General features: G+C 34.2%; 42 protein-coding genes and 2 pseudogenes. 24 read left to right on the plus strand and 20 right to left on the minus strand.

The annotated features are described in order from the left end of the window. From ACMV0E_RS06665 to ACMV0E_RS06680, 4 genes and pseudogenes are all read right to left on the minus strand, one after another. A pseudogene (locus ACMV0E_RS06665) lies at nucleotides 1-339 on the minus strand (radical SAM protein); the annotation flags it as partial. 14 nt (nucleotides 340-353) lie between these two features. Next, nucleotides 354-1,049 carry a LexA family transcriptional regulator gene (locus tag ACMV0E_RS06670; protein WP_416085607.1) on the minus strand — a complete coding sequence of 232 codons (696 nt, stop codon included), beginning with the start codon at nucleotides 1,047-1,049 and terminating at the stop codon, nucleotides 354-356. A gap of 100 nt (nucleotides 1,050-1,149) precedes the next feature. After that, the gene (locus ACMV0E_RS06675) at nucleotides 1,150-2,274 is read right to left on the minus strand and encodes a M14 family metallopeptidase (protein WP_416085608.1); all 1,125 of its coding nucleotides are present in this window, start codon (nucleotides 2,272-2,274) and stop codon (nucleotides 1,150-1,152) included. A 16-nt stretch (nucleotides 2,275-2,290) separates the two neighbouring features. Next, nucleotides 2,291-3,691, minus strand: a complete 1,401-nt coding sequence (locus ACMV0E_RS06680) for a YfcC family protein (RefSeq protein ID WP_416085609.1) — start codon at nucleotides 3,689-3,691, stop codon at nucleotides 2,291-2,293. Between the two features lie 66 nt (nucleotides 3,692-3,757). Here ACMV0E_RS06680 and ACMV0E_RS06685 point away from each other — a divergent pair, with 66 nt between their 5' ends. Next, nucleotides 3,758-4,246: an adenosine-specific kinase gene (locus ACMV0E_RS06685; protein ID WP_416085610.1), complete on the plus strand. Its 489-nt coding sequence runs from the start codon at nucleotides 3,758-3,760 to the stop codon at nucleotides 4,244-4,246. A gap of 54 nt (nucleotides 4,247-4,300) precedes the next feature. Here the strand turns inward: ACMV0E_RS06685 and ACMV0E_RS06690 are convergent, their stop codons facing one another. Next, on the minus strand, nucleotides 4,301-5,392 hold the full coding sequence (locus ACMV0E_RS06690) for a glycosyltransferase family 2 protein (protein ID WP_416085611.1): 1,092 nt from the start codon (nucleotides 5,390-5,392) through the stop codon (nucleotides 4,301-4,303). Nucleotides 5,393-5,480: 88 nt separating this feature from the next. Between ACMV0E_RS06690 and ACMV0E_RS06695 the strand changes: the two genes are divergently transcribed. The 22 genes from ACMV0E_RS06695 to ACMV0E_RS06800 all read left to right on the plus strand — a co-directional run bounded on the left by ACMV0E_RS06695 (nucleotide 5,481) and on the right by ACMV0E_RS06800 (nucleotide 27,424). Next, on the plus strand, nucleotides 5,481-6,164 hold the full coding sequence (locus tag ACMV0E_RS06695) for a DUF4388 domain-containing protein (RefSeq protein WP_416085612.1): 684 nt from the start codon (nucleotides 5,481-5,483) through the stop codon (nucleotides 6,162-6,164). Between the two features lie 3 nt (nucleotides 6,165-6,167). Further along, nucleotides 6,168-8,162 carry a BglG family transcription antiterminator gene (locus ACMV0E_RS06700; RefSeq protein WP_416085613.1) on the plus strand — a complete coding sequence of 665 codons (1,995 nt, stop codon included), beginning with the start codon at nucleotides 6,168-6,170 and terminating at the stop codon, nucleotides 8,160-8,162. 113 nt (nucleotides 8,163-8,275) lie between these two features. Beyond that, complete coding sequence (locus tag ACMV0E_RS06705; protein WP_416085614.1) at nucleotides 8,276-8,755, plus strand: PTS sugar transporter subunit IIA; 480 nt, start codon at nucleotides 8,276-8,278, stop codon at nucleotides 8,753-8,755. A gap of 8 nt (nucleotides 8,756-8,763) precedes the next feature. After that, entirely contained in the window at nucleotides 8,764-9,060 is a 297-nt protein-coding gene (locus tag ACMV0E_RS06710; protein WP_416085615.1) for a PTS sugar transporter subunit IIB, read from the plus strand. 75 nt (nucleotides 9,061-9,135) lie between these two features. Next, nucleotides 9,136-10,488: a PTS ascorbate transporter subunit IIC gene (gene ulaA, locus ACMV0E_RS06715; protein WP_416085616.1), complete on the plus strand. Its 1,353-nt coding sequence runs from the start codon at nucleotides 9,136-9,138 to the stop codon at nucleotides 10,486-10,488. An 86-nt stretch (nucleotides 10,489-10,574) separates the two neighbouring features. Continuing rightward, nucleotides 10,575-11,705 carry a Gfo/Idh/MocA family protein gene (locus tag ACMV0E_RS06720; protein WP_416085617.1) on the plus strand — a complete coding sequence of 377 codons (1,131 nt, stop codon included), beginning with the start codon at nucleotides 10,575-10,577 and terminating at the stop codon, nucleotides 11,703-11,705. A gap of 25 nt (nucleotides 11,706-11,730) precedes the next feature. Then, nucleotides 11,731-12,000, plus strand: coding sequence for an HPr family phosphocarrier protein (locus tag ACMV0E_RS06725; protein WP_416085618.1), 270 nt, complete (start codon nucleotides 11,731-11,733; stop codon nucleotides 11,998-12,000). After that, nucleotides 11,997-13,616 (plus strand): phosphoenolpyruvate--protein phosphotransferase, encoded by a 1,620-nt coding sequence (gene ptsP / locus ACMV0E_RS06730; protein WP_416085619.1) that lies wholly within the window; start codon nucleotides 11,997-11,999, stop codon nucleotides 13,614-13,616. Before ACMV0E_RS06725 ends, ptsP begins: the two co-directional genes overlap by 4 nt. Nucleotides 13,617-13,696: 80 nt before the next feature. Beyond that, nucleotides 13,697-14,683, plus strand: a complete 987-nt coding sequence (locus ACMV0E_RS06735) for a ketopantoate reductase family protein (protein WP_416085620.1) — start codon at nucleotides 13,697-13,699, stop codon at nucleotides 14,681-14,683. After that, nucleotides 14,667-15,290, plus strand: a complete 624-nt coding sequence (locus tag ACMV0E_RS06740) for a glycerol-3-phosphate acyltransferase (protein WP_416085621.1) — start codon at nucleotides 14,667-14,669, stop codon at nucleotides 15,288-15,290. Before ACMV0E_RS06735 ends, ACMV0E_RS06740 begins: the two co-directional genes overlap by 17 nt. A gap of 111 nt (nucleotides 15,291-15,401) precedes the next feature. Further along, complete coding sequence (locus tag ACMV0E_RS06745) at nucleotides 15,402-16,544, plus strand: ABC transporter substrate-binding protein (protein WP_416085622.1); 1,143 nt, start codon at nucleotides 15,402-15,404, stop codon at nucleotides 16,542-16,544. A 1-nt stretch (nucleotide 16,545) separates the two neighbouring features. Beyond that, nucleotides 16,546-17,442 (plus strand): ABC transporter permease, encoded by an 897-nt coding sequence (locus tag ACMV0E_RS06750; RefSeq protein ID WP_416085623.1) that lies wholly within the window; start codon nucleotides 16,546-16,548, stop codon nucleotides 17,440-17,442. Continuing rightward, on the plus strand, nucleotides 17,439-18,224 hold the full coding sequence (locus tag ACMV0E_RS06755; protein WP_416085624.1) for an ABC transporter permease: 786 nt from the start codon (nucleotides 17,439-17,441) through the stop codon (nucleotides 18,222-18,224). The genes ACMV0E_RS06750 and ACMV0E_RS06755 overlap by 4 nt, the downstream gene beginning before the upstream one ends. An 11-nt stretch (nucleotides 18,225-18,235) precedes the next feature. Next, nucleotides 18,236-19,303, plus strand: a complete 1,068-nt coding sequence (locus ACMV0E_RS06760; RefSeq protein ID WP_416085625.1) for an ABC transporter ATP-binding protein — start codon at nucleotides 18,236-18,238, stop codon at nucleotides 19,301-19,303. Nucleotides 19,304-19,311: 8 nt separating this feature from the next. Beyond that, entirely contained in the window at nucleotides 19,312-20,826 is a 1,515-nt protein-coding gene (gene glpK / locus ACMV0E_RS06765; protein ID WP_416085626.1) for a glycerol kinase GlpK, read from the plus strand. A 15-nt stretch (nucleotides 20,827-20,841) separates the two neighbouring features. Then, entirely contained in the window at nucleotides 20,842-22,332 is a 1,491-nt protein-coding gene (locus ACMV0E_RS06770) for an NAD(P)/FAD-dependent oxidoreductase (RefSeq protein ID WP_416085627.1), read from the plus strand. Beyond that, nucleotides 22,322-23,596, plus strand: a complete 1,275-nt coding sequence (locus tag ACMV0E_RS06775) for an NAD(P)/FAD-dependent oxidoreductase (protein ID WP_416085628.1) — start codon at nucleotides 22,322-22,324, stop codon at nucleotides 23,594-23,596. The genes ACMV0E_RS06770 and ACMV0E_RS06775 overlap by 11 nt, the downstream gene beginning before the upstream one ends. Before the next feature lies 1 nt (nucleotide 23,597). Continuing rightward, entirely contained in the window at nucleotides 23,598-23,966 is a 369-nt protein-coding gene (locus ACMV0E_RS06780) for a DUF1667 domain-containing protein (RefSeq protein ID WP_416085629.1), read from the plus strand. Between the two features lie 413 nt (nucleotides 23,967-24,379). After that, nucleotides 24,380-25,396 carry an ABC transporter ATP-binding protein gene (locus ACMV0E_RS06785; RefSeq protein ID WP_416085630.1) on the plus strand — a complete coding sequence of 339 codons (1,017 nt, stop codon included), beginning with the start codon at nucleotides 24,380-24,382 and terminating at the stop codon, nucleotides 25,394-25,396. After that, nucleotides 25,389-26,180, plus strand: coding sequence for an ABC transporter permease (locus ACMV0E_RS06790; protein WP_416085631.1), 792 nt, complete (start codon nucleotides 25,389-25,391; stop codon nucleotides 26,178-26,180). Before ACMV0E_RS06785 ends, ACMV0E_RS06790 begins: the two co-directional genes overlap by 8 nt. 1 nt (nucleotide 26,181) lies before the next feature. Beyond that, the gene (locus ACMV0E_RS06795; protein ID WP_416085632.1) at nucleotides 26,182-26,958 is read left to right on the plus strand and encodes an ABC transporter permease; all 777 of its coding nucleotides are present in this window, start codon (nucleotides 26,182-26,184) and stop codon (nucleotides 26,956-26,958) included. Nucleotides 26,959-26,971: 13 nt separating this feature from the next. After that, nucleotides 26,972-27,424: an Ntn hydrolase family protein gene (locus ACMV0E_RS06800; protein ID WP_416085633.1), complete on the plus strand. Its 453-nt coding sequence runs from the start codon at nucleotides 26,972-26,974 to the stop codon at nucleotides 27,422-27,424. Nucleotides 27,425-27,487: 63 nt separating this feature from the next. On the opposite strand, the gene ACMV0E_RS06805 is transcribed toward ACMV0E_RS06800, so the two are convergent. The 14 genes and pseudogenes from ACMV0E_RS06805 to ACMV0E_RS06870 form a co-directional block, all read right to left on the minus strand. Continuing rightward, nucleotides 27,488-28,369, minus strand: coding sequence for a nuclease-related domain-containing protein (locus ACMV0E_RS06805; protein WP_416085634.1), 882 nt, complete (start codon nucleotides 28,367-28,369; stop codon nucleotides 27,488-27,490). Continuing rightward, a complete protein-coding gene (locus tag ACMV0E_RS06810; protein ID WP_416085635.1) occupies nucleotides 28,369-31,821 on the minus strand; it encodes an Eco57I restriction-modification methylase domain-containing protein in 3,453 nt (1,150 codons plus the stop codon). Before ACMV0E_RS06810 ends, ACMV0E_RS06805 begins: the two co-directional genes overlap by 1 nt. Beyond that, complete coding sequence (locus tag ACMV0E_RS06815) at nucleotides 31,799-35,152, minus strand: helicase-related protein (RefSeq protein ID WP_416085636.1); 3,354 nt, start codon at nucleotides 35,150-35,152, stop codon at nucleotides 31,799-31,801. The genes ACMV0E_RS06810 and ACMV0E_RS06815 overlap by 23 nt, the downstream gene beginning before the upstream one ends. A 175-nt stretch (nucleotides 35,153-35,327) precedes the next feature. Further along, on the minus strand, nucleotides 35,328-35,786 hold the full coding sequence (locus ACMV0E_RS06820) for an alpha/beta hydrolase (RefSeq protein ID WP_416085637.1): 459 nt from the start codon (nucleotides 35,784-35,786) through the stop codon (nucleotides 35,328-35,330). 56 nt (nucleotides 35,787-35,842) lie between these two features. Then, nucleotides 35,843-36,115 (minus strand): hypothetical protein, encoded by a 273-nt coding sequence (locus tag ACMV0E_RS06825; protein WP_416085638.1) that lies wholly within the window; start codon nucleotides 36,113-36,115, stop codon nucleotides 35,843-35,845. A gap of 58 nt (nucleotides 36,116-36,173) precedes the next feature. Further along, nucleotides 36,174-36,392 carry a type I restriction enzyme HsdR N-terminal domain-containing protein gene (locus tag ACMV0E_RS06830; RefSeq protein ID WP_416085639.1) on the minus strand — a complete coding sequence of 73 codons (219 nt, stop codon included), beginning with the start codon at nucleotides 36,390-36,392 and terminating at the stop codon, nucleotides 36,174-36,176. 208 nt (nucleotides 36,393-36,600) lie between these two features. Next, nucleotides 36,601-36,696 (minus strand): annotated as a pseudogene (locus tag ACMV0E_RS06835) (modification methylase); the annotation flags it as partial. Between the two features lie 9 nt (nucleotides 36,697-36,705). After that, nucleotides 36,706-37,029 carry a DUF4352 domain-containing protein gene (locus ACMV0E_RS06840; protein ID WP_416085640.1) on the minus strand — a complete coding sequence of 108 codons (324 nt, stop codon included), beginning with the start codon at nucleotides 37,027-37,029 and terminating at the stop codon, nucleotides 36,706-36,708. A 386-nt stretch (nucleotides 37,030-37,415) separates the two neighbouring features. Continuing rightward, nucleotides 37,416-38,798: a stalk domain-containing protein gene (locus tag ACMV0E_RS06845; protein ID WP_416085641.1), complete on the minus strand. Its 1,383-nt coding sequence runs from the start codon at nucleotides 38,796-38,798 to the stop codon at nucleotides 37,416-37,418. 58 nt (nucleotides 38,799-38,856) lie between these two features. Next, entirely contained in the window at nucleotides 38,857-39,063 is a 207-nt protein-coding gene (locus tag ACMV0E_RS06850; RefSeq protein WP_416085642.1) for a hypothetical protein, read from the minus strand. A 408-nt stretch (nucleotides 39,064-39,471) separates the two neighbouring features. Then, nucleotides 39,472-39,594: a hypothetical protein gene (locus tag ACMV0E_RS06855; RefSeq protein ID WP_416085643.1), complete on the minus strand. Its 123-nt coding sequence runs from the start codon at nucleotides 39,592-39,594 to the stop codon at nucleotides 39,472-39,474. 1,006 nt (nucleotides 39,595-40,600) lie between these two features. Next, nucleotides 40,601-40,855: a hypothetical protein gene (locus ACMV0E_RS06860; protein WP_416085644.1), complete on the minus strand. Its 255-nt coding sequence runs from the start codon at nucleotides 40,853-40,855 to the stop codon at nucleotides 40,601-40,603. Between the two features lie 163 nt (nucleotides 40,856-41,018). Continuing rightward, a complete protein-coding gene (locus tag ACMV0E_RS06865; protein WP_416085645.1) occupies nucleotides 41,019-41,321 on the minus strand; it encodes a hypothetical protein in 303 nt (100 codons plus the stop codon). Nucleotides 41,322-42,128: 807 nt separating this feature from the next. After that, on the minus strand, nucleotides 42,129-42,506 hold the full coding sequence (locus ACMV0E_RS06870) for a hypothetical protein (protein WP_416085646.1): 378 nt from the start codon (nucleotides 42,504-42,506) through the stop codon (nucleotides 42,129-42,131). Between the two features lie 368 nt (nucleotides 42,507-42,874). Here ACMV0E_RS06870 and ACMV0E_RS06875 point away from each other — a divergent pair, with 368 nt between their 5' ends. After that, nucleotides 42,875-43,066 carry a hypothetical protein gene (locus ACMV0E_RS06875; protein ID WP_416085647.1) on the plus strand — a complete coding sequence of 64 codons (192 nt, stop codon included), beginning with the start codon at nucleotides 42,875-42,877 and terminating at the stop codon, nucleotides 43,064-43,066. Between the two features lie 64 nt (nucleotides 43,067-43,130). Here ACMV0E_RS06875 and ACMV0E_RS06880 read toward each other — a convergent pair whose 3' ends face one another. Next, nucleotides 43,131-43,310: a hypothetical protein gene (locus ACMV0E_RS06880; RefSeq protein WP_416085648.1), complete on the minus strand. Its 180-nt coding sequence runs from the start codon at nucleotides 43,308-43,310 to the stop codon at nucleotides 43,131-43,133. Nucleotides 43,311-43,460: the final 150 nt, after the last annotated feature.

Raw genomic sequence — 43,460 nt, forward strand, 5'->3', positions numbered from 1 at the left:
ATTGAAACCCTCTTTCTTTGTTGTTTCTCTTTGGATTGGTACACCCCACCAAGCAGCATTTACAATAAAGTTAACTGCAAGCTTTTTTGCAACTTCAGGATTTGTATCCTTTAACAGGTTAATCAAAAGCTGTGCACCAGGTCTATTATTATCAACTAGGGTTTTAACTCCTTTTAGTTGATCCTTGAAAACTGGTGGGAGGTTAAATGTATTTGATGCATTGTAAAGAATCTCAACGACTTTTTTGACATTTCTTTCGGGGTCCTTTTCAAGATAACCAATAGCCCATTCAACCGTCTTAGTAAGGGCAACTCTTTTGAGCGCTTGCCCAACAGACATATTTTTCACCTCCTTTATAATAAAGCACTTACAAGCTTTAAAATTCTATCCTGAAAGGAAGGTGAGACTTGAGATGTGCTATCCCTGAATTTTTTTACGATTTCTTCTAACTTTTTAAACTCGCCTTGATCAAGCTTTATTTTCTCGGAATCTATATTTTTTTCAAAAAGTCCATAGATTGATTCAACAAGGAACATAAGCGCAGCAGGTGCATAGGTATTTGAATTGAGAATTGCCTTTACATTCACCATTTCTTTAAGTTCTACGTTAAAAACTTTTGTAAGAATTACTGTTAAGGCAAGTGTATAAAGTAATACAATAAGTGAGTTTTGCTCACTTATTGTATGTTCGTAAACAAAATTTATTGCTGAATCTACACTTAATTTTTCAATTTTTTTCTGCGTTTCAATAAACCATTTTCCCATTGTAGAGATAGGGAAAAAGAGGTTTGCACTATCAACTCTTTCTATTGCACCACTTGTTGGTTCATAGAGAATTTCAGATCTTCCAGGTCCACCTACGGGTCTATACTTTATGGAAAGAAAGCCCTTCTTATAGAGTTCTTGTAAAATATCATATGAAGTCCATCTACTTACACCCAATTTTGAAGCTATATCCTTGTAAGAAACAGGAAGACCAGTCTCTTTGTATAGTTTTACAACTGCCTCAAGAAATTGCAATTGCCTTCTTGTAATTTTTGCACTTATCATATTAATGCCTCTTTCAATGCCAATTTACAGTAATTTTTTGGTTTTTCTTGTTATATTATATACCTAAAATTTTATTTGTCAAGCTGAATAATTCTTTAAATCAAAGATTTTTGTTTGAAATAAGTCCTTCTTTCTTTAGTATGCCCAAAATTGCCCTTTTAAATTGAGAATACATTTTTTTAACTGACTCTTCACTTGTGGGACAAAATGCCTCTAAATACAATTTTTTTACATATTGTTTAATCTTATCATTTTTGCTTCCATAAAATCTCAATCTGTTATTGATTATTGCTCTAAAAAGTGCTTCTATTTCGTTTAATATGGAATCTCCGAGGATGCCAAATTCAAAACTGGCAGAATAAAGTTTTGTATCTCTGAATTTTTCATTTCTTAAAGTGTAAAGATAATCTATCATGTCTCCGCTCATTGAATAAAATTCACTATTTTCGCTTTTTACAACGGGGGAATAGTTGATTTCTTTCTCAAATGTTTTTGAATCTTCAACAAATAGATGTGAATTAACAACAGACATCGTATCTTTGGGTCCATAACCTGTATGAATGTCGATATGAACAACCTGTTTTGATATCTTAAACGCATTTTCAAAAAGTTTTATCATCAGTAGTGTCTCTTTTTCATAGTCTTTCCCTCCATAGTAAAGTCCATTGGGACTTTCGTATTGTCCTATGAGGAGTGTATTTTTTACAAGTTTTGTCTTACCCTGTATGAGAATCTTTAAGACATCTTTGTAATACTTGATTCTTTCTACTACCAAATTTTCAACGCTTCCACTTTTTTCAAAAACGTCCCGCAAACTTAAATATGCTGTGTTCTTGAAAATATTATCCCATGAATTAAGGAAATTCCTATTGAGATCTACATTATTTTTATTCGTTCTTTCAAGGTACTTCATTCCAAATGGATTTATTGGGTGAACAAGTATAATTGATGTGTCCTCCAAATTGAGCATAGGCAAAATTTCTTGAATAAATACTTCCATTATAAATGAGCCAAAGATTCCCTCAACACCATGTTCTCCAATAGTAAAAATTAGAGTTTTGGGTTTGTCTTTGAATATTCTTATTATATCAATAAATAGATTGTCATTTTCATCAATAGGAATTGATTCAATTGCTACGTCTGAAAATTTTCTTTTAAATTCTTCAAAATGAGCTCTAAATCGTTTTTTAGCACTTTCATAATCAAAAATGATTTTTTCCTTCATTTATTCCTCCAAATTTTTAAAATGGACCGTAATGTATTTTAATTGCAAACATGAGGAATAGCATTGAAACTAAAAAAATTATTGCCTGTATTTTTATTGTCCATCTTATCCACTTAGGATATGGCATATCCACGAGGCTAAGACCAATAATTAACACTGCATTTGTAGGATAAAGAAGGTTTGAAAAACCGTCGCCAAAGCAAAAAGCGGTTACTGCAACCTGTCTTGTAAGTCCTACAAGGTCTGAAAGAGGTGCAAGTATAGGTATTACAAGAAATGCCTTAGCAGATGCCGATCCGATGAAAAAGTTTAGAATAAGGGTTGTGATATACATAACGATACCTGCAACATATTGATTAGTTTTTAAAATGTATGTCTGTGCAAAATAGAGTATTGTATCAATAACGTTTCCCTGTTCGATGATATGTTTAACGCTTACAGCCATAAGGATTAATATGATTGATGGTGCAACATTTAAAATTCCTTCAAAAAATGTTTTGAATGTATCCTTTATGGTGAGTCCCGCAAATATTCCTGAGCCAAAACCCGCAATCAAGAATATGAGGGTTATTAGAGGAAGAGATATTTGCGATAACGTTCCATTAAATGGTGTAATTATAACCACAGCAAGCATAAGCACAAGTGACAACGCAAAGAAACGGATTGCACGTAACTCTTTTGGATTCGAAGCGTATTCTTCTATTAGATTGACTCTTGTATCCTTATTCTCAATTGATTTTGCATGACTTATTACAAAAAGTGTTGTTATAAAATAAGTTAAAATAAAAAATACAATTCTTAGATATGCGCCCGAAAATAGTGGAAGACCTGCAAGTCTTTGTGCAACACCTATGCTAAATGGATTTGAAATTGCAGCACTAAAACCAAAGCCAACTGCAAGTAAACTCATTCCAAGGCCCGTAAGGTCATCAAAACCCATAGAAATTGCAAGTGAAACAACAAGTGGTACCAATGGTATCATCTCTTCAAATAGTCCAAGTATTGCCCCAAGTGACATAAAGATGAAAATTACAATTGCAATAAGGAGATACTTCCTTCTCTCAAATCTTTTTGTAATTGAGAGAATTATTGCCTTAACGATATTTGCCTTGGATAATACTGAAAAACTTCCCGAAACAAATAAGATGAAAATTATTATAGTTACCACAAGAGGTGCGTCCTTTGAGAAAAGCACTTCTATGGGTGCTGTGAAGAGTTTATATATGGGTAAATAAATTTTGGGAACAAATGTAAACGAATTCGGGTTAATTGTTTCAATGCCATTTGTTATAACCCTTTTGTATGAGCCTGATGGAATTAAATAAGTAATAATAAGAGCAACAACCATAAGGACAAAAAGAATTATAAGCGTGTTTATAAATGCCTTTTTGCTAATTTTAAGCGTTTTTTCTTCCAAGATTTCCTCCTTTTACAAATTAATTTTTTAAATTATAATGTAAAAAGATGAAAGGAGGTAATAATTATGGGAGTTGAAATTAAAGTTATACCAATAGAAAAGCCAGAGGATATGAATTGCATTCTTGGTCAGTCACACTTCATTAAAACAGTTGAGGATTTGAGTGAAGCAATTGTGGGAAGTGTCCCAGGTGTGAAATTTGGATTAGCCTTTAATGAGGCTTCAGGTGTGGCACTTGTACGATTTGCAGGGAATGATCCCGAACTTGTTGAGCTTGCAAAGAAAAATGCCTATGAGGTTGGGGCAGGGCACTTCTTCATTATTTTTATAAAAGGTGCATTTCCGATAAATGTGCTTAATGCGATAAAGAATGTCCAGGAGGTTTGCAATATATACGCAGCCTCAGCAAATCCTATGCAAGTTATTGTTGCAGAAACAGATCTTGGAAGGGCAGTTTTAGGAGTTGTTGATGGTGTAAAACCAAAAGGGTTTGAAAGCGAAGAGCATGTAAAAGAAAGAAAAGAACTTTTAAGGAAATTTGGATATAAATTCTAAAATACAAGTCTAAATTTTGAAGATTATTTTAAAATAAAAGGCTCCTTATGGAGCCTAAATATTTACTTTGAATACATGTGGCGTTCTTATCCATTCGGTCTTGTTATAGGTAAACATTGCGGTAAGTATTGCAGCAAGATTTGTCATATTAAAGAAGAATATGAGGAATATATCGTACCATTTTACATCTTTTAACTCCCTCTCATTTAGAGGAAGCAAGAAAAAAAGTGTATGTAGAACAAACACGACTACAGGTATTGAAATATAAAGTGGATTTGGTAGTGAGAGAAGAAAACTCAAAATCCCTGTTCCTGAAAAAACAATCAATGGAATAGTGTAAAGATTTTTTGCAATTCCGTTTACTTTAAATACTGTATAGAAATATCCTCTATACCAGCGTAGTCTCTGCCTAAAAGAAGCGATAAAATTAACAGGTTTTTCGTCAAAGACTGTTGCATCTTCTACGAATGTTACCTTTAACGGAAGTTTTACCGTATATTCGAAATCTTCAAGAACAGAATTGCAGTTAAATTTGTGCTTGTTAAAAACCCATCCGTATGCTCCCCAACCGTAGCCTGAAATGATAGAAGAAAGCCCAAGAAGGGTAAGCGCCTTTTGTATCCTAAGATATATTGCATCCATAAATATATACATGCGTGGGATAATTCCTTCTACATTGAGGTTGTAGAGGTTTGTTTGAATCACAGGATAAGACTCAACGTATGGTTTTATGTGTTCTATGTATTTTTCTTCAACTACGTTATCTGCATCAAAAATCATATAGAATGCATCTTCTCCATATTTTTGAACGATTTGAGGGATTGCATATGCAAGAGAACGCCCTTTTGATCTAAAATTTACAAACATGGCTTCAGCTCCCAGGCCCTTTGCAATTATAGGTGTATCATCGGTGCATTTGTCAAGGATTACAACTACTTTATCAAAGCCTGCTTTCTTAACAGAAAGAATTGAGTTTGCAATAACATTTTCTTCATTATGAGCAGGAATTATAGCGATAAATTTATCAACAGAATATTTTCTTCTTATGGGAACTTTTTTGGACGATTTTCCCAAAAGAATCAAGAATAAAACAACCCCAACAAATAAATATCCAAAAATACCAAAATAAAATTTTATATGTTCCATCACTTAATATTTTATATTTTTTGGAAATTTTTGCAAGAAAGTATCTTAGATAAATTTGTAGCATTGAAGAATTTTAATATAATAAAATATGCTTAAAGGAACCTTATGGAAAGATATGCGTCTTTCCCAGATTTTGGAACTCATATATGAAAATAAGTATTCGGGATTTTTGTACATTGGAAGCAAAGAAGAAAATCATATCCTTTTAAAGGAAGGGCGCATTGTTTATGCCGAGTATAACGACTACCACGATATGGATGCACTTGAAGAAATCGCAATAACTTCGGAAACGTTTGATTTTGTAAAGCATGAACAAGTTTATTTTAAATCAGATTTTGAAAAAGAAACTGAAAAGGCAATTGAAATTGTAAAGGATGTTGAGAAGGAATTTCCTAAATTAGCATATCTTCTAAACGAATTTGTTAATTTTACTGATGGGAGTGAAAATATATCTCTTAATAAAGAAGATTTAAAATTTCTTTCGGTACTTGAATTTAAACCAACAAGCGTAAGAAGGATTATAGATAAATTGCATTTGCCATCAATTGTTGTTTTAAAAAGTATTAATGAGCTTATTGACAAGTCTGTTTTATATTCCTATGAAATAAAAAATCCAAGAGTATATGAGTATCTTATTGATAACTATCCTGATTTGGCAAATCTTTTTGAACAGGCTAGAGGCGATTTAAGAACTTTTGAGAATCTTTTAAAAAAGGATTACCGCGAGATTGCACCAAGCGTACTAAGAGAGATAAGAGAGATCTCAAAGTAAGAGATGGTAAAAATCAAAGGAAGGATTTTAAAGGCGCTCCTATATCTTCTTGAATATGATTATCCAGTTTCTTTGAAGAAAGTGTCAGAGGATACATGTATTAACATTAATACTTTAAGAAAAGATATGCAATCAATTTCTGATTTTTTAAAGAACTATGAGCTCAGCATTGTTGCTCGGCCTAATGTTGGCATAAAGATTGAGGGAAGCAATGAAAAGAAAAAGATTCTAAAGGAAGAATTAAGAATCACAGAAGATGTCTTTAATAATACCGAAAATAAAATCTGGCTTGCTTCTTATCTACTTCTTGCAAGCAAGAGAACTCCCACAATTGAAGAACTCTCCGATATTTTGGACAAATCAAGACCTACTATCAATGCATACATTAAAAAAATAAGAGAATGGCTTAAAGATTTTAATATCATTCTCATTGGTGAACCAGGAAGAGGTTATATAATAAAAGGAGAAGAGTATGATATACGAAGTGCTATAAAATCATCTATCAAAAATATCCTTTCTTATAATTTTGATAACATTGCGATAAAATTCTCAAGCCATAATGATTCCCAGGCTTTCGGACAGAATATCTTTGGTGTTAGAATTTTAAAAACATCGTATTTTCCTACGATTAAAAAGTTCGTTGAGGGTGTACTTAGTGATCTAAAAGTAGTTATTAACCCTCAAGATATGTTTAGCTTTGCACTCGATATTTACATAACTTTAGAGCGTATTTTAAGGGGTTTTCGCATTGTTTGTGAGGATGAAACATCAAAAACAATTGAAAATACGAAAGAATATGGCGCAATTAGTCGGAATTTAAAAATCCTTGAAAATAATTTAAAAATTGAATTAGATAACTCAGAAATCATTTTCTTAACTAAAAAATTTCTTTCAATCAGAGCAGAATCTTTTGAAAATATTCCTTCTGAATCAATACCAGAGATATACCTAAAAAAGGTTGGAGAAATAATTGATTTTGCAGAAAGTTCTCTTGGCTTCGTCATAGAAAGAGATCCTGAACTGATGAAGATGTTTGCAATGCATCTAAAGGGAGCTGTGGAAAAAATCAAATTAGGGGTTAACATTGAAAATCCTCTTCTTAGAACAATAAAAAGGGAATATACTTTTGCCTTTGGTATTGCAAAAAAGGTTAGCGAAAATCTTTTTCGAAGTTTTCGGGTTGCAATTCCTGAAGAGGAAATAGGATACATTGCAACTTATATAATGGCATTGCTTGAATCTGCAAAGTTGCCTCGTAAGATAAAAACCATTGTCATTTGTCCAATGGGTATAGCAACTTCAAAGATACTTTACTATAGACTAATTCAGGAATTCCCTAATCTTGATATTGTAGAAACTTTTTCCTTTAAGGAAACCCTAGATAACAAAATTCCTTCCGATGTTGATCTTATAATATCTACAACTCACATTAATTTTAATTTATCAAATATTCCTACGATTGTAGTATCTCCTTTACTTATGAGGGAAGATGTAAAAATAATAAGGGAAAGGATAAAAGAAATTACAAAATCAAAAATATCAGATTCCCGTGACAATTTGAATGACAAGTTTGTTGTATATATAAAAGACTCTTTTAAAAATAAGGAAGAACTGGTAAAAACAATCGGCAAGGAACTTATAGATAAAGGCTATGTAAAAAATGGCTTCGTTGAAGCTGTTTTAGAAAGAGAAAAGAAATTTCCAACAGGCATTGAAAGCCCTATCCCTTTTGCCATTCCGCATGCAGAAAGTGAGTATACGCTTAAGAGTGTAATTGTTATAGTGTTGTTAAAAAAGCCTCTTCTTTTTAATCTTACAAGTGACAAAAATAAATCTGTTCCAGTCTCTATTGTGGTATTACCTGCCATATCAAACAAAGAAGAAGATGGCAAAATGTTGTACAAGGTAATAGAAAAACTCAATAAACCAGACATAGCCAAAGAGATTTTAGAGTCAAACCAATTAGATAAAATCCTGAGATTGTTAACTTCAGACTAAGTATTGTTAAGATAAGTTAATAATTTATCATAATTATTGACCACATTGCTATAAAAGTTTTGTTGACAATAATTAATAAATACCTTAGATTTATAAGAAAGGAGATTATGCAAATGAGTGAAACATTTAAAAATAATAAAAAGAGTAATTTATTATCTAAAGTGATTTCCAAGGACTGTATATTGTTAGATGTAGAGGTAAGCGATGCAGAGGAGGCTCTTAATTTAGGTTGTGAAATGTTGGTAAAAAATGGTGCTGTAACTAGAGAGTACTGTAAACTTATAATAGATTCCTTTCATAAAAATGGTCCTTATTTTGTTATAGCACCTCATTTTGCACTATCACATGCAAGAAACGAGGGAAATTGTGTGAATAGACTTGCCATTAGTTTTTTAAGATTATCTAAGCCTGTTTACTTTGGGCATCCTGACAATGACCCAGTAAATTTAATAATCACTCTTGCAACACCCGATGACAGGAGTCACATTGGCACAATGGCTGAATTGAGTGAGATACTTATGAACGAAAAGAATTGGGATATTTTAGCACGAGGGACTTTGGAGGACGTTCTAAATTTATTAACTAATAATTAGGAGGAATTATGGAAGATAAAGCTAAAAAAAAGCTAAAGATACTTGCAGTTTGTGGGATGGGTTTAGGCTCTGGACTAGTTTTAAAAATGACTTTAGAAAAAGCAATCAAAGAGATGGGAGTTAATGCTTCTGTAGAAGTATCTGATGTTGCTTCTGCTACTTCTATGGATGTTGATCTCGTTATTACATCGTTTGAATTTGCAAAGTCATTTACACAAAAAGGAATAAAAGTTATAACAATCAAGAACTATACTGATGTTAATGAGATGAAAGAAAAACTGCAAGATATTCTTAAGGAAAATTAGAAATTTAGAAAGGAGGTGATAAAGGGGCTGATCCATTCGAAAAGTACGCAAAAATTTTAAATAAGGAGGTGTTGTATGTCAGTTATAAAATTTATTGTAGATGAGATTTTAAGTAAGCCAGCATTGCTTGTTGGTTTGATGGCTCTTATTGGTTTGATTGCTTTGAAAAAATCCTTTAGTGAAGTCCTAACAGGAACACTAAAAACCATTATTGGATTTCTTATTTTGATTGCAGGTGCTACGCTTGTTATAGGAACTTTGTCTCCTTTAGGTGATCTTATTCAGCAGGTTTTCCACTTACATGGTGTAGTTCCAACGAATGAGGCGATAGTTGCTCTTGCATTGCAGTCTTTCGGAAAACAGGTAGCAGCTATTATGGCTTTGGGATTTTTATTTAACCTGGTATTTGCCTGGATTACACCAGCAAAATATGTGTTTCTTACCGGTCACCATCTGCTTTATCTTGCGACAGTGTTAGCCGTGGTTATAGGAACAGCCGGAATAAAAGGTGCTAACCAAATAATTATTGGGGCAATAATGTTGGGTACAGTGGCGACAGCTATGCCTGCACTTGTTCATCCTTTTACAAAGAGAGTTACAAATGACGCAGGTTTTGCGCTAGGCCACCTGAATACTTTGGGATATATTATGTCTGCTCTTGTTGGAAAATGGTTAGGTAAAGGAAGTAAATCCACAGAAGAAATAGAACTTTCAGAGAAATGGAACTTTCTAAAGGAACCCATTGTTACGACAAGCATCGTTATGATTATTATTTATGTTGCTTTGGCTATTTTGGCTGGACCAACTGTTCTTTCTAAATATTCAAATGGTGGAAATTACATAATGTATGCACTAATGGAAGGACTTACATTTGGTGCTTCTATTGCTATTATTATTTATGGCGTAAGAATGATACTTGGTGAGATTGTGCCGGCGTTCCAAGGGATTGCTTTAAAAATAATTCCTAATGCCATACCTGCATTAGACTGCCCTACAGTGTTTCCTTTTGCGCCCACTGCAGTAATCGTGGGATTCCTTTCAAGCGTAGTTGGAGGGATAGTTGGAATGTTCCTTATGGGTCCTTTTGGTCTTGCCTTAATTATTCCTGGAATGATTCCTCATTTCTTTGATGGTGGAACCGCAGGCGTTTATGGGAATGCAACAGGTGGTAGAAGAGGTGCAATTCTTGGCGCTTTTGTAAATGGTATACTTATAACTGTATTGCCGGCGCTACTATTAGCATATATGGGAACCTTAGGGCTTGCAAATACCACTTTCGGAGATACTGACTTTTGTTGGTCAGGTATTGTCGGTGGGTTAATTTCAAGAATGGGCATTGTGGGGGCTTATATTGGAACTATCATTTTTGCTGTAGTATTATTAGGACTTGCAAGCTATGTAACGATTAAATTAAACCAGAGCAAATAGGATTACCTTAAGGGATAGGGAGAGAAATTTCTCTCCCTATATTTTTTGTATTCTTTATATAAACAGAATAAGAACTTTACAAATAAATGAAAAACATAAACTATGCATTAATTGGTCTTGGTGCGATTGCAAAAAATCATCTAATTGCAATAAAAAGTCTCCCTATAATTTATAGGAATTCTACCTTTACGGTTAATTTAAAGACTCTTTACACTACTCACAGGGAGCAAAAAGAGTCTTTAGGTAAACTTATAGGTTTTGAGAATGTAGTAGATGATCTTGAATATATCTTAAGAGATCCTGATATTGATGTTGTAGATATTTGTACTCCTAACTATTTGCATTTTGAAGAAGCCTTAGAAAGCATAAACCATGGGAAAAATGTTTATTGTGAAAAGCCTTTAACTATTAATTCAATTCAAGCAAAGGAGTTAGTAGATTTAGCTCAAGGAACTTCTTTGAAAAATCAGGTTGCACTTGTCTATAGGTTTATGAGAGCGGTTTCTGAAGCGCGTGCGATAATTAAGAGTGGGATTATTGGTGAGGTTAATTCCTTTCACTTTGAGATGCTTCATTCAGGATACCTGAATCCTTTAAGACCTATCTCTTGGAGGTTAGAGAAGAATAAGAGTGGCGGTGGTGCCATAGTAGATTTGGGGATTCATCTTGTTGATCTTGTAAGATTCCTCATTGGGGAGATTGTAAGAGTAAGTGCATTTGCAGGAACAACTGTTAAAAGAAGAAAATTGGAAGATTCTTCTCAAGAGATAAATGTAGATGTAGATGATTGGGGCTATATAATGGTTGAAACGGAGTATGGCGCTAAGGGAGTAGTTGAAGTTTCAAGAGTTGCTGTTGGAAATGACAGAGCGGATTTTGTTATTTATTGTAGTGGAGGTGCAATTAAGATAAATTCAGAAAATTCTAACGAGTCTGAAGTTTTTGACAAAAATGGAAAAAGAATTTATTTAGATGAAAAGATTCTTAAGGAAGAACCTTTCTTTAACGAGGTTAAAAATATATATCCAGATTCTAAACTTTCTATGGGGAAAATGGTTGATTTGCATTATACTGGTCTTGTTTGGTTTTTTAAGAGTTTAATTGATGGTTTTGTGCCTTTGGGAACTCCTACATTTGAAGAGGCATACAAAGATCAAATAGTAATAGAAAGTATTTATAAATCAATAGAGAATAATGGAGACTTTGTTAATATATGAAAAATTGTTTCTTCGAGGTAATGCTATGTTAACGAAAACCTTTACTGTCAAAAACAAAGTTGGGTTACATGCAAGACCTGCCGCAGTTTTGGTACAAACTGCAAGTAAGTTTAAAAGTGACATAAAAATCGAAAAAGATGGGAAAGTTGTTTCTGCAAAAAGTATTCTTGGAGTTCTATCACTTGGAGCTGAAAAAGGCAGTACAATTACTGTTACCGTTGATGGAGTTGATGAGGAAGAGGCCTTAAAAACAATAGAAGAATTGGTAAATAATAATTTTGGAGATGCGGAATGAAGCACTTAAAAGGAATTCCTGTTTCTAAAGGTATTTCATTGGGTTTTGCAGTAGTATACCTGAAAAGAAAAATTGAAGTTAATAACAGCAAAGATAGTGTTCCAATTGAAGAAAAAAAGAAGATTTTAGAAAAAGCCCTTGAAAAGACAAAAGAAGAAATTCAATTAACATATGAAAACCTTAAAAAATCAAATCCGAAGGAAGCAGAAATATTTGAAGCGCATCTTTTAGTTCTTGAAGACCCAACACTTCAAGAGAAAATTAATAAATATCTTGAATCTCAATATAACCTTCCTTATGCTGTTAAATCTGCTTTTGAGGAATTCATAGAAGCGCTCCAGAATCTTCAAAGCGAATATATGAAGGAAAGAGCACAAGACCTATACGACATATTAGATTCCCTTCTCCGTAATATACTTAATGTCCCTAAAGTTGATTTATCGAATCTTCCACCTCAGTCAATTGTTGTTGCTGAGGATTTAACTCCTTCTGACACTGCATCACTTGATAGGAAAAATGTTTTAGGTTTTATAACAGAAAGGGGAGGGCCAACATCACACACGGCAATTCTTGCTGAGGCGGTGGGGATTCCTGCTGTTGTTGGTGTCGAAGAACTTTTTGAAAGCATTCATGATGGTGATGAACTCATAATCGATGGAACAAATGGAGATGTATTTGTAAATCCTACGGAAGAAACTAAAAAGCAGTATACGAATCTTAAGAAAGAAAAAGAGGAAGAGGAAAAATTGCTAAAGGAAAAGGCTAAAGAGTTTGCCTACACAAAAGGTGGCAAAAGGATTGAGGTTGCTGCAAATATTGGTTCTCTCAAGGATGTTGATAAGGCTCTCGAGATGGGGGCAGAAGGTGTAGGGCTCTACAGGACTGAATTCTTATTCCTGGATAGAGACACTCCCCCTACAGAGGAAGAGCAGTTTGAAGCATACAAAATTGTTGCAGAGCGCTTTAAACCGCATCCTGTAATTATTCGAACACTCGATATTGGTGGGGATAAGCAAATACCATATTTAAACCTCGAAAAAGAGCTAAATCCATTCTTGGGGGTTAGAGCAATAAGATTATGTCTCAAAGAAAAAGATCTCTTTAAGACTCAACTAAGGGCAATACTTAGAGCAAGCGCGTTCGGTAATGTTCTCATTATGTATCCAATGATTGCAATTAAAGACGAGATAATTGAGGCAAACAAAGTTCTTAATGAAGTTAAAGAGGATCTTAGAAGAGAAAATATTCCATTTAATGAAAATATAAAAGTAGGAATAATGGTTGAAATTCCCTCTGCTGCACTCAATGCGGAAGAGCTTGTAGATTATGTTGATTTCTTTAGCATTGGAACAAATGATTTAACTCAATATATTTATGCTTCAGATAGAACTAACGAAAATCTTTCATATCTCTATAGACCTCTCGATAGTCCAATACTAAAGCTCATTAAATTTACCGTTGATGCATCTCATATGAAAGGAAAATGGACAGGAGTCTGTGGCGAGCTTGCAGGCGATCCTGAAGCAATACCAATACTTGTTAATTTGGGTGTTGATGAATTGAGTATGAGTCCATCAAAAATTCCTGAAGCAAAAAGAATCATACGATCAATATAAATTCTATCTTTTCTTAAGCCTCCTTTTGAGTCCCCTTAGGGGCTTTTTAATTTATCTTAATTTTACCTATAATGTATCTGATGAGAAATATTTTGGTTGTAGGCGCAGGTGGGCGCACGGGGACTCTTTTTGCAGAAGAGTTAAAAAGGGCAAGTCAAGTTTATGGTGTTGCAGGAAGGACGACGCTACCTTTAGTTAAAAGTGGCAAAGTTTTTGTTGAAATTAACGGTAATATAACGAAGTTTGAAGTTAATCTTCTTGGGTCAGACGAAATTTCTAAAATTAAAGAATTTGAAGCAGTAATTCTTACAACCAAAAATCCTGTTTCACCAATTTTAAAGGAGTATCTTCCCAAAATATCTGATCTAAAGTACCTTATATTATCTCAGAACGGATTTAATGCAGGAGAGGATGCCTTAGAAACTGTTAAAGAGATTTACGGATCCGTGCCTACATCTTTAAGGATCATTCGTCTTGTTTTGTTCAATGCGGTAAAAGAAAGTAGAGATTTGGGTTCAGTTATCATTTCATACAGGCGTCCTGTTAGAATTGCATTTGGGGTTTTTTATGGAATTGATGATACAACAGAATTAGAAGATGTTTTTAATACCATCGGTATTGAGTTTACAAAAGTTTCCGAGGACAACGTAAAAAATATGGAGTTTTCAAAGTTGTTTACAAATCTAATAGGAATTCCGTCTTATTCAATGGGCTTCGACCTATATGAGGGCTTGCGTAATAAAGATTCATTTATTGAAGAGATGCTTGCCTTAAAGGAATATATTCAGGTTGTCAAGAAAAGTGGACACAGGTTTTTAAATTTTCCTCACTATCCTGTTCAATTTTTTGCAAGCATAGTTGAATACACACCGATATTTCTAATGCTCCCATTTCGAAATTTTATCTCAAACCTTGTTTTAAAATTACGGGGGACAAAAGAGAAGGGAAATATTGATGAGATTGATTACTATACAGGAGCAGTGGTGAAGTTAGCAAGGGAGCTTAAAATTAAAACCCCTGTAAACGAAAGGGTTTTAAGGAGGATAAAAAATGAGCGAACACCTTAAATTTATTTTGCTTTCAATCTTTGCATATCTTCTGGGTTCGGTTCCTTTTGGCTATATCGTTGGAAAAATTAATAGAGTAGATGTGCTTCAAATTGGCTCTCATTCTGCATCTTCAACAAATGTATCAAGAGCCTTGGGGTGGCGCTGGGCAACAATTTCGGCTGTTCTTGATTTTTCAAAGGGGCTTCTTCCTTCATATCTTGCAAGAATCTCTCTTTCAAACCAATGGTTTGTTGTAATTGTTTCACTACTTCCAATGGTGGGGCAGGTTTTCCCAATATTTCTGCGTTTTAGAGGTGGCAAAGGAGCTTCAACCTATTATGGTGCAATATCTGGACTTATTGGGCTTCATTATTTTATTCTATTTTTCCCTGCACTTCCAATACTTCTTCTTATAACTCGTAGAATGAGCCTTACAAATATCATTTTCTCTTGGCTTTTAACGATTGCTGTATTCCTTTTTTCAACGGTTATAAAACCCAATGCCTTTCCAATAAGTTATGCAATTTTTGCACTCATTGGTGCTATTTTTATGCTTATTGCGATGCGTGAAAATATAGATAGATTAATAAAAAATAAGGAGCCTGAAACACCTCTAAAGTGGTAGGTATTTAGAGGTTTTTGAAATTTTGTAAATTTTGCCATTATGCTGCTATTTTTAATGATTTTTTGTGTTAGAATAATCTGGGAGTAAAAACTTTAAGAAAGGAAAGTAGGTATGAAAAAGACATTTACGTCAAAATTTATCGTCACGTTGCTCCTTGTTGTATTTGTGGGTTCTTCTTTATTTACTGGTTGTGCAAAGAAAACAACGACGGAGCAAACATCGACTGGCAATGCTTATCTTGACAATCTCATCAAAGCAGCACAGAAGGAGGGAGAGCTTACAGTTATTGCGCTTCCACATGACTGGGCAAATTACGGAGAGATTATCTCTACGTTCTCTCAAAAGTATGGAATAAAGGTTAACGAACTTGATCCTAATGCAGGCTCTGGCGATGAAATCGAAGCAATAAAGGCAAACAAAGGTAGCACTGGACCTCAAGCTCCTGATGTAATAGATGTAGGTTTGGCGTGGGGGCCAACTGCAAAAGAACAGGGACTTATTCAGCCTTATAAAGTTCAAACCTGGGACACAATTCCAAACGATGTAAAAGATCCCGATGGCTATTGGTATGGTGATTATTACGGAGTTTTGGCATTTGAGGTAAATTCAAGCGTCATTAAGAATATTCCACAAGACTGGTCAGATCTTTTAAAACCTGAATATAAAGGGAAAGTTGCATTGGGTGGAGATCCAAGAACCTCTGCAATGGCAGCAATGGCAGTTGCTGCAGCAGCAATTGCAAATGGTGGTTCGTTTGATAATGTAATGCCTGGGCTTCAATATTTTGCTCAACTTAATAAGCTTGGCAATTTTGTACCTGTTATTGCAAAGCCCGGAACAATCGCAAGTGGGGAAACTCCAATTGCAATGATGTGGGATTATCTTGCGCTTACCGATAGAGATAACTTTAACGGCAACCCTGAAATATCTGTTGTAATTCCAAAGAGTTCTGTTGTTGCAGGTGTTTATGTTCAGGCAATAAGTGCCTATGCGCCTCATCCAAATGCAGCAAAACTCTGGATGGAGTTTCTATACTCTGATGAGGGACAACTTCTTTATTTGAAAGGATATGTCCATCCGATTAGATATAACGATCTTGCAAAGAGAAATGTCATTCCAGAAGATCTTGCAAAGAAACTTCCTCCAGCTGAACTCTATGCAAAAGCAATTTTCCCAACAATTGATCAAATCTCCAAGGCAAAAAAAGATATTGTTGATAATTGGGATAAAGTAGTAAACGTTAACGTAAAGTAAAATGGCGGCAGAAACGAATGTTAGGGAGGGCGGGGGAAATCCCCGTCCCACTTTTTCAATTTTAAGTACAGTACTTTTTCTTTTTCCTTTTATTATTTTTGTTGTTGCATTTTTAATACTTCCAACAATTTCTATATTTGTCTCAGCGTTTCAGGATCCTTCGGGCAAATTCACTCTACAAAACATTAAAGATCTATTCACGCCATACATAATGAATGCTTATCTTTTGAGCATAAAAGTAAGTCTTTTTACAGCAGTTTTTGGGGCACTTGTTGGTTTCATGCTTGCTTATGCATCAACTTTTGGGAATCTGCCTTTATGGGTCAAGTCCTATCTGAACACCTTTAGTGGTGTTGCTTCAAATTTTGCTGGTGTACCACTTGCATTTGCTTTTATATCAACGCTTGGAAGAGTTGGTCTTATAACTGCTTTAATCCAGCAGATCTTTCATATAAACATCTATGAACATGGTTTTAATTTGTATAGTTTTTGGGGATTGTGTCTTACCTACCTATACTTTCAGATACCTCTGATGGTGCTTCTTATGACACCCGCACTTGAGGGAATGAAGAAAGAATGGATTGAAGGTGCGGAAAATTTAGGTGCAACAAATACACAATACTGGCTCCATATTGGCCTTCCAATTCTTTTTCCAACGATTTTAGCAAATACAGTTCTTCTTTTTGGAAATGCCTTTGGTGCTTATGCAACCGCTTACGCATTAACGGGAGGATTTTTGAATATAGTGCCTATTATTATTGGTGCAGAAATCCGAGGAGATATCTTGCATAATGTTGGTCTTGGCTATGCACTTGCATTAGGTATGATTGTTATTATGGGTATAACAATTTTAAGCTACAACTATTTGCAGAGTAAGACTGCAAGGTGGTTAAAATGAAGAAGAGTAGATTTTGGGCGTGGTTTTGGATATTTTTAGGTGCGTTTTATTTTCTTCTTCCACTTTTTTCAACATTTTTATTCTCCTTAAAGATGAAGAAAGGGGTTCTAAGTTTTGCAGCGTATCAGTCTGTATTAAAAGATCCTCAATTTTATAAAACATTTACCTTTTCACTTGAAATGTCTATATTTACGATTATAGTTGGCCTTTTAATAATTGTACCAGCTGCGTTCTGGGTGAGGTTAAGACTGAAACATCTTCGTCCTGTTATGGAACTTATAACACAGCTTCCTTTTGTTGTGCCACCCATTGTTCTTGTTTTTGGTTTAATAAGACTTTATAGTAAGCCTCCAATACAACTTACAAGAACCCCGCTTCTTCTTATTATGGGTTATGTAGTTTTATCACTTCCGTATATTTACCGTTCTGTTGATAATGGGCTTATGGCAATGGATGTGGAGCGTCTAACTGAAGCTGCCGAAAGCCTTGGTGCGGGGTGGATTACAATACTTTTCAAGGTGATATTACCGAATCTTAGAAGTTCGCTAATTAGCGGCACATTCTTAACTTTTGCTATTGTAATTGGTGAACTTACAATGGCTTCTATGCTTGCTTGGCCTGCTTTTGGTCCTTATATGGCGCTTTTAGGACAGAATAGAGCATACGAACCTGCGGCACTTGCTATTATATCGTTTGCACTTACCTGGGGAGCGTTGGGTGTGATTCAGTGGGTTAATAGGACTTCTATCGTTAAGCAAGAGCAAGTTGGTGGGATACATTAATGGAGGCGAATATGGGATTTGTAGAACTTATTAACGTCAAAAAATATTTTGGAAAAGAAAATACTGTTCCTGCAGTTATGGATTTTAATTTAAGCGTTGAAAAAGGTGAATTTGTTTCCCTTCTTGGGCCATCTGGCTGTGGAAAAACAACAACACTTAGAATGATTGCAGGTTTTGAAACGCCGACAGAAGGTAAAATTCTCATAGATGGAGTTGATGTAACATATCTTCCTCCAAACAAAAGAAATGTAGGTATGGTTTTCCAATCATATGCGCTTTTCCCCAATATGACGGTTTTTGAAAATATCGCCTTTGGGCTTAGGGTAAAGAAAAAAAGCGAAAGTGAGATAAAAAAGCGTGTTCTCGAAATGCTTAACCTAATACACATGCAAGAATTTGCAATGCGTTACCCACATCAACTTTCTGGTGGGCAACAACAGAGAGTTGCCCTTGCAAGGGCACTTGCCATTTATCCTGAAGTGCTTTTATTAGATGAACCTCTTTCTGCACTTGATGCAAAAATTAGAGTTGAATTGCGAAGCGAAATTCGTGCAATACAACAAAAACTCAACATTACAACAATTTATGTCACACATGATCAAGAAGAAGCGCTTACAATGTCGGATAGGGTTGTTGTTATGAATAAAGGAATGATTGAACAAGTTGGCACGCCCCAGGAGATATACAATAGTCCTAAGACACATTTTGTTGCATCATTTGTGGGCACTCTTAATTTTATTAATACCCAAATTGTTGATAGACAAAAAGGTGTTCTTGAAGTGTTTGGGCAGAAATTTGATATAGGGTATCCCCTTTCAGAATTTGCACGCAACAAAGTGACTGTTGCAATCCGTCCAGAACGTCTAAAAATAGTTCCCGATGAAACTATAACAGATTCGTTTGAGGGAGTTGTTTCAAAAATTATCTTTATGGGCGCAATTGTTAGAATTCAAGTTAAGTTAGGAGATTCAATTGTTTCATGTGATACTTTCAATAACCCGAAGTTGGAACTTCCAAATATTGGGGATAAAATAAAGATATATTTCTCAAAAGAGGATGTGCTCGTTTTAAGTGTGTGAGGTGATGTATGGAAAAGAGATTTGTAGGAGCAATTGATCAGGGCACAACAAGTACTCGTTTTATAATTTTTGATAGATTTGGAAATCCTATTGGAGCAAGTCAGAAAGAACACAAACAAATTTTTCCCAAGCCTGGTTGGGTTGAGCATGATCCTATTGAGATTTGGGAAAATACAAAGTATGTCATTCGTGACGCAATAGAACGTGCAGGTATATCTCCCTGTGAGATTGCGTCAATTGGAATAACAAATCAAAGAGAAACAACGATAGTCTGGGACAAAAATACCGGAAAGCCTTTTTACAACGCAATTGTATGGCAAGATACACGTACAAAAGATGATGTTGAAATACTCATAAAGAATGGCCTTAATGATTGGTTCAAATCAAAAACGGGACTTCCAATCTCAACTTATTTTTCTTTGTTGAAGTTGAAGTGGGTTCTTGATAATGTGGATAGCGTAAAGTTAGAGGCAAGCAAAGGCAACGCACTTTTTGGTACAATTGATACATATCTTATCTGGCTTCTTACAGGTGGGCCGAATGGTGGAAAGCATATAACCGATGTAACAAATGCTTCACGAACAATGCTTTTAAATATCGGAAATCTTGAATGGGACAAAGAAATTTTAAACTCTTTTGACATCCCTTTGAGTATGCTTCCTGAAATTCGTCCGTCATCTGATCCAAATCTTTATGGTTTTACAAAACTTGATTTCTTAGATTGTGAAATTCCAATTGGTGGTACACTTGGAGATCAACAGGCTGCGCTTGTTGGGCAAACATGTTTTGATGTAGGTGAAGCAAAGAATACATATGGAACTGGATGTTTTCTACTTTTAAATACTGGGAATCATATTGTTCGGAGTTCAAGTGGCCTTATTACAACTGTTGCATATAAGTTTGGTGATAACCCTCAAAACTATGCACTTGAAGGTTCCATTGCAATTACAGGTGCACTTGTTCAGTGGCTTAGAGATAATCTTAAAATTATAAATAAGTCAAGTGAAATTGAAGAGCTTGCAAAAAGTGTCCCTGATAACGGAGGTGTCTATTTTGTGCCTGCGTTTTCCGGTCTTTTTGCACCGTATTGGCGAACCGATGCAAGAGGTGTTATAGTAGGCTTAACAAGATATGCAAACCGCGGACACATTGCACGCGCTGCCCTTGAAGCAACGGCTTATCAGACAAAGGATGTAATAAATGCGATGGAACAGGATTCAAACATAAAACTTGAAGTATTAAAAGTTGATGGTGGAATGGTGGTAGATGAACTTCTCATGCAATTTCAGGCTGATATTCTTGGTGTACCAGTCATAAGACCAAAGGTAATTGAGACAACTGCACTTGGCGCTTCTTATGCAGCAGGTCTTGCCGTAAAATTCTTTACCTCAGTTGAAGAGCTAAAGAAAAACTGGGCAGTCGACAAGAAATGGACTCCAAAGATGGACGAAAGCGAAAGGTTTAGATTATATAAAAACTGGCTTAGGGCTGTAGAAAAATCATTCCACCTTGCAGAAGATTAGATCATAGGAGGTATCATGGAAAAGTTTGATGTCGTTATTATTGGTGCAGGTGTCGTTGGAGCTATGATTGCAAGGGAACTTTCAAAGTATGAGCTCTCGGTTGCTGTCATTGAAAAAGAATCCGATGTATGTATGGGCACAACTGCTGCGAATACTGCGATAATCCATGCAGGATATGACCCAATTCCAGGAACTTTAAAAGCAGAGCTTAATGTGAAAGGAAATAAACTTTGGGATGAACTTGCTTTTGAACTTGGCATTCCCCTTAAAAGAACTGGTGATTATGTTGTTGCGGTTGGACCCGAAGAGCTTAAAGAAGTAGAGAAACTCTTCGAAAGAGGAAAGAAAAATGGTGTAGTGGGGATTGAGATGTTAGGTAGAGATGAGGTTTTGTCAAGACTCCCCTACATTAATAAGGATGTAAGTGGTGCAATGTTTGCTTATACCGGTGGCATTACAGATCCTTTCCAGGCTACTTTTGCACCTATGGAAAATGCTGTTATGAACGGAGTTAAGCTTTATCTTGATACGGCTTTTGAAGACTTTATTTTTGAAGGTAATCGAATAATTGGGATAAAAACAAATAGAGGTGAATTCTTATCTTCTTGGGTAATTAATGCAGCTGGATTGTATTCGGATTTTATCATGCATAAGGCAAATCTTCACCCTGAATTTAAGATTACACCAAGAAAAGGTGAATATTATGTTTTTGATAGAAATGAGTTTGCAATATCCGAGGTGCTTTTTCCGACCCCAACAGAATTGACGAAAGGCATTATGGTGACAACTACAATACATGGAAACACAATTATAGGTCCAAATGCTCATGAAGTTCCCGATAAGGAAGACACATCAAATACAGCTGAGGGGCTTGAAGAGGTCTTTAGAGGTGCGTCAAAACTTGTGCCAGAAATTGTGAATAATTTAAGGCATGTCATAGCAATTTTTGCTGGGCTTCGTCCAACTGGCAATGCAAGAACTCCAAATCCAAATGTTGATTATCATCATGATTATCTTATAGAAGCAAATCCTAATATGGGTATCCTCAACCTCGCAGGGATTGAATCGCCTGGTCTTGTATCATCTCCTGCTATTGCAAAAATGGTTGTAGAGCTTTTAAAAGATTCAGGGCTTGAATTAAAGGAAAAGAAGGACTTTAATCCTATAAGAAAACCAAGGCCTCGTTTTAGGGATTTGAGTAATGAGGAAAGAGCAAAACTTGTCAGTAAAAATCCTGCATATGGTAGAATTATTTGCCGCTGTGAATACGTAACCGAAGGTGAAATTCTTGAAGAAATTCATGCACCAATTCCCGCAAGGACTTATGACGCAATAAAGCGAAGGACATGGCTTGGCACAGGTAGGTGCCAAGGTGCATTTGATACACCAAGAGTTGTTGAAATACTTTCGAAAGAGCTTGGCGTTTCTCCGATTGAAGTGACGAAAAAAGGTGACAGTTCTTATTTCCTTCTAAGAAAAACTAAGGAGGTAGAAGATGAAAGATAGGTATGATGTTGTTGTTATTGGTTCTGGTCCTGGTGGACTTGCGGCGGCAATTTCTGCAAAGAAAGAAGGTGCAGAATCAGTTCTTATAGTCGATAGGGATAAAGAGCCCGGTGGGATCCTTAATCAATGCATTCATAATGGTTTTGGTGTTGAGATATTTAAAGAGGATCTGCCAGGTCCATCTTATGCGGAAAGATTTATAACTGAAGCAGAATCAATTGGTGTTGAATTTATGCTTGATTCTATGGTTTTGGAAATAACTCCATTGAAGAAAATTTATGTTACAAGCAAATGGTTTGGCTTTAAAGAAATTGAAGCAACATCACTTATCCTTGCAATGGGTGCAAGAGAAAGAACTCGTGCTCAAATTAGAACACCTGGTTTTAGGCCTGCAGGAGTTTATACTGCAGGTACAGCCCAGCGTTTTGTAAATATCGAGGGTTTTATGCCTGGAAAAAGATTTGTTATTTTAGGATCAGGAGACATTGGAATGATTATGGCACGAAGACTTACACTTGAAGGAGCAAAGGTAGAGCGAGTTCTCGAAATAATGCCATTTCTTACTGGACTTACTCGAAACTACGTGCAGTGTCTTCAAGATTTCAATATACCGCTTCAACTAAGTCACACTGTAAATCGAATTTTAGGTAAAAACAGAGTTGAAGCAATTGAGTCAGTTCAAGTCGATGAACATTTTAATCCTATAAAAGGGACAGAAGAAATAATACCTGCAGATACTTTGCTTTTATCTGTAGGGCTTATTCCAGAGAATGAGCTCTCTAAAAAACTCGGTGTTAAGATAGATCCTTTGATTCAAGGACCTTTTGTTGATGAGGAAATGCAAACTTCAATCCCTGGTGTTTTTGCTGCAGGGAATGTCGTTCAAATTTTTGACCTTGTTGACTGGGTCACTGATGCAGGTTATACTGCAGGCAAAGGGGCTGCAAGATATGTAAGAGAAGTAAAAGAAAAAGGAGAATTTGTAAGGCTTGTTCCCGGTAATAATATCCACCATATTGTGCCTCAATTTCTTAAACGTGATGCGCTTGAAAAAGGCCCCGTTAAACTTATGATGAGAGTTAATAAACCAATTGAAGAAAAAGTTTGGGTTGAGGTAAGCGATGGTTCGAATCTCATTACAAAGAAGCTTGAGCGATACGTACGCCCCGGCGAGATGGTAACGCTCACTATCCCTCAAAAGGCTTATGATGAAGTAAGAAAAGCAAAAGAACTTATTGTAAGTGTTGAAAGATTTGGAGGCTAATATGGAGATAAGAAAATTTACCTGTCTTGGATGTCCTGTTGGGTGTTTGCTTACTGTTTATGTTGAGAATGGTGAAGTTGTAAAAGTTGAGGGAAATCAGTGCAATATTGGGATTGATTTTGCAAAACAAGAAGTAAAAGATCCAAGAAGAAAGGTAGCAACCACAGTTAAGATTAAGAATGGTGTTCATCCATTACTTCCTGTCTATACTGATGCTCCATTTCCAAAGGGTCTTATATTTCAACTTATGGATGAGTTAAGAAAAATAGAAGTTGAAGCGCCTATAAAGATGAACGATATAATTCTTGAAAATGCTCTTGGAACAGGCGTTAACATAAGGGCAAGCAGGAGTATTAAGAGAAAAGAATAAAATTTAAATCAAAAGTTTTCTTAACCTAAATTGAGCGATTTTTTATCACTCTAAAAAAACTCTCCATACGCTCTTCACTTTAATTTCGATATGCGATAATACTTACAGCTCAACTGAACTTATAATCGGTGATGCAAAACATGGTTTTTACTTGGGGAAGATAAAACAGATTCTTGAAAAGTACATTGAAATTTCAAATAACTACTGCTTTAATTGTTGGCTTTGTAGAATTTGTCCTGCCTGCTACATAACCGCGCTAAATCCTAATGGGATAATGGATGAACAAACTAAATTAAAAAAATGCAAGGTGATTAAGAAATTTTATGAAAGAGCATTTATGTTTATAATAAAATTGACCGAAGAGGAAAAGATTCATATCTTTGATTCATTAAAATTGCAAAACGGAGAAAAAGATGTATAAATATGTGATTGAAGTAAATAATCTCAAGAAAGTCTATAGAAGGCAGGTTAAAGAAGCAGGTTTAGTTGCAAGCATAAAAAGCATTTTTAAACCGAAGTATGAAGAGGTTGAGGCTCTAAGAGGTATTTCTTTCAATGTCCAAAGTGGCGAAATTGTTGGTTATATTGGCCCAAATGGTGCAGGAAAAACAACAACTTTAAAAATACTTGCAGGTGTTCTTTTTCCAACAGATGGTGAAGTTAGAGTTCTCGATGAAAATCCCTATAAAAGAACAAAACAATTTCTGAATAAAATTAGTTTTATCATGGCTTCTAGGGGCTTCCTTGAGGAAGTTGCATGGGACATTCCTGTCTCTGATGGTTTTTACTTTGTTAAGGAGATTTACAATATACCTTTTGACGAATATAGAAAACGAGTTAATACTCTTGTCTCAATGATGAACATTGAAGCGATTTTAAATACTCCTGTGAGGAACCTCTCTCATGGTCAGAGAAAAAAGGCTGAGTTAGTTGCAAATTTACTTTGGGAGCCTCGTTTGATTCTACTTGATGAACCTACTCTTGGACTTGATATTTTTTCTCAAAATGAGCTACACAATTTCCTAAGGAACTATGTAAAGGATCATAGTGCAACAATTATTCTGACAAGCCATTCTATGAAAGATATAGAGAGATGTGCAACAAGGGTAATAATGATTGATAAGGGGATTAAACTTTACGATGGGAACATAGAGGGACTTAAAAAGAGAATCTGTAATCGTAAATATATAAAAGTGTGCATAGAAGATGAGTTTGATAATAAATTAGATAAGCAAATACAACAAATAGATGGTGTAAGTATTATTTCAAAAGAAGAAAATTGCTTAACAATTAGTGTTGAAGAAACCATTGCGAAGGACATAGCAAAGAGGATCTTAAACCAATTTGCTGTCACCGATATTACAATTACTGAACCAACTCTCGAAGATTTGGTTTTCGAAATTTACAGTAAGGAGAATAACAATGTTTAGGGTATATTTAGAAGGAGCAGAGTGTGAAATCAAAAGAAGCATTCAATACAAAGTAAATGCGCTATTTTATCTATCTGTAGTGCTCATTCCACCGTTAGCACTTTTTTTTCTTTGGAAAAGCATACTTTCAAATGGTGGTAATATAGGAAGTTATGACCTTTCCGCAATGGTAACATACTTTATTGTTACACAATTCTTTGTTATGAACACACCGTATTCTGCTTGGATTGAAATTGGAGAAAGTATTAAGGATGGAACTTTTAGTCTTTGGCTTACAAAACCAATTAATCATTATCTTCTTTATCTGTTTAGGCTCATTGGTGCATGGGTTTTACAATGGATTTTTGGGATCTTGGGTGTTATAGCTATTTCTTTCATACTAAAAGGTTATGTTGTTATTCAAAAAGAAACATGGAGATATATTATGAGTGTACTGTTCTGGTTTGGAGGAATTGTAATTGGCTTTAGTTATGGTTATATCCTTAACCTGTTGAGTTTCTGGTTTGAAAGGAGTACATATGTGATTTACTTCTCTGAGGGAATTGTTGCTCTGGTTTCAGGTATGTTAATTCCACTTGATCTATTACCTGTAAAGAGGGTTTGGCTCTTCCTGCCATTTCGCTTCTGCGGTTATATTCCAGCACAAATATTTTTAGGAAAACTAACAATTAAAGAAATTAGTTTCGAATTTTTTTCAATGATTCTTTGGGTATTTGTATTTATCATCTTATCTGATTTTATTTTTAAAAGAGGATGTAAAAAGTTTGTAGCATCGGGGGGATAATATGCTGAAATTCCTGCGGGCGCTTTTTAAATTACGACTTAAATTAGATTTAGCATTCAGAATAGATATAGTTTTTAATTTTCTTAATCAATTAGTTTATTTTATAGGAGTATTGCTTCTTTTCAAGGCAATCTATCTAAACGTGAATTCAATCGGAGGATGGGATATAGGAGATATGTATATCTTGCTTGGAACCTATTTTATTCTTACTGAATTGTACAGTACGACATTCAGAGGCGGTCTTTTAAATCTGCCAGAAACTGTTAAGGAAGGAAACCTTGAGGTTTACCTTTTAAAACCTGTAAATACAATCATATTTCTTTTGTTACAAAAAGTGAATGTTGGGAGAATTTGGAGGATTCTTCCTGGATTGATATTGTTAACTTATGGACTAAAGATAGATTCAATTCATATTGGTCTAAATCTATTGCTTTATACAATTTCGTTTGTTTTTTCGCTTTTGATTTATACTCTTCAAGCTTTTTGCGTTAGTCTACTTTCCTTTTGGTTTTACGAGGTAAATAACCTATTCTACATTTACGATGATCTAATAGAATTTGCAAAGTATCCTGACTCCGTTTATTCAGGCTTTATTAGAAAGATTTTTCTTTCTGTGATACCAGTAATTGTATTTTCAAGTTTTCCTGCAAGAATTCTTACTGGCTCCTTAGACTTAAAAGAAAGCTTTGTATTTCAAATTATTTTGTTACTTGTGTTTCTTCTTACTTCATTAATTCTTTGGGAAACCGGGCTTAAGAAATATCAAGGAAGAGGATAAGTTTTAGAAAATTATGTCATTAATAGTATCAATTAAAGTTGACAAAAACATCATCATAGCAGCAGACACAAGAGTCCATTTTCCAAAAACTGGTTATTATTCAGACAATGCAAAAAAGATTTTTATCTTTGAAGGGAAAATTGCTATAGGTTGGATTGGAGATCAAGATTTTTCGCTTAAAACTATAGAAAACGTACTTTCCAACGAATTTTTTACAATGTTAGGAACAGACCTGAGAGATATATTATATCTCTCAAACTTGAAACCTTTCATAGATAATTCTGATAAGGCAATAAAATCATTAATATTTGTTTTCAAAGAAACTTCTAAGCACTTTGTAAATGTAAGTCCTGAAATTAATGTCTATGTACTATCCAAAAATGGTACTGTTTCATTGTCCGAAAAAGTTATTAAGAGTTTAGAAGTAGAAGTCTTTAAAACATCTCTCGTCAATAAAACTTCTTAATTCCCGACATCCACAACCTATATAACTATGTCGTCTCTGGAATATCCTATACTTACTGAAGCGTTATTTATTTTCTAAATAGAAGAAGAAAATTTTATTATTAGACTTATCCTGATAAACATTACTTACCTTGTAGGTCTTTGCGTATTCCTCAGCAATTTGTAAAGCTTCGTTTCTTGTTCCTTCAACCTTAACATACTTTTTACCTTGCTTAGTCATGCCTTCTTCAAATTTAATTTGGCTTTTTTCTTCATAGGGCTTTGCTGTAGACAGTTTTTCAACTATGGACTCAACAAGCTCTTGAGAAAGTTGTGCCCTTGGCTTATCTAAAATAAAATTAATAAATCCCAAAGCTCCCGAAACAACAGGAATTGAAGAATAATCAGCCTTAATCCAATCAACCTGTTTTAACACAATTACTGGATATATGATATCTTTTACTTGCTCATAAATTTCTTTTGCGTTATTTTCAAGCCACAACTTGAACAAATTAAAATGTCTTTTATGTTGTGCTGTTGGATTGCTAACTCTTTCCCATTTCCTGCCTTGCTTCATCTTCCACTCTTTATCACTTGCAAGAAAAGAGCCACTCCAAGTTTTTACCTCGATTAGGAAAATGCCTCTTAGATTAACCACGATACTATCTAATTGTATAAACTCATCTTTTGCCACTTCAAATACATAATCTGGAAGTACAAAAGAATCAGATTTGAGAAGAAGCCACATTTGATTTTTTAACTCATTTTCCCCACTAGAACCTATTGATTCGTTATGATACTGTTTTCTGTCGAACTTATCTACGGCAGTGTTACTGAAAAGCCTAGCAAAAAATCCGCTGTCATCGTTTTCTTGTACTTGTTGCCGCTCCCTTGCTATTTTTAGTTTTATCTTCTCATAGAACTTTTCTTTTATCTTTTCGTCCTGTTGGATTACTTTTGCAAACATCAGTTACCTCCTTCAATGATTTTTATCTCTTCGTCAGTTAAACCATAGAGTTGATAAACCAGCTGGTCAATTTGGCGCTCAAGATCAGATATATCAGCATCGGGGTTTTGTTGTTTTGCTTGAAGAATCTTGTCGACAAGAGATTCAATTTGAGGAACAATATTTTTGTTTTGGGAGGTGGCAAGGGGAATGGGAAATCTTCCTATGAATGTCCCTTTTATTTCTCCTTCTATTCCACCGCCCATATAAAACTTGTAAAAAGCGAATTTGAATAATTTTGAATTGAAAATACCTAAAAGAAATTTACTGTATTTTTCAGTAGTTATAAAATGCGTAGTTGCTTCACAATAAAAACCTTCGGGGACTAAGGTAAACTTAGGTTGTTGAGTTACCCTTTGCCACACAATCTTTTCCTTTTCAAACTCGGGATAGTAATCTGAAGCCCATCTTTGTAAAGCATACCATTCATATCTAACTCCTGTTTCATCTTTATTTCTATTAGACAACTGCTCTTTATAATTTAGTAGGTAGTTATAAAGTGTAGGAAATTGTTTTTTAAATTCATCCTCTGCTTTCTGCGAAGCACCTGATATTGTTTTGTCCTCATGAAGCGGAAAATGCCAGGGAATATATATCACCCACAACCCAGCCCACTTATAATAATACTTTCCAATGTCTCTCCCCCTTAAAACTGGTTTTATTATCTCTTCCGTTCTTTTTCTCTCTTCATCTGTTTTGCAATTTGCCAAAATCTCATTTCTTGTTTTAGTGTCAATTATAAACGCTTCATTAAAACCTGTTTTTATTCCATAATAAATTTTTACATCCCAATCTTTTAGCGGTTTGCCAATACTTTCTATTTTCTTTTTAAGGGCTAATACTTTATCATCTGCCAAAGTCCAAGCAGAATCCGATAAATCTTCCTGGCTCATCACAGACGCATTTCTATTAAAATAACCATACAAATCTTTCCCGTCAAAATCATCTGAAACATTCAAATAGAAAAACTCGTTAACATTAGCAGAAGGCTTCTTTTCAAAAACTACAATGTTTGTATCAACTGTAGCTTCAAAGACTTTATACCCACCAAAATCAATTATCTCTTTCAATATCGTTTTTTCTTTCAAGAATTTCCTGAGTTTTTCTCCATACTTTGCTCTCATCCACTTGTTAGACGAGATAAATGTGAGGATACCGCCATCTTTAAGCAAATCATAACCTTTTTCATAGAAGTAGGTGTAAAGGTCAGATGTAGAATTAAAGACAAAGTATCCTTGTTTTGCAAGGTTCTCTTTTTGGTCTTTGATTTTTTCCTGCCTTACATACGGCGGATTTGCAATGACAATGTCAAAGCCATCTTTTGCGCTTGGAAAGAAATATTTCACATTGAAGAATTTGACGGGTTTATCTAAAAAAATATTCTTGTAACTGTCCCATAGTTTCATTTGATAGCTCAAATCATTAATAATTTTATCCTGTGGGGGTGTTGTCTTCCGCATTCTCCCGTCCAACGATTTTCCCCGATACTGTATCTCTTCACGTTTTTCGCTGACTTTTTTGTCTATTAACTTTTCTATTTTACCTCTTAAATCCTCCTTTTTCTTGCGGTCAGAGGCATAAAAATAATTATTGGTAAGCTCTTTGAGGTCATCAAAATATGTATCCTTGATAAGCTTTGTTTCATCTGTTTCGTTTATCTTCTCGGCTTTCTCCACATCAATGAGTGAGTCTGCAATGACAAACTTGAAATCAAGGTTTGGTAAGGGCTCTACTCCCGAGTTATGTTTTGATTTATCCACTTTTATATCAACTACAAGGGTTAGAAAAGACCTTAGCCTTGATATTTCTATTGCGATGGGCTGGATGTCGATGCCGAAGATTGAATCTCTTAGAATGCCAAGCTTCCTCAAATAGTTTTCCTCTTCGCGCTCTTCTGACCATTTTTCTTTTGTCTTTTCTCTCAATGTAGGATCATCTATCTTTGAGAGTTTCTTCTCAAGCCAAAGTTTATTGTCTGGGTCAACTTTCCTTAAAACGAGAAGCAGCTTTTGCAGCAAACCCATCGGGAATGCTCCAGAACCACAAGCAGGGTCAATCACTTTGAGCTCATCAATTGCATCGATGATTTGCAATTTGTCATCATCTGTTAAATCTATTTCCTCGCTCTGATACGACAAAAGGTTGTCAATGATTTTTTCTTGAAGCTTTGTCTTGTTAAGAAAGTAATACTTTAGGCTTTTGGTTACCATATAGTCCACAATAACTCTCGGCGTGTAATAACTGCCTGTGAGCTTCCTTGCGGTTTCTTGAGTCTCTTCGTTAATTTCTGCAAGAAGGTTCTCAAAAATTCGCCCAAGCATTTCTGGGTCTATTGAAATTTCTAAATCCACAGGAGTGCTTTCATCTACGGTAAAGTTGTACCTGTCGAGGATTTTAAAGAGATCTTTGAACCATTTATCGTCTATTTTTACGGAAAAATTAATCCTTTTGCTAAAATCATTTTGCTTTGAATCGTAAAAATCTTCGTCTAAGCGTGACTCAAAAAGACCGCCATTGAGAAAAGGAATATCTTTGAATAGAGAGTTTTGCTTGAAAATTGTTTCTCTATCTTCAATCCTTTTGTTTAGGACTTCAAAGAATAATGGTTCAAGAACGCTATGGTAATAACTATTAGAAGTTCTTAATTCAATAGGAAGCATTTCTTTATAATTATCTACCGCTTTTGCAGAAAGAACAGAGTCACTTATCAGATCTTTCTTTTTGAGAAACCATAAGAATATGAGCCTACTTAATAATTTGATGGCAAAGATTCGTTCAACCTTAGGATCCTGCGTGGGCAATTTGAGGATTTTAGAATGCTCTTCCTCTTTATTTCCTCGTTTGACCTTACCACCTATAAGCTCATAAAATTTGTTTGCAATTTCCACGAAAAAGTCTTTGGTAACCTTTTCTACGCTGAATGCATTTACTAAATCCTCTAATGTGTTTTGTTTTCCTATTATGCTTCCAAGTTGGGTGCTTGCAGTGTGAATGTTTTCTTGTCCCACAACATAATAATATCTTTTCGCTTCGGAGATTTCTTTATCAACGCCCTTTTCGCTAAGCTTATATGAAACAGTCACAAGAGCAATCTTCCATTTTGCCTCGTTTGGCGTGTGGTAGGCAACAATTGCGGCTTCTACTACTTGCTTTTGCAAATATTGAGCAACAAGATTCCTCTGAAAAGTAGGGGAAGATTCAACATTGCTTTTGAGCTCTACATCAAGCGCAAAAACACTTTTCCCGTTCATTTTGCTTTTGCCAAGGAAGCTAAAAGAGGAAACCTTCTCTTTTTGAGAATCATTTAACTCTATTGTACCTGTTTGTTCCTCAAAGTTTGGAAGTATTTCTTTTACAAGATACAGAAAATTTGCGCGTGAGTAAGAATTCTTAAGATAAGCTTCGAGATTCATCAAGTCCCTCCTTGAATACGCTTGAGAGTATAACCTTTTTATCTGGTTTTTCTTTAAACTGTCTCATTGAAGAATAAACATATTCATCACGAATCAGTTCTAAAAGTATTTTCACTTTCTGGGTTGGCTCAATTACATTTTGCAGTTTTTTGTTAGCAAGTTTTACTATATACTGAGAAATCGCACCTGCCTGAAGCGCATCTTTCAAAGTATTTAAATATTCAACATGCGTTGCACAGCTTAAATCGTTAATAAGTGCATTCACAATTGGAAGCAGTTTTTTTGTTGATTGTGGCAAACGTCTATTTATGTCAGATTCAATTGCCATTTGAAGGTCTTGTTCAAACTGCTCATTGTTCTTCCTAAACATATCATAGAAAAAATCAGGGATACGGTTTGCAGGTTCAGTTGGCTTAGCTTTAATCATATTGAAAGCGTCAATCGGAGCAAGCTCAATTGTTTGAGCCTCACCTGTCAAATAAAATTTGGGCAAGTTGCCATATTTAAAGAATGTTATTACTTTATTTTCCTTTGCAAGCCTTGTTGCTCGCGCTTTGATGGGTATATGCTTAATTTTCTCGAAGAGCTCACGATTTTTATCCCTTATACTTCTTATTTCTTGTAAATACTTAAGTTCCGGGTCGATTTCAGCTTCTTCATAAGTTGATATTTTGTTCATCAAGTCAAATATTCCAGTAGTGTTGGATGTGTCAAACTCGGTGAGGTATTTTGAATCTGCGCCAAGCGTATTTATGAACATCTCAATCTTTCGAGTGGCTGCGGCTTTAAGGAAGATTTTGTTTTCTGTTTTCTGCGTGGGAAAGAAGTTGTAAATATAAATCTTTCCTTTGGAGCCTACACGGTTTATTCTACCAAACCTCTGGATTATCCTTGTCGGATTCCATGGTATGTCATAATTAACTATTGCCGTTGCCTTATCAAGGTTGAGGCCCTGCGAAAAAACATCAGTTGAAATTAATATCCTGAACTTATCTTCTTGCTTTGGATTCCTTGGGTCGAAATTCCTAACGGCTACTTCAAACTCTGCTTTTGATGACTTGCTTGAGATTGCAATGAAAGTACCTTTTAGCTTTGGGTCTTTTTCAAATTGCTCTTTGAGATAGTAAAGTGTATCTTCAAATTCAGTAAAGATAATTAATTTTTGCTTTCCAAGAATTTCGTCACCTAAGAGAAGCTCTCTCATCTTGTCAATTTTTGGGTCAACTGTTACTTTGTCCCAACGAGCCTTTAGGTCTTTAATGATATTTATGTCATTCTGAAGATCTTTTTTAAATTTTTGTTCAAAATATTCGGAAGGGATCCAGAAAACTGCCTCGTCTCTTTCAACTTCTGTAATCTTTTGTTCCAACTCATCAAGATCCATCCTGGCTAAGTTTCCAATGATATTTTTACCTCTTGAAAAAGGAACTTTACCCTTTTCATAAAGCGATAACAACATTTCATAACTTTTAAGCATATTTGCAAGGGTTTTTCTAAATGCTTCAAAGGAGCTATCAAGCCTTTTCAGAAAGAGTGTCCTCATAAGACCTGTGAGAAGTGCTTCAGACATTTTCTCAAAATCCAAATCTTTTGTATCTATAAATTTGTTTTCCCATAAATAGTCAACGCCATCTGTTTTAAGATAGGATGTAAGTTTATACCTTGCATAAGTAAGAGTTTTATCATTTCCCTTTGTACTTTTAGATTCGATTGCCTTTACACTGTCTTCAAAAAGGTTGTCTGTCTTCTTATCGAGCTCATAAAACAAAGGCTCAGGGTCGGATACTTCAGGGAATGTAAGCCCCTGCTTCTCTATATCATCATGGTAAAAATCGAGAATATCCTTCCGAGTTCTACGCACCATTAGATGTTTAATTACTTTGTTCTTGATATCATTCGATATATCTTTTACCAATGATTTTATTGAATCAACGCTTAATGCACTATCCTTTTGTTTGAATTTAAGTTCCTTATATTCCTTTGTTATATCGCTAAAAAAATTATAAAGGTTCTTAAGGTCAGGAATCGTGCTATTAAATTTGTTTTCAAATAAATAAAGTTCGCTTGCTATATCTTGTGGTTCATTGTTCAAAGGCGTTGCAGTTATAAGCACCACCTTTTTGCCCGCACAAAGCTCATGCAGCACTGCATAACTCTCAGTATCCTCATTTCTGAATGTGTGTGCCTCATCAATAAAAATTAGTTTATACTTTGAAAATCTATCGAAGTCTATTTTATCAAATTTAAGCATTCCTGAAGATATTATTTTTGGAAATACCCCAAAGCTTTCCATTACATTTTGCCAATAATCCATTAAAAGCGGAGGGCATACCACGATAGGCCTCTCTGCCAACTTCTTTGCAAGAAGGCTTGCAATATATGTTTTGCCAAGACCTACAACATCGCTAATAAAAACTCCCCCATGTTCTTTTAATATTTTTTCAGCCTGTAAAACCGCTTCTACTTGATATCTAAATTGCTTGTACTCCTTTGGAAAATCAATTGTTGCAAGGTCGTAATCAATAACATCCTTAAAATATTCGTAAAGCGTTTTGAGATAAATTTCATAAGGAGTGAAATCATCTTTAATATAAGTCTCGTTCTTGATGGTTTTTATAAAATCGCTTGTAAGGGGAATGCTTTCTTTCCATAGTTCTTCGAACTTGCCTTCAGCGAACTCTACGTCAGGTTTATCCTTGAGCTCGACATTGAACTCAAGGTTTTCAGCAAGCCCTGCGGCAGAGAAATTGCTTGAGCCAGTTATTACTTTGCCATAATCCTCTGAGCCTTCTTTTTTAATCATAATATATATTTTTGCATGAAGTTTTCTGTCAGGGTAGCCTCTTATTTCGAGTTTTCCTTTTTCGAGGTATTCCAAAAATTTGTATATACCTTCTTCTATTTCTTTCTCGGTTTCTGAATTTTCAAATTCACTTGTTATAAGTTTTTTGATTTCCTTCTTGATTTCAACATCTGTTAATGTGCCTGAAGCTGATGAATATGTGAATTCATCTGTTCCCATACCTACGATTATCCTTATCTTTTCGACACCTTCAAGAGACCGCCATAATTTGTAAAAACCCGTAACAAAAAAATAGCCAACGATTACATCAAATTGCCTGGTATTGTTTGAAAGGATCGCTTTAAACCTATCAAATGTTGTGACTCCATCTCGGTTTGTAAAAAAATGTGTATCAGTTCCTTTCACCTTTTCCTCCTTATTTTCGTGCTCTAACTTTATTTTATAACTTGCAACAGAATTTGCAAGAATTGGCATTAAATCATTAAAGAATCTATTAAAAATATAGACATTAAGATAAACAATATTCACAAAGCTATTGAGAACGGGTTCAATCAGAACCTGTTTGGAGAACGATTAGAAGAATTGAAGATAAAAAAGAGGATTTATTAAATGAGCTTAGGGGCTTGAAGAACGAAGAGGCAGAAACAAAGAAAAAAGCTATAACAAAATGTGCTAAGAACCTTTTAAGTATTCCAGCGCTTCATCAAGATTTTACTCCCTTTCTTGCACTGCTTTCAAGCAACGGAATGTAAAAAGAAAAGTCATCTACAAGGGGGATTACCAGAATGAATTTTCTAAAATTTAAAGAAGTGCCTCCGAGCACGAGGTCAATTAAGCCAAAGCTTGCTCCTTGGGAAGCACCTGCAATGATAATCTCTTCTTCAACCAGACTGTGTTTTTCTTTTATCTCCATGATGTGGCCTAATACTTCCTTTTTCCATTTTTCCCAGTCATACCAGCAGTATCTTTTTGTACCAAAAAGTTGAGATGATTGAGGAACCAGGAGAATATAGCCTCTCTTTAACACATGCTTCCAATGAGTGCTGAACTCCTCTGTATTGCCTCCTTTCCAGTGAAGCGCAACAAAAAGAGGATATCTCTTTTTGTTATCAAAATTATCCGGATGAAATACAAGCTTTTCTGGTTTTGGACTTTTTTGCATTTCTTCATATATTTGAGAAAACTTTTCCAATAACTCTCTGAACTCTTTGCGCTCCCTTATCGATTCAAAGTCTTTTTCCTTCTCAAGTTGCTTTGGCGACCAAAAATTCCCTCATTGAGTGAACTTTTTAGAATCTCAATAGCTTTATCCCCGTTGTGCAGGACAGAGTTAAGGTAAGCAAGCCAGTAAGAAGTATCTGAAAACCTGTCTATAAATTTTGCGTGGGCTTCTTCCGCAATCTCCAGTGCTTTGCTGTAATTACCTTCACGGTAAAGATTGAAGACTTTCTTGCGGAATCCTTCAAAATCCTCACTTTCCACTACAATCAACTTTCTTTAAATTAATAGCTTACATCCTTGCCAGTATTATATGAAAAATCTTCCCAGTTCAATACACATTTGGATTGTCCAAACCATAACAAAACGTAAATTTTGAAACCTTTTTTAATGTAAGACCTTCTGCCCTTTTCTTTTCTCTGCCGAAACTTACTGATTCTTCAGCCTTTATCTTTTCAATTGGATATCCATAATTATCTGTGAGCTCAAATAAGAAAAGCTGTCTAACTATCTCTTCTGGCCTTCTTTGGCTTTTATTTTCATCGAACAATAACTTTTCTTTTCCACCTGCACCGTGGCTTTTGATATACCACTCGCCTTGCGATTTTTCATATACATCTAATTTAGGTAAGTGTAAACTTAGAAGAGGAATTTCAGTCTCAGCACTGGGAATTATTTTATTAATGATATTGTTTTTATTCTATCATTCATCTTTTTATCTCCTTAATGAAATTATATTCCGATTTTTAAATCCTTCAATGAAATGGAGAGTCAAGATAGATAAGGTCAACAGTTTTATCTTCAATCTTTTCCCTTAAAACTTCAAGGTTATCGCCGAAATAAAGTGTGTTCACTCGTGTCTCCTATTTTAGCACAAATTGGAGAGTTTTATTGTTGAAGTTTTCGTCGTACTCTCCTGTATTGTAAATAAGCATAAATGGAGTATCTAAAACTGTCTTTGGGACTTTAAAGAATATCCAATCTTCACGCTCTTTTCCGGGAACAAGATTTGCATCTTCAAATACCTTATGTTTAGCAATAGGCGGGAAATCGCAACTGTAGGTATAGCCTGTGTAGTCTTTTAGAGAAAATTCAACTTCAAACGCCCACTTAAAATGCTTACCGTTGTTCTTTACCTTAACCAGCACTCCTATAATTGTTTCACCTTCTTGAGGTTTTTTTGCCATTCATTGGTGACTTTTAAGTTTTTTTCAAACTTTTCGACTGTAATCACATACATATCACTGTATTTATCAGTAAAAGTTTTACTAACAGGAAACACATCTTGACTCTCGGGAGAGACAACGCTTGCTTCACGCACATTTGTTTGGGGTGGATTCTGTGTATTGTTGGATAGCTTTTAAACCAGTAGATTCTGCTTTCCCTGCTCAACTAATCGCTTAAGCAAGTAATTCTGACTAGTGTTTTAGTAGCCAGTAAGAATGAAAATTCCGATTAAAAAATAGTAAAAACAACTTTTTCATTTTTCAATCCTCCCTCTCTTATTACTCATTGTATTATTTCTCTGATTGTGAAAAAAATGAGTGTCAGTATGGTGCGTTTTCCTCATATATCACGGGTATTTATAAGTATCAATCAAATTGCCACTATTGTCATACAGATAAGCAGTATCTCCATCATTATTCCATATGGCAGAACTTGATCCCCAATAGAGAGAGCTTGAGTTTGGTGTTCCACTTCCCGAATAAACTTTGACGGTCTCCCCGTTATTAAGCACAAAATCTGGAAATATGAATTTATGGTGCGCTTTGTCTTCTAATGTGAATCCTTTTAAGTTCACTGAAGTTGAGCCTGTATTTTTTATTTCCACCCATTCTCCGTTAGGATTTTTGTTGTCGTCATTACCTGCCGTTGTGTAGTGTATACTCGCTATTTTTACACTTACTGCAGCTGCTTGCTCTTCTTTTGGATACTTTATCGTTATCGTTTTTGTGGTGGCATTCCAATCAACTGAACAGCCGAGAGATTCTGCAACGAATCTCAAAGGAAGCATTGTTCTGCCGTTTATGATTTCAGGGACAACTTTGGAGTTGGTTGGATCAATAGGCTTAGTTATTCCATTTACAGTTGCAGTATTCTTTCCAATCCAGAGCTCTATGGTGTTTGAGGAAAGTGTTATGGTTACTTTTCGAGCTACTCCATCCCAACTGACTGTACCACCAAGTGCTTCAATGATTGCTCTTATTGGTAATAGGGTTCTCCCGTTTTTAATAACAGGGGGTGAGTCTAAGGTGTTTGAAATACCATTTACTGTAAATGAAATATTACCTATTTGTAATTGAATAATAACAACCCTTTTATTAACGAGTGAATTAACATATAAAGATCCATTTAAATAAAGATATAGAGAATTATTATATATTTTTATTTTTGCCCAACTTTCATTAAAATCTAAATTTCCTGAAGGGTATTTAATCCAATTTCTTCCTTCGTCTTGGGAATAAAATATTCCTTTTTCGAAATCACAAAAATATATAGTTCTCTTTATTGAATCAAAAACAAACCCTGCATAATAAGAAATTTTAGAGAAATCAAAATTTGTATTTACAAAATGTGTATTTATTCTTTGCCAGCTTAAACCATCACTTGATTCATAAAGATTCTTATCTATACCCAATGCCAATAATTTATTTTCTATCCTATCAGGCATGCAATAAGGCTGTGCTTTGCTAGGCATAAAACGAGGTATTTTTTTAAAAGTTTGGCCCTCATCAAAACTAACTAATAAATCTGTGTTATTTACACTAATAAATAATAGACTTTCGGAATATCTAATCGTTCCTTTTGGGAAAAAAGCCAAATCTATTACTCCCAAATAATAAGGATAGTCTTCCCCTATCCCCTTTCTTACTGAAGCACTTAAATTTTCCCAAGTTTTACCACCATCAATACTTTTATATAAGCATCTATTTTCACTGTTTCTTCCTGCCCTCAATCCAACAAAAAAATATTACCAGCTGTCCAAAAAGAATCGATTGAGGTTTCTTTAAATTCTACAATTTTGTCGAATTGAGAAAAATCCGTATTTTCCATATAGATCTACCACCACTTCCACTTCCGTTAAAATACCAGATTCCATTAATACAAAACACTTTGGTACTCAACATATTTTCCCATGGTTGTATTTCCAACCATAAATCATTCCAAGTAATTCCACCATCAAGAGAATACTTGTCAGGTCCCAAAAAACTAGTAACCATTATGTGATTAGAATTCAATGGGTCTATCTCAAAATCAGTAAACATGACAAGACTAGGATAACCGATTCTTTGCCAATCATTATTGGCTTTAATCTCAACTATCCCTCCTGCTTCTAATATAAAGACTACAAGAATCAGGATAGTCAATACCATCGTTACAAATCTTTTAATTTTAATCACCTCCCTTTCTTCCCTCTCTATGATTTTTATTTCTAATCTTTTCTAACTATATATAAACCTTCTAATTTTTAAATTAGAAGGATATTTTTCTATTTTTCAAGGTACTGTACTTATTTTAACTACTTCTAGTTAAGCATAAAAAAATTGCTTTGTCAAGTAAATATTTAATACAGGTAAATTACTAACTCATTGGCTATTTTAGGATTTAAAGCAGTAGTAATGAGTTGTTTAATTTCTTCTGGTTTTACCTATCTCTAATACTTTCCTCCTAATCATTAATTCTTCGTCTTTCTCATTTAGCACTACTCTTAAATTAATAAATGTTTTTGATTCTTTTTCTTTATTTAACATAATTTAAAGCATAATTTAAAAAAGAGGTGTTTATTATCACCTCTTTAATATTTCGCTGTAATCGCTAATGCTTCTTCTAAAGATATGAGCCCCTCTAAAACGTCTTAAGGTATGAGGGGAGGCGGGCACTAATTTATTTTCTTCTTTTGAGGGATAAAATTGTTTTCTTATCGCTTCGGATTTTTGTGCCAATTTTTTTAAATGTTTGGTAATTTTAAACTCTAAATTCATAATACTTTTAACCTGCAACTCAAAAGTTTGAATTATGGACTATAGAATCTAGAATATAGAATATAAAATAGGGAATAAATTTTGAATTCTTAAATCTTAAATTTTATACTCAATACTTCATTTAAAATTTAGTCTTTAAAATTTAAAGAATAATAGCATAAAACTTATTACTTGTCATTATATTTTGATTTAGTATTAGAAAAATTAATTAAATCAATTAATTAGAATTTAAATAAAGTAAGCTTAATATTTTTGTAGTTTCTTTATGATTAGGGTTTCTTTCAGCATTTATCTTTTAATTAATCCCTTTAGAAAAGCTCCTAAATTAGGAATAATCTCACGCCAGATAGGAAGATTAATAGCTTTTACAGCTTTCAAAGAAAAATCATCAGTAGCAGTTTCACCATTTTTACCAGTGCATGTTAATTTGAAGGAATGAGTACCAGGGGGTAGTAATTTTAAATAATTAAGTATAACTAGATTGAGAAGTAGAAATTGAATAGGTTTTAGGAGGATTACCCCAATTATCATCACTAGTAACAATACATGTAGTACAAGAATCATTAACTGAGAAGTATCCATATAAGCAAGTATTAACAAAAACTAATAAAGGATTTTGATCGGAGTTATCTTTATTATTAATCTCAAATTCATAAATCTGACAAGGTAAAGAAGGAAGAGTATTTCCAACATTAATTGTTACAGCATTACTTTTAAGAGTGATAGTAGAATTAACTTGTACTTCAGTATAAATATTATAAACTCCTGGCTTAAGCTATTGATATTGTAACTGATAACTTGTATTAGATTGGGCATAAACTGGTAAACACAAATATTTTGAAATTAATAAAATTAAATTAATATTTTCTAAAGTTTTAAAAGGCATTTCTCCTTCAGGAGGCCACTCTTCTCTATTTTGTATTATACATTGTTTTAATTGCGGCATTGCCCCAGTAATTACAACTTCCGGTGGTGTTATGACCATGCAAACGCCATCTCTTACTGAATAATCTTCTATATGCCAATTCATTATGGGGCTATTAAAGCCAACTCTACCCCCTGTTAAAGTAGAAGTAAAAATAACTGGCTCTTCTATATTGACCTAAGTTTTATCTGCTTCTAATAATAATTTAGCAGAGTTAGTATCATTACAATGTGACTCACAATAAGATTTTGTTTGATCAAAAGGTATACTACCAAAAGAATCGTCCTAAGGAAAGTTTAACACATTTGCCATTAACACATCCAAAACTACAATTTCCCCCATTACTATATCCATATCCACAACAAAACTGAGATAAACCTACTGATTTCGGATCACAACCGGCAAAAAACCTCGAAGGATTAGATACATAATCCGCACAACTCGTCGTTAAACACCCATATTCACCTAGCCCATGACCCCTAAAACCATGTTCAGTCTCTTCTGGTAATACAACACACCCTGAAACAAGACATAGTGGCATACAAACCTTTTGGCACGTCTCTAAACTCATGCCTCCATAACTTTGAATTTCACAAGTATAAGTATTGAAATTACATGCGTATTTATTATTTGTATTACCACAATCACTATTACTACTACAATGAAGCTTTGCTTGTATCATCACTATAATGAGTAGTATCACAAGTAGAACCACTACAGCGATGAACACATTTTTTATCATAAGTGTTAGTAGTATAAGAACCAGAAGCACTTTCTATACAACCCTTATTAGAATCACAGGTGTATTTTTTAGATGAAACACAATTACTATCACTAATACAACCTTGTTGGCCTTCTTTTGGAGCCCCAACTACATTTGCAATTAGAACAATGATTGCATTCACTACTTAAAGTGCCTGTTTCCTTGCTACAAGTATTTATCCCTTTGCCACCTACCTTTATACATCTTCCATCAGAAGAACATCCTAAATGAAAACAATCAGAATCTTGTGTGCATTGACAGGTAGTGCAATCATATTTTGCCGTCACGGCATCTGATTGATTTATTTGTTTGCACTCGTAATTATCGCAAATAGTAATACAGCACACCCCATCGGCCAATCAGCTTTTTGGTAAAATCCACATCTGGAAATATTTAAACTCTGGCAGAAATCATCAAGAATTAAAGCTTTAACAAAATTTGAAAAGAAAAAATTAGTTATTAGAACAGTAAAAAATATGATTAGAAAAAATGAAAATTTTGAATAAGAATGTCGCATAAATTTAAATTATTTGTATATAATTTATTATATTAAAAATTAAAAAGCAAAAAATTTCATAAAAAAAGGGTAATTCTACCCCCCCATTAATACAAAAATTAATAAAAAACAATAATGTAACGCACTTCTAATGACGGATTTAAATAAGCATGAACCTTGTCTCCTTCCTTTAACTCTTCTATACTACCTTTTTGCACGGTGTATGTTTGCACTGTACCTGTAGAGCTCTTCATAAACCATTTTTCCACTTTAACATCTTTACATAATTTCAATTTCAAAGTGATACTAGCAGAATCTGTAGATTTAATAGTAATACTGTTACTGTCCTTGCTTTGAAGAATCCCATCAGCGCTAACTACTATTACTTTATTAGAGATCACCTGTTTTACAGTATTATAACGAGTGTAAAATAAAAATGAAATTGCCACTAAAACAACAATTACTAATACTAACAACACATTACTCAACTTTTTCATTTCTTTCACCTCCTTTCGTTTTTGTATATTATTTTATAATATATTTTTCCTTGACATATTTTCAATGTACCAATATAGTTATACTCTTTTAATCTTTATTTGTCAAGGGAAATAAATGTTAGACGTATTTTTTTATTTTATTGTTAAAGTTGTGTTATAAATAGGAATTAAGCTATTAGGATTAGTTAATAGTAAAGAAGTACTTCTGATTTAAAGAAAGATTAGGTAAAGTACTAATAATACCAAGATTTTTTAATTGACTTATATCGGGATAATCGGCGCAAGCATTTATTTGGGTGTTATTTTTATTAGTGATATAAAAATTATTGGGGAAAATATAAAAATTAGTTAGAGATAGGGGCCCATAGTTGAGACAAACTTTTAAAGGAGAATTTAAAGATGGTAAATCTTTCTTTTTTAAAGAAGGAAGGTATTTGGAAGTAAATACTTTAGTGGCATCTAAAATAGTAATAATAGTTTTATTAGATTTTAAACAAGAAGTTATTTCATTTGAAGAGATGAGTTGCACTTCGTTACTATTTATTTCACAAAAGATTTGAGGAGGAACAAAACTTACTTTTTTGCCTTCAAAATTAGTAATTTCTTGTGGTTGATTAATATATCTTAAACATTCTTGGTACCATAATTCTTGTTGAGAAATTGGAGGATAATAGTTGTAGTTGTTGTAGTTAAAGTAGGTTTTCTTAATAAAAATTGATTTTTATGAAAATATACTACAATAATTATAGCAATAACAATGATTATTGCGCTTAATACAATTATTTTATTTCTTGTTTGAGACATATAATTAAATATTAATTTTTAATTTTATAATTTTTAAATAATTTCTTAATTTTTAAACAATGAATTTCTACCTATTTCAACTGTATTTCTATATATTTCTATGTATCTTTTTTATTATACCTCTTTTTTCTTTGTCAAGCAAATAAATAA

Origin of the sequence: Caldisericum insulae (assembly GCF_047785965.1) — a bacterium.
GTDB lineage: Bacteria > Caldisericota > Caldisericia > Caldisericales > Caldisericaceae > Caldisericum > Caldisericum exile_A.

What these genes read in the sequence shown, in the direction of transcription:
- ptsP (WP_416085619.1), top strand. Translation starts at nt 11,997, where the DNA reads ATGAAGCACTTAAAAGGAATTCCTGTTTCTAAAGGTATTTCATTGGGT.
- ACMV0E_RS06690 (WP_416085611.1), bottom strand. Translation starts at nt 5,392, where the DNA reads ATGGAACATATAAAATTTTATTTTGGTATTTTTGGATATTTATTTGTT.
- ACMV0E_RS06810 (WP_416085635.1), bottom strand. Translation starts at nt 31,821, where the DNA reads ATGAATCTCGAAGCTTATCTTAAGAATTCTTACTCACGCGCAAATTTT.
- ACMV0E_RS06670 (WP_416085607.1), bottom strand. Translation starts at nt 1,049, where the DNA reads ATGATAAGTGCAAAAATTACAAGAAGGCAATTGCAATTTCTTGAGGCA.
- ACMV0E_RS06880 (WP_416085648.1), bottom strand. Translation starts at nt 43,310, where the DNA reads ATGTCTCAAACAAGAAATAAAATAATTGTATTAAGCGCAATAATCATT.
- ACMV0E_RS06860 (WP_416085644.1), bottom strand. Translation starts at nt 40,855, where the DNA reads ATGAATTGGCATATAGAAGATTATTCAGTAAGAGATGGCGTTTGCATG.
- ACMV0E_RS06710 (WP_416085615.1), top strand. Translation starts at nt 8,764, where the DNA reads ATGGAAGATAAAGCTAAAAAAAAGCTAAAGATACTTGCAGTTTGTGGG.
- ACMV0E_RS06745 (WP_416085622.1), top strand. Translation starts at nt 15,402, where the DNA reads ATGAAAAAGACATTTACGTCAAAATTTATCGTCACGTTGCTCCTTGTT.
- glpK (WP_416085626.1), top strand. Translation starts at nt 19,312, where the DNA reads ATGGAAAAGAGATTTGTAGGAGCAATTGATCAGGGCACAACAAGTACT.
- ACMV0E_RS06725 (WP_416085618.1), top strand. Translation starts at nt 11,731, where the DNA reads ATGTTAACGAAAACCTTTACTGTCAAAAACAAAGTTGGGTTACATGCA.
- ACMV0E_RS06800 (WP_416085633.1), top strand. Translation starts at nt 26,972, where the DNA reads ATGTCATTAATAGTATCAATTAAAGTTGACAAAAACATCATCATAGCA.
- ACMV0E_RS06770 (WP_416085627.1), top strand. Translation starts at nt 20,842, where the DNA reads ATGGAAAAGTTTGATGTCGTTATTATTGGTGCAGGTGTCGTTGGAGCT.
- ACMV0E_RS06795 (WP_416085632.1), top strand. Translation starts at nt 26,182, where the DNA reads ATGCTGAAATTCCTGCGGGCGCTTTTTAAATTACGACTTAAATTAGAT.
- ACMV0E_RS06685 (WP_416085610.1), top strand. Translation starts at nt 3,758, where the DNA reads ATGGGAGTTGAAATTAAAGTTATACCAATAGAAAAGCCAGAGGATATG.
- ulaA (WP_416085616.1), top strand. Translation starts at nt 9,136, where the DNA reads ATGTCAGTTATAAAATTTATTGTAGATGAGATTTTAAGTAAGCCAGCA.
- ACMV0E_RS06750 (WP_416085623.1), top strand. Translation starts at nt 16,546, where the DNA reads ATGGCGGCAGAAACGAATGTTAGGGAGGGCGGGGGAAATCCCCGTCCC.
- ACMV0E_RS06740 (WP_416085621.1), top strand. Translation starts at nt 14,667, where the DNA reads ATGAGCGAACACCTTAAATTTATTTTGCTTTCAATCTTTGCATATCTT.
- ACMV0E_RS06735 (WP_416085620.1), top strand. Translation starts at nt 13,697, where the DNA reads ATGAGAAATATTTTGGTTGTAGGCGCAGGTGGGCGCACGGGGACTCTT.
- ACMV0E_RS06775 (WP_416085628.1), top strand. Translation starts at nt 22,322, where the DNA reads ATGAAAGATAGGTATGATGTTGTTGTTATTGGTTCTGGTCCTGGTGGA.
- ACMV0E_RS06870 (WP_416085646.1), bottom strand. Translation starts at nt 42,506, where the DNA reads ATGAAAAAGTTGAGTAATGTGTTGTTAGTATTAGTAATTGTTGTTTTA.
- ACMV0E_RS06755 (WP_416085624.1), top strand. Translation starts at nt 17,439, where the DNA reads ATGAAGAAGAGTAGATTTTGGGCGTGGTTTTGGATATTTTTAGGTGCG.
- ACMV0E_RS06785 (WP_416085630.1), top strand. Translation starts at nt 24,380, where the DNA reads ATGTATAAATATGTGATTGAAGTAAATAATCTCAAGAAAGTCTATAGA.
- ACMV0E_RS06700 (WP_416085613.1), top strand. Translation starts at nt 6,168, where the DNA reads ATGGTAAAAATCAAAGGAAGGATTTTAAAGGCGCTCCTATATCTTCTT.
- ACMV0E_RS06675 (WP_416085608.1), bottom strand. Translation starts at nt 2,274, where the DNA reads ATGAAGGAAAAAATCATTTTTGATTATGAAAGTGCTAAAAAACGATTT.
- ACMV0E_RS06850 (WP_416085642.1), bottom strand. Translation starts at nt 39,063, where the DNA reads ATGGTTACTAGTTTTTTGGGACCTGACAAGTATTCTCTTGATGGTGGA.
- ACMV0E_RS06760 (WP_416085625.1), top strand. Translation starts at nt 18,236, where the DNA reads ATGGGATTTGTAGAACTTATTAACGTCAAAAAATATTTTGGAAAAGAA.
- ACMV0E_RS06805 (WP_416085634.1), bottom strand. Translation starts at nt 28,369, where the DNA reads ATGTTTGCAAAAGTAATCCAACAGGACGAAAAGATAAAAGAAAAGTTC.
- ACMV0E_RS06865 (WP_416085645.1), bottom strand. Translation starts at nt 41,321, where the DNA reads ATGAGTTTAGAGACGTGCCAAAAGGTTTGTATGCCACTATGTCTTGTT.
- ACMV0E_RS06695 (WP_416085612.1), top strand. Translation starts at nt 5,481, where the DNA reads ATGCTTAAAGGAACCTTATGGAAAGATATGCGTCTTTCCCAGATTTTG.
- ACMV0E_RS06790 (WP_416085631.1), top strand. Translation starts at nt 25,389, where the DNA reads ATGTTTAGGGTATATTTAGAAGGAGCAGAGTGTGAAATCAAAAGAAGC.
- ACMV0E_RS06780 (WP_416085629.1), top strand. Translation starts at nt 23,598, where the DNA reads ATGGAGATAAGAAAATTTACCTGTCTTGGATGTCCTGTTGGGTGTTTG.
- ACMV0E_RS06840 (WP_416085640.1), bottom strand. Translation starts at nt 37,029, where the DNA reads ATGGCAAAAAAACCTCAAGAAGGTGAAACAATTATAGGAGTGCTGGTT.
- ACMV0E_RS06820 (WP_416085637.1), bottom strand. Translation starts at nt 35,786, where the DNA reads ATGCAAAAAAGTCCAAAACCAGAAAAGCTTGTATTTCATCCGGATAAT.
- ACMV0E_RS06720 (WP_416085617.1), top strand. Translation starts at nt 10,575, where the DNA reads ATGAAAAACATAAACTATGCATTAATTGGTCTTGGTGCGATTGCAAAA.
- ACMV0E_RS06855 (WP_416085643.1), bottom strand. Translation starts at nt 39,594, where the DNA reads ATGTTAAATAAAGAAAAAGAATCAAAAACATTTATTAATTTAAGAGTA.
- ACMV0E_RS06705 (WP_416085614.1), top strand. Translation starts at nt 8,276, where the DNA reads ATGAGTGAAACATTTAAAAATAATAAAAAGAGTAATTTATTATCTAAA.